We start from the raw sequence: 57485 nt of genomic DNA on the forward strand, positions 1-57485 counted from the left end.
GATCTGGCGTGCCGTCGCGACGGCCTGCGAACGACTCGAGCCGTACAGGTCGTCGACCGAGAGCTTGAAGTAGTCCGCGGTCGTGTTGATGATGTCGATCGGCGAGATGACGTTGTCGTCGTCGAGGCTGATGACGTCCTTCAGGACCGTCTGGGCCAGCGTCATGTCGACCGCCGTCCGGTTCAGGCTCGCGAAGGCGACCACACGGATCAGGGTGCCCTCGAGCTCGCGGATGTTGCTCGACACCTTCGTCGCGATGAACTCGAGCACCTCGTCCGGGATGTGCAGCTTCTCGTTCTGCGCCTTCTTGCGCAGGATGGCGATACGCGTCTCGAGGTCGGGCGCCTGGACGTCGGTGATGAGACCCCACTCGAAGCGCGACCGCATGCGCTCCTCGAATCCGGTCAGCGCCTTGGGCGGCAGGTCGCTCGTGATGACGACCTGCTTGTTGTGGTCGTGCAGGGTGTTGAAGGTGTGGAAGAACGCCTCCTGCGTCTCCGCCTTGCCCTGGAGGAACTGGATGTCGTCGATCAGGAGGATGTCGATGTCCCGATACCGCGACTGGAAGAAGGATCCGCGGTTGTTCGCGATCGAGTTGATGAAGTCGTTCGTGAACTCCTCGCTAGAGACGTACCGCACGCGGATGCCGGCGTACAGGTTCATCGCGTAGTGGCCGATGGCGTGGAGGAGGTGCGTCTTGCCGAGGCCGGAGTCGCCGTAGACGAAGAGCGGGTTGTAGGCCTTCGCCGGTGCCTCGGCCACCGCGACGGCGGCCGCGTGCGCGAACCGGTTGGACTGACCGATGACGAAGTTGTCGAAGCTGTACTTCGGGTTGAGCCGGGTGTCGTTCTCCCGCGCGGGCAGGGTCGGTGTCGGGGTCAGCTGAGGCTGCGGCGATTCCAGTGGCGCCGGATCGATGTGCTGGAAGCCGGCCTGCTCGTAGCGCTCCTCGACGATGTCGGGGTTGACGACGATCGCGTAGTTGCTGACCGGGCCGCCGTCGACGATGGAACCGAGGGCGGCGAGGATGGGCGCGCGCATGCGCTGGTTCAGCATCCCCATCGTGAACTCGTTCGGGACCTCGAGGTAGAAGGTGCCGCCCATGATGCCCTTGGGCACGATGAGGTTCAGGAATCCTCGCAGCGGCGGGGTGATGCGGTCGTCGACGGAGAGGATCCCGAGCACCGACTGCCAGGTCTCAGCGATCGCATCGTCGGCGTCCGACATAGTTCTCCCCACACATACTCACAGGTTCATCCACAGGCTCTCCCCTGAGTATGCGGGGCTGAACACGGTGCTATCCACACGCTGTGCATAACCCGGGGACTCACGCTAACAACACGTCGCCCCAGGCCCAAATCACTGTACGGCGGGCCTGCGTGTCACTGCTACAATTTCTGGGAATCCTGTGGATAATCAGTCGTTTGGCCGCACCTGGTTTGACCTTCGACCGTCGACCCCGTAGTTTGAATCAGTTGACTTCTGCCCACGGGCACCCTTCCGTACCCTGCTGCCACCTGTGCAGTGGTTGGTCATGATCCGGAGATCGTAATTATGAGCAAGAGAACCTTCCAGCCGAACAACCGCCGTCGCGCCAAGAAGCACGGCTTCCGTCTGCGCATGCGCACGCGTGCCGGCCGTGGCATCCTGTCGGCTCGTCGCGCCAAGGGCCGCACCGAACTCTCCGCGTAGAGCCGTCGTGCTCGAGCGTGCGAGCCGGATCACCTCCGGTGACGACTACCGAGGGGTAGTCCGTCGCGGATCCCGGTTCGTCGGCGAGCACACGGTCACCTACGTACGCATGAACCCGAAGGGCGGACAGCCGCGCTTCGGGTTCATCGTTGCGAAAACGGTCGGAAACGCAGTGACACGCAATCTCGTCAGACGGCGCCTCAAGGCCATCTGCCACGACAGCGTCGATTCCGCTGCCCGCGGGAGCGACGTCGTCATCCGTGCGCTGCCGTCGGCCGCGACCGCGCCCTTCGCCGCGCTCCACGACGAGCTCGACCGCGCGTTCGCCAAGCGAGGCGTCACCCCGCTTCCGACGGATGCACGCCGATGAACGGTGTTCTCGCTGCTGCCTGTCTCGCGCCCCGCAATGCCGCGGTGTTGGCGCTTCGCGGGTATCGAGCCACCGTGTCGCCGCTCTACGGCGACGTCTGCCGGTATTACCCCAGCTGCTCCGCGTACGCTCTGGGAGCGGTGCAACAGCACGGCGTCGTCGTCGGCGCAGGTCTGGCCGCAGCGCGGATCGCGCGCTGCCACCCGTGGGCGGCACCGCGCTTCGACGAGGTCCCTCCCAAGAAGAACTTCCGCTACAGCGTCACGCCTCACGGATTTGTAGTGCAACCGAGCCACGGAAAGGGCTGACCCGCACCTATGGACATCATCGGCACAATTCTCTGGCCGCTCAAGTGGGCGGTCGAGCTGCTTCTCGTGGGTTGGCACCTGCTGTGGACGGCCATCGGACTCGACCCGGCGGCCGGCCTGACCTGGGTCCTCTCGATCGTCGGCCTCGTCCTCGTCGTCCGTGCGGCGCTCATCCCCCTGTTCATCAAGCAGATCAAGAGCCAGCGCAAGATGCTCGAGATCGCACCGCAGATGAAGAAGGTGCAGGAGAAGTACAAGGGCAAGCGCGACCAGGCCAGCCGCGAGGCCATGTCCCGCGAGACCATGGAGCTCTACAAGAAGCACGGCACCTCCCCCGTGAGCGGATGTCTGCCCCTCCTGGTCCAGATGCCGATCTTCTTCGCGCTGTTCTCGGTGCTGAACGACGCCCAGAAGAGCAAGGCCGGCGTCGGTCCACTGAACGAGACGCTCGCCGTGCAGTTCGGCGACGCGAACCTCTTCGGCATCGCCCCCCTGCACACCAGCATGCAGGCCGCCCTGGCGGGCAACCCGGTCAACTGGGCCGTCGTCATCATCGCCGCGGTCATGGTCATCCTGATGTGCGCCTCGCAGTTCATCACCCAGCTGCAGATCGTCTCGAAGAACATGTCCGCCGAGACGAAGGCCAGCCCGCAGTTCAAGCAGCAGCGCATCCTCCTCTACATCCTCCCGTTCGTCTTCCTCTTCTCCGGTTTCGCGTTCCCGCTCGGCGTCATGTTCTACTGGCTGACCTCGAACGCCTGGACGATGGTGCAGCAGTTCCTCGTCATCCGGAACATGCCGACGCCCGGATCCGACGCGGCGAAGGCTCGCGAGGAACGCCTCGCCCGCAAGGGCAAGCTGATGACGCCGAACGGTGACGTCATCTCGATCTCCGAGGCCCCCGTGCCGGAGAAGAAGGTCCCGGCGCAGCGTCAGCAGCCCATGGGCAAGGCACGCGCCAAGAAGCAGCAGTCCGACGGACGAGACAAGTAGGAGTATCGGTGACTGACCAGGAACTGGCCGTAGCCCAGGACGAAGACGCCCCCACGATCAGCCAGCTCGAAGAAGAGGGCGACGTTGCGGCGGACTACATCGAGGAGTTCCTCGACATCTGCGACATCGACGGTGACATCGACATCGATGCCCGGAACGGTCGCGCCTACGTGTCGATCGACTCCCCCACCGAGAGCAACCTCCGTCTGCTCTCCCGCCCCGACACCGTGAACGCGTTGCAGGAGCTGACGCGTCTCGCTGTGCAGAACCGCACGGGTGGGTTCTCACGCCTCATCCTCGACATCGGTGGGTCCCGCGAGGCACGTCAGCAGGAGCTCGGTGCTCTCGTCGAGCGGGCTGTCGAGCGGATCGAAGCCGGATCGACCGAGGCGGCACTTCCTCCGATGTCGAGCTACGAGCGCAAGCTGGTGCACGACATCGTCTCTGCTCGTGGGTTCGTGTCCGAATCGCACGGCGAGGGACGCGATCGCCACACCGTCATCACGCGCGGCTGACGCTCGCGTTTCACGTGAAACTCCGATGACTGACGCACACGACGCTGCCGGCCTCGAGCCAGAACCTGCCGAGGCCGCGCTCCTGTTCGGCGACCAGATCGAGGTCGGCCGCTCGTTCGCGGCGAACCTCGCGACCCACGGCGAGCCGCTCGGACTCATCGGGCCGCTCGAGCTTCCCCGGTTGTGGACGAGACACATTCTGAACAGCGTGATCGTTGCACCGTTGCTTCGTCCCGGACGAGTCGGCGATGTCGGCACAGGCGCCGGGCTTCCCGGACTGGTCCTGGCGATCGCACGACCTGATGTCGACTTCGTCCTCATCGAGCCGATGGAGCGTCGCGTCGCCTGGTTGAACGATCAGGTGGGGGCGCTCGGATTGCGCAACGTCGAGGTCGTGCGGGCGAGGGCTGAAGAGGTCCGACTCACTCAGCAGCTCGACCAGGTGACGGCTCGCGCGGTCAGCGCGCTCCGCAAGTTGTTGCCGCTCACCGCTCCTCTGCTTCGCGACGGCGGCGAGCTCGTGCTGATGAAGGGCGCCGGCGCACAAGCCGAGGTCGATGCGTCGGCGAAGGAGCTGCGCAAGTACAAGGTGTCGGGCGTCGAAGTACGCACGCTCGGCGAGGGTGTACTGGCCGAGCCGACACGAGTGATCCTGGGCACCGTCCGCGGCTGAATTGGTCTGCCAAGGGGACGAATCCTCCGGCAACACCTCACGGCGCCGCAATCGAGCCGATGTGGGCTCCCCAGGAGAATCGTTCCTGACGAACGCCACCTGCCGGCGGGTGCCGATTGGGGCGCCTGAGTTCGTCAGGAGCGATTGTCCGGTCGAATCAGGCACCGATTTCCTCGGTTTCGGCGACTGATGACACCCTGTTTTGGGTCGATTCGGCACCCGTTGGTGCTGATATAAAGGATTTCAGATAGAGCCGCGGCCGTTTGGTGCGATGTGCTCTGGCCAGATACCGAGCAGCCGCTTGTCCTGGCGAGGACGTCATGATCCGACGGTGATGGGGCGGAGGAGCTCAACCGCGACCCTCACCGTCGGTGATCACGATTCGTGTTCCTGTCCGCACGCGCGGCGAGCGGCTGTAGGTCTACGTCGCCCCTTCCTCGAATGTGTGTGCCCGTCTGACGACGTTCTCCTCGGGTGATCGCGCTCTGGTTCTCGCGGGATCAATCGGTGGGCGGGTCGAGACCACTCCCCCGGGAGCGAGTCGCGCACAGCCGATCCATGTCAGCATCGGAGTTCGCCACGCCGAGAGCTGGTGACGCACGTGGTTCCAACCGACAGCGCCGGTCGATGTCGGCTGTCGGCGGCCGGCCGAGGGCGGGCTCTCCCAGCTCCACGAGGCCCGATGTGTCACCCTGGACACTCATCGAGGGCCGGTTCGGTTGACCACGCGGCCGCGATTCGTCGTCATGGGCGGGCTGCGAGTGCGGTGCATCTCGAGGCCCGCTGACGCCGTCCCCCACCGCGGAAGCCACGCGTTGCGAAGCGCCGGGCAGGTGCTCGGTGCCGGTCGAATCCCTGCGGTGCATCGCGTCAGCTGGGAGGTGAGAATGCTGATGCCGAAGTGTATTGACCGCAGCCGGCCACCCGTGAGTGCATTCTCGCAACAGCCTGCCGTGACACATCAGCTGCTTCACCGGCATGTTTACGCGCAAGCCTCCGCCGACGGAGCACGGAGCGGTTGTCCGCAGTGTGACAGGATGCCGTAACTCGTTGTCCGAGCAGCTGAAGAGCCGGACCGCGGCGGGTTTCACGTGAAACGTGGTCAAGCACGGCACGTTGATCGCGTTGGACACGGATCTCGTCCACACAGGTGAGTCTGAGGCATGTTTCACGTGAAACGGCACATCGCGCGCGCGGCGGAACGCCCCGGAGGTCCGTCTTGATCCAACTGAGACTCAGGGCGAGACACCACACGGTGGACAGAGCCCGTGAACACCACAGATCGGTCTCCGACCCACGTCGGCGCGGAGCCTGGACCGAAGCGCACCTGGCGGTTCCCACGGTGCGCGAATGGCGAGTCCGGAACAGCCGGCGTCGCTGAGGGAGCCAGCCGCTGACGTCTCCCGGTCCTCGCAGTCCTGGAGGAACTGAGCGCGCTCCCTTCACTCGGGACCGGCTTGCACCGCGCCAGGCCGAGCGTCGCTCAGCCGCGAACACCATTGGTATTCAGGGGTAAGGGCATCAACCCGTGCGCGGAGTTGGTGTTTCACGTGAAACACCGTCGACCCGCGTGTATATGTTGCCGTCGGTACGGTGACAACGCCGGGCGGTGGCGTTGCTCCAATACGTTGATGAGCGGCGTGTCTCGGCTCCAGCGGAGGGCGCCGTGGACGCAGCACGACCTAGCCGCTGAACTTCCCGTCTGCGCATGAGGCGTGCGGTCTGCGCAGCGATGAGAAGAGGACCGCCGCCAGTGGATGTCTGGCCATGGAGAGGATCCGCCATGCCGCGGAACAGACCTCCGGCGTAGGCGGACTGCGGCCCGTCGATGAGCAGGTTCGCGAGGCGCGTCGCGTTTCACGTGAAACCATGGTGCGGTGCTGAGGTACGCCGCGTCGGATAGGCCTCGGTAGGTCTACACCACGCTGGCTGTACTCTTGGCGCCGCCACAACTGCGCCTCCTCGCGACTCGCGAGGAGTGCGGGACCGCGTCCGTTCGGAGGGGGGCATCCGGCCGGGTCCGGGCGGCCACCGGTGTCGCGGGGGACGTTCTGAGTGCGCTTGGGTTGGCAGGACATCGCGATGTTCCACGTGAAACACTGGCGCGGAACGCACGCGCCGTTCGCAATGATCCACTGCCGACTCGAGCGGCTGCTCTCTGTGGATAACTCTGTGGACAGTTTGCGGCAGCTGGCACGGTTCGTCGGCCTTCATCTCCCGTTTCTGCTCGCGCATCCATTGGCGGGTCGTCGATGAGGGCACTGTCTGCCGGGGGTGGTTGAGTGTCGGTGCTCGTCCAGGACCAGCCGTACGGCCCGAAAATCCGCATGTTTCCGCGGATCCATCGAGCACTCGTCCCGCGAGCGAGGAGCCACCCAGCTCGGGCGGTCGCCGAGCAAGGCGATCGGTCCGGTGTCGTCGGAGCGACAGCGGCCGAGATTCAGTGAACGCCAGAATGCCGTCAAGCCTCGGGAGCGCCTGTGGATAAGTGTGTGCACAACTCACGCCCTGACGTGCGCCGGTGCCGGCGGTATCGATCCCTCGGAGAGCCCACGGCGGAGAATGCGCCCGAAGTCCATCGCCCGACACCCTCGGATCCGTCGCGCTCGTGGCAGATCCCCGTCTCCCGCGTCAGCCTGCGCTGGTACGGTTGAAGAACACGTTTCGAGCGAGAAGGTTTCACGTGAAACAACCCGAACCAACGCATTCCGCAGCATCCGCGCGCGACTCCGTTGGTAGCGCCTTCGATGCATCGACTCCCCTGGCTCGCGAACTCCACCATCTGACTGAGAGGCGCAAAGCCTTGGCTACTGCGACGCTGCCGACTCCAGACCACACCCGGGTGTTCACGGTTTCCAACCAGAAGGGCGGAGTCGGCAAGACGACAACGACGGTCAACATCGGTGCGGCTCTCGCCCGCTCAGGGGCCCGGGTGCTCGTCATCGACCTCGACCCGCAGGGGAACGCGTCCACGGCGCTGGGTGTGGAGCACCACTCGGACGTGCCCAGCGTGTACGACGTCCTGATCGACGACTTCCCGCTCGCCGACGTGGTGCAGCAGAGCCCCGAGTTCCCCACCCTCTTCTGTGCCCCCTCCACCATCCACCTGGCCGGCGCCGAGATCGAGCTGGTCTCTCAGGTGGCTCGTGAGCACCGACTGCGTACTGCGCTCGAGCAGTTCATCCAGGACGCCGAGGAGCCGTTCCACTACGTCCTGATCGATTGCCCGCCGTCGCTCGGCCTCCTCACGATCAACGCGTTCGTCGCGGCGAAGGAGGTGCTCATCCCGATCCAGTGCGAGTACTACGCGCTGGAGGGGCTCAGTCAGTTGTTGAGCAGCATCCAGTTGATCCAGCGCCATCTAAATCCCGGTCTGGCTGTGAGCACCATCTTGCTCACGATGTACGACGGCCGCACCAACCTCGCGCAGCAGGTCGCTCAGGATGTCCGCGACCACTTCACCGGTCAGGTCCTGGAGTCCATCATCCCCCGCGCCGTGCGCATCTCGGAGGCGCCCAGCTTCGGGCAGAGCGTCATCAGCTACGACCCGACGTCGCTTGGTGCGGTGTCCTACCTCGAGGCCGCTGCCGAGATAGCGAATCGCTGGGCCGCACAGCAGCACGCATCACCCGATACGAACCACCCTGAGGGAGTCAGTCACTGATGGCAACGAAACGAACCGGACTCGGCCGCGGAATCGGTGCCCTCATCCCGACCACGAGCTCCGATACTCAGGCGAACCGTCCCGTCGACGTGTTCTTCCCCGACAACCAGGGGACGGCTCGGAAGGCCGCGAAGGACGCCGCTACCGCCGCTGCCGACGCTGCTGCTGCGGCCGCCGAGCCTCAGGCACCGTCGTCAGAGGCGACCCCATCCGAGGGCCCACAGCTCGTCGCCGTCCCCGGCGCGCGGCTCGCCTACCTCTCCCCCGCGCTCATCGTCCCGAACGCGAACCAGCCGCGCACCGTGTTTGACGAGGACCACCTCGCCGAACTCGTGACCAGCATCCGCGAGGTCGGTGTACTCCAGCCGATCGTCGTCCGCCCCATCCCCGGCGACGACGAGCAGTACGAGCTCATCATGGGTGAGCGGCGCCTCCGGGCCTCGAAAGAGGTCGGACTCGACCGGATCCCCGCGATCATCAAGGACACCGCGGACGAGGACATGCTCCGTGATGCGCTCCTCGAGAACCTTCACCGCTCCGAGCTGAACCCGCTGGAGGAAGCCTCTGCGTACCAGCAGCTCCTCGCGGACTTCGGGATCACCCAGGACGAGCTCGCGAACCGGATCGGCCGCTCGCGCCCGCAGATCAGCAACACCATCCGTCTCCTCAAGCTGCCAGCAGCGGTCCAGCAGCGCGTCGCAGCGGGCGTCCTGAGCGCCGGCCACGCACGGGCCATCCTCTCTCTGACGGACCCTGAAGCACAGCAGCGTCTCGCCGACAAGATCGTCAACGAAGACCTCTCCGTTCGCGCGGCGGAAGCTGCCGCAGCTCAGGGCGTCCAGGCGAAGAAGCCGCGGCCGATCGCCGGGTCCCGCCGTGGCCAGCTCGACGAGATCGCGGACCGACTCGGCGACCGACTGAACACTCGGGTGAAGGTCACGCTCGGCGCGAAGAAGGGCCAGATGGTGGTCGAGTTCGCGACGATCGCGGACCTCAACCGCATCCTCAGCGAGCTCGGCGAGTCCGGATTCGGCCAGTCCTCCTAAGTAGGTTTCACGTGAAACACGGGGACCGGTCAGTCGACCGGTCCCCGTGTTCGTGGATGAGACGAGATATCGACACACCACTGCTCTCGTTTCACCCTGCGTCGACTATCGGGACAAATCCCTGGTCAACGGTATGAAACGTGGTTCGACGTCGAGGTTTCACGTGAAACCTCGGGCTGCAGCTGTGTCTCGTCAGCGTCGACCCAAGAGGCCCGCACCAACGAAGAACCGCCCGACTCCGGAGAGTCGGGCGGTTCTGAACGAGAAGGATCTCCTGGTCAGCCGATGAAAGCTGCGAGGTCCTTCTCGAGGGCGGCCTTCGGCTTCGCGCCGATGACGGTCTGAACGACCTCGCCACCCTTGAAGACCTTCATGGCCGGGATGGAGGTGATCTGGTACTTCATCGCGAGGTTCGGGTTCTCGTCGACGTTCAGCTTGAGCACGGTGATCTTGTCACTGTTCTCAGAGCCGATGGTGTCGAGGATCGGGCCGACGGCGCGACACGGACCGCACCAGGCGGCCCAGAAGTCGACCAAGACGGGCTTGTCGCTGTTGATGACCAGCTCGTCGAACGTTGCTTCGGTGACTGCATCTGACATGAGTGTTCTCCTTCGTGGTGCGCGCGTCGAGATGGGCGCGCGGTCGATCAAACGGTGGTGGCGAGGACCGGGTCGGAGGGCTGCGGGCGACCAGCGGTCTGAGCCTCGCCGATAGCGGACGACTCGCCCGCGGCCTGCTCGCGGTCGGCGAGGTAGTGCTCCGCGTCGAGGGCCGCGATGGTGCCACTGCCGGCAGCGGTGATCGCCTGACGGTAGGTGGGGTCGATGACGTCGCCGGCGGCGAAGACGCCGGGCAGGTTGGTCTTCGACGAGCGACCCTTGACCGCAATGGTGCCCTCGGGAGCGAGGTCCAGCTGACCGTGGATGAGGTGCGTCCGTGGGTCGTTGCCGATCGCGATGAACAAGCCGCCCAGCGGCAGGTGGGTCTCGGTGCCGTCGGTGGTGGATCGCAGCGTCACGCCGTCGACCGCGTCGGCGCCGGTGATCCCCGCGACCTCGCTGTTCCAGATGAACTCGATCTTGTCGTTCGCGAAAGCGCGGTCCTGCATGATCTTCGACGCGCGGAGCGTGTCCTTGCGGTGGATGACGTAGACCTTCGACGCGAAGCGCGTGAGGAAGGTGGCCTCCTCCATCGCGCTGTCGCCGCCACCGATGACCGCGATGGTCTTCTCCTTGAAGAAGAACCCGTCGCAGGTCGCGCACCAGGACACGCCGTGGCCGGAGAGACGCTCCTCGTCGGCCAGTCCGAGCTTGCGGTACGCGGAACCGGTGGCGAAGATGACGGTGTGTGCCTCGTGGACCTGACCGTTGCCGAGGGTGACGGTCTTCACGTCACCATCGAGCTTGAGGTCGGTGACGTCGTCGTAGAGCACCTCGGTGCCGAACCGCTCGGCCTGCTCCTGCAACTTCATCATGAGCTCAGGGCCCTGGATGCCGTCGGGGAAGCCCGGGAAGTTCTCGATCTCGGTGGTGTTCATGAGTTCGCCGCCCGCCTCGACCGACGACGCGACGAGCAACGGCTGCAACGAGGCGCGCGCAGCGTAGATCGCCGCCGTGTAGCCGGCGGGTCCTGATCCGATGATGATGACCTGACGCACGATGCTCCTCAGTGGTTCGTGGACTCCCGGACCAGGTGGGTTCCGGGCTTCCGAGTGGTGTAACACATCCTAACCGGCGCCTATTCCGGCCCTGCAGGGCCTCGGACAGCTCTCAGGTGGGCGTGATGAGTCCGACCCGCCTGCCCGGTGATCAGCGGCCGAGGCGGGCCAGGACGGGCGCCAGAGCGGCCTGCAGTTCCGGCGTCCGCAGCAGGGCCAGGACGGCCAGGTAGACCGCGGCCATGACGGCTCCGACGACGGCCATCGTGATGATGGCCCCGGGGATCGTCGCGGTGGTGAACCCCTCCTCGCCGATGCCGCCCAACAGCAGCAGGACGACGACACCGACCGCTGCGGCCGGCACGGCGGCCGCGACGTACCGGAGCAGGCTGAGGAGGATCCGCTTGGTGTCGAGGCCACCCAGTCGACGACGGAGCAACAGTGCGGCGACCACGGTCTGCGCGACGCACGCGATCGTGATGGCGAGCGCGACACCGGCACCGACCAGGTGAGCCGGGAGGACGAGGATGACGATGATCGCGAGCAGCACGAAGAGCAGCGTCTGGAAGAGGGTGAAGAAGAAGGGGGTCTTCGTGTCGCCGAGGGCGTAGAACGCACGCTGCAGGACGAAGAGGATGCAGAACGGGACGAGCCCGATGACGAAGGCGATGACGATGCCGCCCATGGCCTGCGCCTGTTCGAACGTCTCGGCGAACACGCTGCCGAAGGGGACGGCGACGACCATGATGACGGCGGCTGCGAGGACGATGAGGACGCTCACCACGCGGATCGCGGCCGAGATGTCGGCCTGGAGCCGAGGGATGTCCCGTCCGTGCTCCCGTGTCCCCTGCGCGTGCTCGCTCATGCGGGTGAAGTACGCCGTCGCGATGGAGACGGTGATGATCGAGTGCGGGAGCATGAAGATCAGCCACGCGTAGTTGAGGATCGCGACGGACGGCCCCTGGTTACTGACGGAGGCGACGATCTGGGTCTCGATGATCCCCGCGCCGGTCGTCAGCAGCAGCATGCCGAAGGTCCAGCTGGCGATCCGGCCGGTGGCACGGAGTCCCACGCCCCGCCACTGGAAGTCGGGCCGGAAGCGCAGCCCGGCCTTCCGCCAGAAGAGCATGAGGAACGCGGCTTGGACCACGACGCCGAGCGTGGCGGACCCGGCGAGCAGGACCGTCCGGCCGTCGGTCCACTCGCGGACGGCGAGATCGCCGCTGCCGTACAGGCCGATGAAGGCGATCAGGCCGGCGATCGCGATGACGTTGTTGAGCACGGGCGCCCAGGTGAACGGCCCGAACATCTTGCGGGCGTTGAGGACCTCACCGAGCACGGTGTACAGCGCGTAGAGAAGGATCTGCGGGAGACACCAGTAGGCGAACGCCGTCGCGAGCGCGAACTGCTCCGGCGGCAGGGCGGCGGCGACGATGAACACGAAGACCGGTGCCAGGAGCGTGATCACCGCCGTGGCTCCGCCGATGAACACCAGGGTGATCGTCACGAGCTTGTTGATGTACGCGTTGCCACCGTCGGCGTGGATCCCGGCTCGGACGATCTGCGGCACGAGCACGGCGCTCAGGACACCGCCGCCGATGATCACGTAGATGGTGTTCGGCAACTGGTTCGCGATGGCGAAGGTGTCACCGATGACGACGACACCGATCGCCTGTGCCACCAGGATGGCCTTGACGAAGCCGAGGAGCCGGGAGACCAGCGTCCCCGAGGCGAGGAGGGCGCTCGCCCTGCCGATGCCGTCAGCCATTCGTCTCCCGTCGTCCGGGTGACGACTCTACCGGGGGCTCTCCGTCCGCACGCTCATCGTCGTCCGGAGCGACGCCCGCGGAAGCGGCGAGAGCACGACGCTTCGCCCGCCGGCTGAGCACCATGCGGATCACCCCGCTGACGAACAGCAGGGCGACGAGCAGCGCGAGGACGATGGCGCCGATGCCCTCCCAGTCGGCGCGGACGTTCACCCCGACGAACGACTGCTCGCCGATGGCCTGACCACCCGTGCTGAACAGTTGCAGTCGGAGGGTGGCGTCACCGTTCCCGATCTGCGCCTGGACGGGGACGAGGACGGTGGCCCGTGAATCCGCGGCGATCTCCTGCGTGACGGACCCGGAGATGCTGAGGCGACCGTTGCTCGGTGACGCCTGCATCACGACGGTGACGGGGTACGGCAGGTCGTTCCGGACCGCGAACGGCAGCGACACCTCGCCGCCCACCATGTTGATGCGACTGCTGTCCGTCACGCGGACCGATGCGAGGACAGTGTCCGTGCGTTCCTGTTGCGCGGTGACCGCGGCGCCCCACCCCTCCGCCGTGGGGAGCCACCCGGCCGCGAGGCTGGAGAGCAGCGTGGCGCGCTCACGCCCGGTCAACAGCTCGGGGTCGTTCAACACGGAGGAGAACTCGGTGACGAGTCGTTCGTCGTCGAGGAGGACCCGGACATCCGACACCCGGTCGTCGTTCGGGGCCATCGCACCGAGGGTGACCGCGGTCGGCGGCTCCGTGAGGGTGCTCGCGAGGGGCGTCCGGGAGGTGGCCGGCAACGAGCGGAGTGCGTTGACCGTGTCGCCCAGGGCTGGGAGGGCAGCGTCGACGGCGCGCGGGAGGACGGCGACGACCGTTCCACCCGTCGACCCCTCGGTCCCGATGGCGGCGGCCCGGGCGTTCACGTCCGCGATGGCGTTCTGGAACGCGCTGTCCGTCGTCGCCGAGGCGGCGGCGCTCAAGGAGTCGGCGAGGCCGTGGTCGACCAGGAGGGTCGGTGTGGTCCCGGCCGTCGCCGACGCGCGGAGCGTCTGGCCGCTCGTGGAGGTGTTGTCGGAGTCGATCATCGCGACCGCGCCACCGGACGCGGTGAAGACGGAGAGGTCGGCGTCGGACACCGCGCCGCCCGCCCAGACGATGCTCGGGAGGGTGTAGCTCCACTCGAGCAGCTCGGCCATCGTCGGAACGGTCGGGACAGGTTGAGCGGGTGTCTCGGAGGGCGACGGTGTCGGGGTGGATCCGTCGGACGGCGTGGCGGTCGGGGACGCGCCGTCGGTCGCCGTCGCCGGTGACGGCACGGTCTGCGGGCTCGGCTGGACGCCGTCGGGGTCGGTGGTCGGTGTGTCGGTCGGCGTCGGGGTGTCGGTGGGCTGCACTGCAGGGAAGTCCGCGACGTCCAGGGCGAAGTCGAACGAGGTCGGTGCCATCAGCTGTCCGAGCCCGGCCTCGGCTTGGACAGCGGGTTCCGCGTCGCCGTACTGAAGGGCGAACGTCTCGTTCGGTGCGGCCTCGAGTCGGGCGAGCCAGGCCACGGCGCCCTGGGGTGCACGGGTGCCGAGCGCTCTGATGGAGGCGATGATCCGGGGATCGATGCCGAGGGCGATCTGCTCGCCGAAGTACGCGTCGAGCTGGGTGGTGAGGGCGCCGTCGTCCTCGGTGAGTTCGGTGAGCTCGTCAGCGTCGAGGAGCCCGCCGTAGCTGATCGGGACGGTGAGTGGGGCCACGAGGGCCACGGAGGCCGCGGTGGGCTGTCCCTGGGATCGCCAGACCAACGCCGTCCGCCCTCCGGCGGCCGTGTCCCCGGCCGTGTAGCCGGCGGAGACACCGTAGGAGCCCCAGGCGTCCGCGTCGTCGAACCCGAGCGCAGGCGGGGTGAAGTCGAGGCCGCTCACGACGTACTGCTGCCCGGCGATGAGTTCCGGGATGTCGATGGTCCGCACCACGGTCGTCCCGGTCGGTGTCGTCGCCGCGTCGGCACCCGAGGTGTCGAGCCACGTGTCGAGCGCTGCCGTCCCGGTGATGCGCGCGGTGGTGACCGCCAGGGAGAGGGAGCCGGCCGGCAGGTCGTCGTCGGTGCCGTTCGTCAGGGTGATGCCGAAGGAGGTGATCGAGGACTGCTCGACCGCTCCCCCGTCACTCGGACTCACCTCGACCGACACGAGGCCGTCCGGTGTCGCAGCGGAATGAGCGGTCTGCAGGGGCGCGGCAGCGGCGAGGGGCCCTGGCGAGAAGAGCCCGGAGGACACGACGGCGAACGACAGCGCGGCTGCTGCGAGGGCGCTGAGGAGGCGTGGGAGGCGGCTTGATCGTGTCATGGGCTGATGGACCACGTCGCTCAGGCGGAGTGGTCCGCTCACGATTCTACGGTGGCGCCCCAAACGAACCTGGGTGCTGGTGCACCGGGAGGTCACGGCTTCCGCCGGGAGCGCCACCGAGCGTCGGGCTAGGTCCCGTCTGACACGATGCGATCGGCGTCGCCATCGTCCGGCACACCCTCGTCCTCCCGCCGGCCGTGACCGAGCGAGAGGGTCGCGAGGAAGCCGACGACGAGGAACGCCGCAGCAGCGAAGGCCGCGTATCGCGTGCCGTCCGAGAGCGCGACCTTGGCGTCCTCGGCGACCGCGGCCGTCGAGGGGTCTGCGGCGAGTCCGGCGATGGACGCCCCGGCGCTGTCGACCACGCTCGAGACCAGGGCGTCGCGCTGTGCCACCGGGATCCCGGCGTCGTCGAGTCGTGCGTCGAGCACGGAAGCAGTGCTGACGAACAGCACGGTGCCGAGGACGGCGATGCCGAGGGCCGATCCGATCTGCCGCGCCGTGCTCTGCGTCCCCGAGCCCTGCCCGCTCTGCTCGATCGGGACGTCCTTCAGGACGACGCCGGTCAGCTGTGCGGTCGCGAGCCCGACACCGAACCCGTAGACGAAGAGGGACACGGCGATCGCGAACCACGGGGTGTCGGTTCCGACCGCCAACCCGATACCGATGACACCGGCGACCTCCGCGAGGATGCCCACCCGCACGATCGTCACCGGCGCGACGCGGTTCCCGAAGGCACCGGCGAAGCCGCTGGCGACGAACGATCCGATCGCCAGGGCGAGGAGGACCACGCCCGTCTGCAGCGCGCTGTATCCGAGGACGTTCTGCAGCCAGATCGGGAGCGACAGGATGATGCCGAACTCGCCCAGGGAGACGATGAGGGCAGCGATGTTGCCGTTGCGGAACGACGGCAGGGAGAAGAGGGAGAAGGCGATGATGGTGCTCCGCCCCTGCCGCATGCGCCGGCGGCCCCACAGCAAGAACGCGATCGCACCGATGACGGTCACCAGGAGCGCGATGGGCACCGGGGAGAGCGTGAACGGCCACGTCCAGTCGCCGACGACCAGTGGTGCCTCGGTCGTCCACCAGCCGAGGCTCCGACCTTCGATCAGTCCGAACACGAGGGACGAGCTGGTGACGATCGACAGCGCAGCGCCGACACCGTCGATGCCTCCGGTCGCCACGTCGCGCGACTCGGAGACGAACAGGAGCAGGCCGATCACGATGACGACACCGAGGGGCACGTTGATGCCGAACGCCCAGCGCCACGAGAAGTCGGTCGTCAGCCAGCCGCCCAGGAGCGGCCCGACCGCGACCATGCCGCCGATCGTCGACCCCCAGACGGCGAAGGCGATCGCCCGGTCGCGCCCCCGGAACGTCGCGTTGATGATCGACAGGGTGGTGGGGAGGATCATCGCCCCGCCGACGCCCTGGACGACCCGCGCGAGGATCAGGAGCTCGCCGGTCGCTGCGAGTGCTGCGAACACCGAGGCGGCGACGAAGACGACGACCCCGAGGAGGAGCATCCTCCGGCGACCCACCCGGTCGGCGAGGGTCCCGAAGACGATGAGGAGCGCGGCGAAGACGAGGGTGTAGGACTCCTGGACCCACTGGACCTGGGTCGACGAGATGCCGAGGTCGTCCACGATCGACGGGATCGCGACGTTGACGATGGTGGAGTCGACGATGATGAGCGCGACGGCGACGCTGATGGCGACGAGTCCGAACCATTTCCGGCGGTCGGCGGTGCTTCGTCCGGGCGTCTCGGACAGGTTGGATTCCGTCATGCGCGGAAACGATCAGCTAGCTGCATATTGTGAGTATGCGCCCACGATCAGCGGTTGTCACCCACCATGTGTCGTATTCGCATTCTGGAATACAACTGCCCGACAGGTGTCGTCGAGGCAGACGGCATCAGTCCGCGTCGTCGCCCTCCCACGGGGGTCGAGCCACCTTGCCCGACATCCGCCAGACCGCGCGGGTCAGTTCCGGATGCACCCGCGCGATCTCCCGGAGCACCTCGTACTCCAAGTGGTCCGCGTTGTCGCGGTGATCCTGGGCGTCCTCCAACGAGGAGTACCCCGCGAGCCGTGCCATGGCGTGCTGGGCGGCGAGCCCTCGAGCGTGCAGCGCATCGTCCCGGAGCACGGCGACGACGAGCTCGTCGACCGTCGGCATCGACGGCAGGAAGTCCCACGGGTCCTCGCCGTCTCGGGCACGATGCTCGATGATGACGTCGCGTTCGAGTTGCGCATCACGCCGCAGTTTCGGGAGGTCGACCGCCTGCAGATCCACGTACCCTCCTCACTCCGGCGCACCGGCGGCGCGCACTCGGGTATCAAGGGTACGCCTCGTATCGGTGGACCTCGCCGTCAAGGCGGCCTCGGACCGGCGGACGCACCTGGTACCCCAGGACCATCGGCGTCGTCCGATCGGCGGATGGACGGGCCGCGGCAGGTCCGTCATCGTGTGGATGTGCCACCGGACGGCGCTCCCTAGCGTGGACTGGGGCGACTCGCGCCCACTCCGCGACCGAGAGGCCAGCCGCCCATGTCATTCCTCACGAGGCTCAGTCTCGCCAACCGATTGATCGTGGGCCTGATCACCGCCGCCATCGTCGTGTTCGGCCTCTTCGCCGTCGGCTCCCTGAAGCAGGAGCTGCTGCCGTCCGTCCAACAGCCCGGCGCCTACGTGTCGGCCACCTACCCCGGTGCATCGCCCGCGTCCGTGGAGCGGGAGGTGACCGAGCCGGTCGAACAGGCGGTGCAGGGCATCAAGGGCGTGACCGGCGTCACCTCGACCTCCGTCGGCGGCTCGACCTCCTTGCAGGTGAGCTGGGACTTCGGGCAGGACGACGAGAAGATCGTCGGGGACATCCGGAGCGCGCTCGCGGGTCTGAAGAGCACCCTCCCGAGCGACACGACCACCGAGGTCTTCGCCGGGGGCAGCGACGACATCCCCGTCCTCCAGCTCGCCATCGCCTCCGAAGACGAGTCCGGGGAGTTCGCGGGCCGGGTCGAGAGCACCGTCCTCCCCGCCCTCCGCGGCATCAGCGGCGTCCGCCAGGTCGACCTGGCCGGACAGAACGCCACCCAGCTCGTCATCACGATGCGCCCGGCCGACCTCACCGCCAAGAAGGTCACGGCTGAGGAGGTCGTGGCTGCGGTGCAGGCGAGCGGCGCGGTGACCGCGGCGGGGACGAGCGTCGACGCCGGCAAGGAACTGTCGATCGAGGTCGGCTCGGCGGTCGGATCGCTCGAGGAGCTGCAAGCGCTCCCCATCCAGCACGAGGACGGGCCGTTCGCCCTCTCCGCCGTCGCCGACGTCGAGCTCGTGCCCGCGGCGGAGACCTCCATCGCGCGAGCGGATGGCCTCCCCTCGCTCTCCCTCACCATCCTCAAGGACCCGTCGGCGAACGCCGTCCAACTCGCGCACGCGATCCGTGACGCCCTCCCCGGTCTCGAGCAGGACCTGGGATCCGGCGCCAAGTTCACCGTGGTGTTCGACCAGTCGCCGATGGTGGAGCAGTCGATCCACGACCTCTCCGTCGAGGGCGGGCTCGGGCTCCTGTTCGCGATCATCGTGATCCTCGTGTTCCTGCTGTCGATCCGCTCGACGATCATCACCGCCGTCTCGATCCCCCTGTCGCTGCTCATCGCGATGATCGGGTTGTGGATCGGCGACTACTCGCTGAACATCTTCACCCTCGCCGCCCTGACAGTGGCGGTCGGGCGGGTGGTCGACGACTCCATCGTGGTCATCGAGAACATCAAGCGTCGACACAGCGGTCGTTCCATGACCGCCTCGAGCGTCGTCGACGCGGTCCGCGAGGTGGCCGGTGCGGTGACGGCGTCGACCATCACCACGGTCGCGGTGTTCCTGCCCGTCGCCTTCGTCGGAGGCACCGTGGGTGAGCTGTTCCGGCCGTTCGCCGTCACCGTCTCCGTGGCGCTCATCGCCTCGCTCGTGGTGTCGCTCACGATCGTCCCCGTCCTCGCCTACTGGTTCATGCGCGGCTCCTCTTCGCCGGCAGCGGCCACCGACGCCGCTCCGACCGTCGAGGAGGACGAGTCGGAGGCGTACTCCAAACTGCAGCGCGCCTACCTCCCGGTCCTCACCACGGCGCTCAAGCGGCCGGTGGTCACCCTGCTGATCGCGGCCGTCGTGTTCGTGGGGACGATCGTCTCGGCCGGGTTCCTGAAGACCGACTACCTCGGAGACATCGGCGGCGAGAACACGGTGACCGTCACCCAGGAGCTCCCCGAGGGGACGAGTCTGGACGTGACCAGCGATGCGGCGGCGACCGTCGAGGCCGTCCTCGCGAAGACCGCCGGGGTGTCCGGGTACCTCACCACCGTCGGTGGGAGCGGATCGAGCAACACCGCGCAGATCAGTGTGACCGTGGGCGAGGAGAGTTCACGGGAGGCCGTGGCCGACACCATCCGCGACGCCGTGGCGAAGCTCGACGACGTCGGAGAGATCACCGTCGGTGACGCCGGTGCAGGACTCGCCGGTGGCGGCGGTGGCATGGAGGTGACGCTCCAGGGCGAGGACCCCGTCGCCCTGGCGACGGCCGCCTCGACCGTCCAGGAGATGCTCGGCACGACCGACGGTCTGCGGGACGCGACGAGCGACCTCGCCGACGAGCAGGGTCTGCTGAAGGTGAACGTGGACCGCGCCGCCGCCGCTCGCTACGGCTTCACGCAGGAACAGGTCGGGCAGGCCATCGCCGCCGCACTCCGCGGCACGCCGACGGGTTCGGTCATCCTCGAGGGTGCTTCCCGGGACATCATCGTCCGCTCGCAGCGCGTCGGGACGACGCCGGCGGAGATCGCGGCACTCCCGCTCCCGGTCAGTGCGTTGCAGCAGGCCGCAGCTCAGAAGGCCGCGACCGATGCGCTCACGGCCGAGCAGGATCAGGCCACGCAGCGGGCGAAGGACGAGGCCGCGTCCCAGACGGCGACGCAACGGTCCGAGCTCCAGGAGGCGCGGTCGACGGCCGCGTCGCAGCTCGACGCGCTCCGAGCGCAGTTGAGCGCCCTGCAGGCGGCTCCGGTCGAGGTCCCGCCGGTCACGCCCACCACCCCGGAGGAGGAGGCCGCCCGGCAGGCCTATGAGGCCCGTGCCGCGCAGCTCGCGGGGCTCAGTGACGCCATCACCCAGCTCCAGGGTTCCATCACGACGCTCGACGAGCAGTTGACCGCGATGCGTGACGCGGAGGCGGAGGCGGCCGAGCAGCAGGCCGAGGCCGACCGTCTCACCCAGGCGCAGAAGGACCTCGCCAACGTCAACGCCGTCCCGATCCCCGTGAGCGCGGTGGCGCAGGTGGTGGAGGAGCAGGCCCCCGCAGCGATCACCCGCATCGACGGCGTGCGGACCGTGACCGTGTCGGCGACCCCGACCGGTGACGACCTCAGCGCGACGACGCTCGCGGTGCGGCAGGGGCTGGACGGCCTCGACCTCCCGAGCGGTGTCACGGCGTCGGTCGGCGGTGTCGCCCAGGATCAGGAGGAGTCGTTCGCGCAGCTCGGCCTCGCCATGCTCATCGCGATCGTCCTCGTCTTCATCGTGATGGTGGCGACGTTCCGGAGCCTGCTCCAACCGCTCATCCTCCTCGTCTCGGTGCCGTTCGCGGCCACCGGTGCGATCGCCGCGCTGCTCATCACGGGCACCCCGCTCGGCATCCCGTCGATGATCGGCCTGCTCATGCTGATCGGGATCGTCGTCACGAACGCGATCGTGCTGATCGACCTGGTGAACTCGTATCGTGCGCGGGGTGACGGGATCGACGACGCCGTGCTGCACGGCGCGAGGCTGCGACTGCGACCGATCATCATGACCGCCTGCGCGACGATCTTCGCCCTGGTGCCGATGTCCCTCGGCCTCACCGGCGGCGGCGTCTTCATCTCGCAGTCGCTCGCGATCGTGGTGATCGGCGGTCTCGTCTCCTCGACGTTGCTGACGCTCATCCTCGTGCCGGTGCTCTACCTGCTCCTGGAGCGGCGCACCGAGCGACGTCTCGCGAAGCGGGAGCGGAAGCGGGCGGCCAAGGCCGAGCAGGCCGCCGCGGCCACCGATCAGGACGCGGACGAGGACCTGGAGTCGATCATGGCGGCGGACAGCTGATCGGCCTGCGGGGTGGGTGGGGCCGCTTCGCGGAACCGCTCGCCCCGCAGCTGGCACACTGGGGGCGTGGACCAGCGACCGATCGACCTCCTCCGTGCCGACCTCACGACCGCCGGATACACCGTGGAACGGGTGCGCGGCCTGTGGGGTGAGATGGCCGAGGCGGCCCTGCATCGATCGAACCGGGTCGTGGCGATCCGAGCGCTCGACGCCCGACAGGGCACGGAGGGCGTGGAGCCGGTCGCGACCTTGGCGAGACTGTTCATCCTCGGGCTGCCGGCGGACGTCGACGCGGTCTCCCGCGCTCTGCCGACGCTCGGCGCCGACGGAGCGGTGGAGCTCGGCCTCCTCAGCCGGGCCGACGACGGCGGTCTCCGGCCGGCCCTCGACCTCCGCCCCTATGCCTGGGTGGACGCGAACGGGAGCGGGGCCTGGTGGATCGCCTCCGACCTCGGCGAGCTCGCCCTCGGCCACGAACTCGGCGAGGAGCACGTGCTCGGCGTCGGTGGTGCGTCGATGACCCTCAGCGGCATCATCCTGCCTGAGCGGGTCGGATCGGCCCTCGACCTCGGCACGGGGTGCGGGATCCAGGCGCTCCACCTGTCGCGGATCGCCGATCGTGTGGTCGCGACGGACATCTCCGAGCGGGCGCTCGAGCTCGCGGCACTCAACGCGCGGCTCAACGGCATCGACTCGATCGAGTTCCGTCTCGGCAGCATGTTCGAGCCGGTGACCGGTGAGCGGTTCGACCGCATCGTCTCGAACCCGCCGTTCGTCATCACGCCACGGATGGAGGGGGTCCCGAACTACGAGTACCGGGACGGCGGGCTCGTCGGTGACGCCCTCGTCGAGTCGGTCTTCGTCGAGGCGGCCCTGCATCTGACGGAGGACGGGGTGGCCCAGTTCCTCGGCAACTGGGAGTACCGCGCACGGACGGACGGACTCGATCGCGTCGCGGACTGGGTGGAGCACAGCCGGGAGACGGTGGACGCCTGGGTGATCGAACGCGAGGTGCAGGATCCGGCGGAGTACGCCGAGACCTGGATCCGGGACGGTGGCACGAGGGCCGGCACCGCCGAGTTCGAACGCCTCGCGGCAGCCTGGCTCGACGACTTCGCATCGCGGTCGGTGACGGGCGTCGGCTTCGGGTACGTCCTGCTCCGGCGGACCGACTCCGCCACCCCGATGCGCCGGTTCGAGCGTCTCCACGGGCACGCGGGATCCAACTCGGCGGGCCTCGGAGCCCACCTCGCCGTCTGCCTCGCCGCGCACGACTGGCAGGTCGCGCTCGACGACCAGGCCCTGCTCCGTGAGCGCGTCGTCCTCGCCGGCGACGTCACGGAGGAGCGTCACTACTGGCCGGGCGACGAGGACCCGACGGCGATGCACCTGCGCCAGGGTGGCGGGCTGGCCAGGTCTGTCGGCGTCGACACGGGACTCGCCGGACTCGTCGGTGCGTGCGACGGCGAACTCGCCCTCGGTGCCATCGTCGACGCGATCGCGCAACTCGTCGAGGTCGACGCCGTCGAGCTCGGCGACGAACTCCTCCCCCGCGTGCGTGCGCTCATCGACGACGGGATCCTGCTTCCCGCTGTCTGAACGGTGACCGTTCGCGGAACGGATCCTCAACTGGATAGTGAAACTATCCGATAGTGCTACTCTCCAACTGGGACGACGAACCGCGTCGCTCAGAATCGAGACCAGCATGAGCACCACCCACGTCATCCTCGGCGGCAACGGCGTCATCGGACGGGAGACCGCGCAAGCGCTCCTCGCGACCGGCGTATCCGTCGGCTCGGTCGGCCGCCGGGCGTCCACGGTGCCGGGCGTCACCTCGGTCATCGCCGACCTCCTCGATCGGGATGCGGTCAGGACCGCGCTCGACGGAGCGGACGTCGCCTACCTCACCGCTGGTCTGCCCTACTCCGCCGCTCTCTGGGAGCAGCGCTGGCCCCGCATCGTCGAGAACGTCATCGAGGCGGCAGTGGCGACCGGGACGCACCTCGTCTCCCTCGACAACGTCTATGCGTACGGCGCGGTGGATGGCCCGATGACGGAGGGGACTCCGCTGGCACCCGTCAGCCGGAAGGGCCGGGTCCGTGCTCGTGCTGCGGCCGCGCTCGCAGCGGCGGTGGCGGAACGCGGTCTGGTCTCGACGGTGGGACGGAGCGCCGACTTCTTCGGCCCCGGTGCATCGACCAGTGTGTTCAACAGCTTCGGGATCGACCCGATCGCCGCAGGACGGCCGGGCACCTGGCTGTACGACGCCGACCTGCCGCACTCGCTCACCTACACCCCCGATGTCGGTCGTGGACTGGCCATCCTCGGCACGGACACCGCCGCGCGCGGACGCCTCTGGCACCTGCCCACCGGTCCGGCGCTGACAGGACGCGACTACCTCCGTCTCGCCGGAGGGCATGACCGCCCGATCAAGATCATGGGTGCGGCCATGATGCGGATCGGGTCCCTCTTCAACGCCGGTGCGCGCGAGACGCGCGAGATGAGCTACCAGTACACGGCTCCGTACCGGTTCGACTCCAGTGCGTTCGAGCTCGCCTTCGGCGTGCGACCGACGCCGATCGCCGATGCCGTCGCCGAGACCGTCCGAGCCGCCGGTGCCGGTGTCCGGGCCTGAGCGGAGGGCACCCGGGTGGCACGCTCGGCGAGCGGCACTTCGGCGCTCTGCCAGCTGACCGCGATAGTCTCCCGTGTCGGAGACACCGACCCCGCCGACGAAAGCGACCACCCTCGATGCCGGAGAGCCCACTCTCAGCCAGCCCGTACGAGGTGCTCGGTGTGAGCACGACGGCGTCGCAGGACGAGCTCCGTCGGGCGTATCGTCGGCTGATGCGCGAGACGCATCCCGACCTCGGCGGCAGCGCGCGGCAGTTCAACGCGGTGCAACTGGCCTGGGAGCGCGTCGGCACGGTCGAGGATCGAGCCGCGTACGACCGCGGTCGGAACGTCCCGTCCGGCGGCGTCGACGCGGACGACGAGCCCACCTGGTCCGCGTCCACCACCGGTCGCTCCGGCACCCAGCGGGCGGACTCCCGTCCTCGAGCGCGGGCCTACGGGCACCCCGGCGGCGACTCACGGGAGGCCTATCTCGAGCTCATCAGGGAGTGGGTCGGCCGTGGCGTCCCACTCGACGACCCCTACGACCCCAAGCTCGTCCGCTCCGCCCCGCGCGAGATCCGACACCAGCTCGCCAACGCACTGGCGGAGGAGCAGACGGCTCGCACGGTGGCGACGCTCGGCATCGGGTACACCGTGTGGCACGACGTGCTGGCTCCCGGCGAGGCGAAGATCGATCACGTGGTCCTCGGCCCGACCGGGCTGTTCGCGGTGAAGTCCGAGGACTGGGGCGGGCCGGTGAGCGTGCATCGTGGTGAGGTCGTCGGCGAGACGCTCGGCGTCCGAGAGGAGCCCGTGCGTTCGATCGTCCGCTCGGCGCGCACGGTCGCGAAGGCGGCCCGCGTGAAGTTCACCGCCTCGGTCATCGTCGTACCCGACGGCGCCGTCGAGGAGTCCGTCGAGTTCATCGGCCGGAAGCATCCCGTCACCGTCCTCGTGGAGCGATCGCGCCTCGCCGACCTGCTCCGTACCGGCCTTCCGGGCATCGAGCGCATGGGTGGCAACCAGCTGTTCGACATCCGCACCAGGCTCCAGCAGACCGTCCGTTTCGTCGGCGTCTGAACCGCGCAGCACGACACCCGTGGGCGAAACCCCCCACCGCCCCACTCGGGGTTCTTGTGCGGATGGGCGCCAGGCCCCACCATCAGGGCATGAGCACTCCATCCGGCTGGTATCCCGATCCTGAACGACCAGGCGGTCAGCGGTGGTGGACCGGTTTCGCCTGGGGTGGGGCGCGATTCCCGGCGACGATGCCCGACACCGCGACTGCGACGTCCACCGCCGCTGCGACCGGGTCGCCCGTCGAGAACCGTCCGAGCAGACTCCGGCCCCTGCACGTCCTCCTGATCTGCCTCGTCGTCGCGCTGGTGCTGCTCAGCGCGATCGGCGGTGCGTTCTGGGGCGCCCTGCTCGCGCTCGTCGCCATCGCCGCGGCGGTCGTCGGCGTGGTCGCGCTCGTCCGCGGTCACGCCAGCCGGCTCGGCATCCGGAACCGGGGTACCGCGCTCGCCGTGGTCGCCGCAGCCCTCTGCCTCGTCGTGGTCGGTGGCGGTGCGAGTGCTGCGACGCTTCCGGCGTCAGACCGGCCTGCGGCCCTGCTGACGGCTCAAGACGTGGCCACCCCCGCTCCGAAGCGGACCCCGGTGGCGACCCCGACACCGACCGACATCGTGACCGAGGTCACTGAGGTCATCGCGGTGCCGTTCACGGCGACGGAGGTGCAGGACCCGAACCTCGACGTCGGTCAGGTCATCGTCACCACCGTCGGGGTCGACGGTCAGCAGACGAACACCTACCGTGTGACGACACGGGCCGGCGCGGAGATCGCGCGGGAGCTCGTCGCCCAGGTCGTGTCGGTCGAACCGGTGGCGCAGGTGACCTCGGTCGGCACCCGGCAACCCGCGCCCGTGGCTCCCGCACCCGTCGCCGACCCGGTCGGAGGCGGCTGCGACCCGAACTACGAGGGGCAGTGCGTCCCGATCGCGAGCGACGTCGACTGCGCCGGCGGCAGTGGGAACGGACCGGCCTACACGCCGGGACCGGTGTACGTCGTCGGAAGCGACGTGTACGACCTCGACCGTGACGGGGACGGCATCGCCTGCGACGCCTGAGCAAGCCCGTTCGCGCTCGGCGGAAGGTCGGGCCGTCGATCCAGGGCTACGCGTATCGTCGCTGACGGGTCGCCGGACGGCGCCCCTGACGCTGATGGATTGGAGCGACGATGAGTGCAGAACTCGACGGCAAGCAGGTGGCCTTCCTCCTGTCGGACGGCTACGAGGACAGCGAACTGACCAGCCCGTGGGAGGCGGTCACCGCTGCAGGCGCGACGGCCCGACTGGTCTCCCCCGCGACGCAGGACGTGACCGGCAAGAACGGGCACGTCCAGCCGGTCGACGTGGCCGTCGCCGAGGCGTCCTCCGGTGACTACCACGCGCTCGTGCTTCCGGGTGGTGTCGTCAACGCCGACGACCTCCGCCTGGACGAGGCCTCGATCGCCTTCGCGAAGGCCTTCTTCGAGCAGGGCAAGCCGGTCGGGGTGATCTGCCACGGTGCATGGATCCTCGTCGAGGCCGATGTCGTCCGCGGCCGTGAACTGACGAGCTACGCGAGCCTCAAGACGGACCTGCGCAACGCGGGAGCCTCGTGGGTGGACGAGGAGGTCGTCGTCGACCAGGGTCTGGTGTCGAGCCGGACGCCCGACGACCTCCCGGCCTTCAACGCGAAGCTGGTCGAGGAGATCGGTGAAGGGGAGCACGAGGGTCAGCACGCCTGAGCGCGAGACCCCAGCACCGACGAACGCCCGGCCCCTCGAGAGGGACCGGGCGTTCGCGTGCTGTGAGGCTGTCGTTACGCCTTCTTGTTGCGGGTCAGTGCGCCGTAGATGAGGAGCACGACGATGGAACCGCCGATGGCGAGGAGCCACGTCTGCAGCGAGAAGAACTCCTGGAGGTTCGCGCCGAAGAGGAGGCCGCCGAGCCAACCACCGAGCAGTGCCCCGACGACACCGAGCAGCAGCGTGATCAACCAGCCGCCGCCCTGACGACCCGGAAGGATCGCCTTGGCGATGGCGCCGGCGATGAGGCCGAGCAGCAGGAAGCCGAGAAAACTCATGATGTCTCCAAATGTGATTGCTGGATCGAGCGGGGTGCCGACCGATCGTGGTGCTACCCCCGCCGGTGAGCGGGGCCAGCCACTGTATCGCGAGGACTAGTTCTTGAAGACGTCCTTGACATTCTCGCCGGCCTTCTTGGCGTCGGCCTTGGTCTGGTCGGCCTTGCCCTCTGCGACCTTGCTGTCGTCGCCGGTGATCTTGCCGAGGGCTTCCTTCGCCTTGCCCGCGAGGTCTTCAGCGGCGTTCTGGATCTTGTCCGATGCACTCATGGCGTACTCCTTCTTCTGCGTTGGAAACCGGCGGTGATGACCGGTTCATGAAGTAGGACGCAGCCTGGGGCGCATTCGTCACGGAATCCGTCGAAAACCTTCGGCGGCACCGTCGGCGCGCTGACGGATGCGACACTTGATGTTCGTGTTCCGCCAGGCAGTGCCGCCGTCCAGACCCGCCAGGAGGTGAATCGCTTGAGGACAGACCGCCCTCGTTCCGGCTTCTCGCGATTCCTGCGCATCGTCCGCAACACCATGTTCTGGATCATCGGCGTGATCCTCGCCATCGCCGTGCTCATCTTCGTCTGGCTGCAACTGACGCCCTGGCCGGGGTCGATGGTCATCCGGATGGCGTTCGACGAGCGGGCGAAGGTCGTGCAGTCGGACCTCGAGAGGTACGTGCCGGACGGTGTCGACGTGCGACGCGACATCCCTTACCGCTCCGGCGACGCCGACGCCCTCCTCGACGTCTACACCCCCGACGGTGTCCGCGGGAGTGGCGCTGCACTCCCGACCATCGTCTGGGTGCACGGCGGCGCCTGGATCTCCGGCAGCAAGGAACTCATCTCCAACTACATGCGCGTGCTCGCCGGCGAGGGGTACACGGCGATCGCGGTGGAGTACACGATCGCCCCGGAGGGGCAGTATCCGCTGCCGATCGAGCAGGTCGCCGACTCCCTCGGCTACCTCGACGCCAATGCGCGGGCGCTCAACGTCGACTCCTCCAAGCTCATCCTCGCCGGTGACTCCGCCGGTGCGCAGATCGCCGCCCAGGTCGCGAACGTCGTGACGAGCTCCGAGTACGCCAGCTCGATCGAGGTCGAGTCGCCCATCGAACCGCAGCAGTTAGCCGGCGTCGTGCTCGCCTGCGGCGCGTACGACCTCAGCCTGGTCAACGCCGAAGGCAGTTTCGGGTGGTTCCTCGACACCGTGCTGTGGTCCTACTTCGGCGCGCGCGACTACAAGACGCGGCCGGAGGTCGCCTCAGCCTCGGTCGTCGACTACCTGACGGCGAAGTACCCGCCGACGTACATCACGGTCGGCAACTGGGACCCGCTCTACCCGCAGTCGGTCGAGTTCAAGGAGAGACTCCAGGGCCTCGGGGTCGACGTGCAGTCCATGATCTTCAACCCGGACTACCGGCCCGGGCTCGAGCACGAGTACCAGTTCCTGCTCAACGACCAGGGGCGGTTCAACCTGCAGCGCATGGACGCCTTCATCGACGGCGTCACCGACACGAGCCTCCCCTACGGACAGCAGGGTCCGCCCGTCCGCTGACGAAGCCGGGTCAGGGGAGGCGGATGCGCTCGCCGTCCTCGACGAGACGGCCGTGGAGCACCGCCTGGTCGAGCGTCAGATCCAGCCAGCGCCGAGCGGTCTCACCGAGGCGGCCGTAGCCGAGGACCGAGGCCGCCTGCATGGGCAGCTGCTCGCGGTCCACCTCCTGCTCGGGGCTCGCGGCGATGACGAGTTCCATGGCGTTGCAGATCTCGGCGGGGCTGATGTCCGTCACCGCACGGTGGTCGCGATGGACGACCCGGCGGACACCGCGCCAGGTGACGACGTCGAGTCCCGTCGGCCAGGCGAACCCGTTCTGCACGACGAACGCCTCCGTCACCAGCGCGGAGAGCTCCGTCCGGGTGTCCTCCGCCAGCCGGTCCACGCCGAAGCGGCGGGCGACGATCGACACGAGCCGTGGGACGGCGATGGGCCCTTCCGTCGACAGGATCGCTGCTGCGATCCTGGTGACGGCCGCTTTCGTGAGTTCCAGGTTGTCGAGGACCGAGGCGGGCCCGATCACGGAGTCGTCGGCGAGTTCGAAGTCGGTGATGGCGACGCTCAGCGGGACGACGGGGGCCGACGCCGTGACGGGGAGGGCGACCGGGTCCATGAATGGCACCGACTGCTGGCCGGTGGCGGTGTCGGACGCCGTGTCGGCGGTGGGGGCCGGCGTCGGCGGGTGCTCCGTGGCGTCCCGAGTCGCCGACCCGGCGGGTGCCGTCGGGGCGGAGGCCGGACCGGTCGCCGCATCGGGCGTCCGTCCGGAGGCGGCGGGCTGCGGCTCCGTCGACGGCGACGGGTCGGCCGCGGACGGTGCCGACGTCGACTCCTCGCTCAGCGCGCGTTCGGCTCGTTCACGCCAGGACTTGGGGAGCCAGGACGACTTCGCCACGAAGCCGTTCCACCCGCGACTCACGGTGTCACCGTCCACGCACGGCACGGGGCGGCGGAGCGACGGTGCTCCACGGGGAGGGTCTGCGAGGTCAGAGGTGGCACCTCCACAGGATAGACCGCGGCGGACGTGGGCTCAGCTCGCCGACTGCCGACGCGCCTCGCGTCGACGTTCGCGTTCGAGGTCGGCCGCGGCGGCTTCGGCGGGGGTCGGTGCCGTGCCGCCGAGCGCGCGAGGCTGCCACCAGGCTCCGGTTCCGTCGACCGGGTAGTCGCGCTGCAGCACGTCGATCATGCTTTGCAGGCGGTCGCGCAGCTGTTCGGTGCTCGTGGCGACGTCGTCCTCGGGGTGGACCTGGATCGGCTCACCGAAGGAGAAGTGCACCGGCACACCGAAGCGCTCGCGGAAGCCGACCTTGTGGTTCTTCGTGAGGAGCCGGTGGCCGCCCCAGACGGCGACGGGGATGATCGGGACACCCGCCTCCTGGGCGAGGCGGACGGCGCCGGACTTCAGCTCGCGGACGGTGAACGAGGCGCTGACGCCCGCTTCTGGGAAGACCCCGACGAGCTCTCCACTGCGGAGTGCCGCGACGGCGTTCGCATAGGCGGCACCGCCGGCGCGCATGTCGACGGCGATGTGACGCATGCTTCGCAGGAGTCGGCCGACCAACGGCTTGTCGAACGCGCCCTGCTTGGCCATGAAGCGGATGCGACGCCGGTTGTGGAGCACGGTCGCCCACTCGACGAGGGCGAACTCGAGGTACCCGAAGTGGGTCATCGCGATCACCGCCCCGCCGTCGTCAGGCAGGTGTTCGATACCGGTGGTGTGACGGCGCAGGCGCCAGACACCGAACAGGGAGCGACCGACACCGACGGCGGTGTCGTATACGGGCTCGATGGGGCGTCTCATGGCGATACCGTACGACAGACACCTGGGGAACTGCCGGAGTGGGACCGGAGGCTGAGATCCGGTCCATCTCGCGATGACCGACCGGGCGATACGATCGCGGGATGACGTCAACGCAGACCGGCCGCCCCCGTGGCAGCTACGCCAAGACGGCGGCCAGACGCCGGGAGATCCTCGAGGCGGGCATGGACGTCTTCGCCGAACAGGGCTTCCGCAGTGGTTCCCTCCGTGAGGTCGCAGAGCGCGTCGGCATGAGCCAGGCCGGTCTGCTCCACCACTTCTCGACCAAGAACGACCTGCTCGCTGCGATCCTCGACTTCCGCGATGACCGTGACCGTGAGCAGTCCGCGATCGAGATCGGCAGCGGTCTCGAGGGCATCCGTGGGCTGTTGCGTCTCGTCGAGCACAACATGCGCGTGCCGGGTCTCGTCGAACTCCACTGCGTCCTCTCCGCGGAGGCGACGTCGCCGGATCACCCGGCACACGATCACTTCGTGCGGCGGTACAGCTGGCTGATCGACGGCATGACCCTCTCGTTCCAGGTGATGGCCCGCGAGGGCCAGCTGGCGCCGGGTGTCGAGCCGGCGAGTGCGGCGCGCATGCTCATCGCGATGATGGACGGTCTGCAGTTGCAATGGCTGCTCGATCGAGACGCCGTGGACATGGCTGAGGAGACGCGCCGCTCGCTGCGCCCGCTGCTCACCGTCGAGTTGTAGAGGCTCACCGCTCCACAGCCTCCGCGCTTCTCCACAATCTCTTCGCCCGCCTGCTCCATCGCATATCAGATATTAGAGTGGTGGGGGCTGCGGGAAGACCTGAGGGGAAGTCCTTATTTTGATAAATTCAAAACAACTCGATACGGTGGAGGCATGAACGGATCGGTGGTGGCGTCGGCGGCGAGCGACTTCAACGCCAAGATCCGGGCCGCCGGTCTGCGCGTGACCACCGGGCGCCTCGCCGTGCTCGAGATCCTCGCCAAGACACCGCACGCCGACGTGGAGCAGGTGGTGGCGAGCCTCCGGCCTCGCGCTCCGCAGACGTCTCCGCAGGCCGTCTACAGCGTCCTCAACGCCTTCGTGGCCGCCGGACTGGTGCGTCGCATCGAGCCCGACGGCCATCCGGGTCGCTACGAGCTGCGCGTCGACGACAACCATCACCACCTGGTCTGCAGCTCGTGCGGCGCGGTCGTCGACGTCGACTGCACGAAGGGGTCGGCTCCGTGCCTCCACCCCGACGACACGGCGGGATACGTCGTCGACGCCGCCGAGATCACGTTCTGGGGCGTGTGCCCCGCGTGCCAGGCGGATGCGTCCTGACGCCGTTCCACAGATCATTCGACGGCACTTCCATGCCGATCGTCAGCTGGCACCGACATGGTGGCAGTGCTGAAGCCAACCGACCGTCCGACCAGCCCCACCCCTCGAGGAGAGACATGTCCGAGCCCAGCTACACCACCACCAACAGCGGAGCGCCCGTCGCCAGCGACGAGCACTCCCAGAGTGTCGGCGCCGACGGAGCGATCGCACTCCACGACCACTACCTGGTCGAGAAGCTCGCCCAGTTCAACCGGGAGCGCGTGCCGGAGCGCGTCGTCCACGCGAAGGGTGGTGGGGCCTTCGGTCGCTTCGTCACGACCGGAGACGTCTCCCAGTACACCCGCGCGGCGCTGTTCCAGCCGGGCGTCGAGACCGAGATGCTCGCCCGCTTCTCCACCGTCGCCGGCGAGCAGGGCAGCCCGGACACCTGGCGCGACCCCCGCGGGTTCGCCCTGAAGTTCTACACGAGCGAAGGTAACTACGACCTCGTGGGCAACAACACGCCCGTCTTCTTCATCCGCGACGGCATCAAGTTCCCCGACTTCATCCGCTCGCAGAAGCGCCTGCCGGGGTCGCACCTCCGCGACCACGACATGCAGTGGGACTTCTGGACCCTCTCGCCCGAGAGTGCCCACCAGGTCACCTGGCTCATGGGCGACCGGGGTCTGCCGGGCTCGTGGCGGCACATGGACGGCTTCGGTTCGCACACCTACCAGTGGATCAACGCGAGCGGTGAGCGCTTCTGGGTGAAGTACCACTTCAAGACCGATCAGGGCATCGAGATCCTCACGCAGGACCAGGCCGACCAGATCGCCGGTGAGGACGCCGACTTCCACATCCGCGACCTCTCCGAGGCCATCACCCGCGGCGAGCACCCCAGCTGGACCCTGTCCGTGCAGGTCATGCCGTACGCCGATGCCGCGAACTACCGCTTCAACCCGTTCGACCTCACCAAGGTCTGGCCGCACAGCGACTACCCGCTGATCGAAGTCGGGAAGATGACGCTCGACCGCAACCCGGAGAACTACTTCGCCCAGATCGAACAGGCGACTTTCGCGCCGTCGAACTTCGTCCCCGGCATCGCGGCGAGCCCCGACAAGATGCTCCTGGCGCGCATCTTCAGCTACGCGGACGCCCACCGGTACCGTGTCGGCACCAACCACGCGCAGCTGCCGGTCAACGCCCCGCACTCGCCCGTGCACTCCTACTCGAAGGAAGGGGCGATGACGTACACCTTCAACGACGCCAACGCCCCGGTGTATGCGCCGAACTCGGTCGGCGGAGCCCACGCCGACCCGGCCCGCGCGGCCGAGTCCTCCGGTTGGCAGTCCGACGGCGAGCTCGTCCGGGCGGCCGCGACGCTCCACGCCGAGGACGACGACTTCGGGCAGGCGGGCACCCTCGTCCGCGAGGTGCTCGACGATGCAGCCCGCGATCGCCTCGTCGGCAACATCATCGGCCACGTCTCCAAGGTGACCCGCCCGGACCTCCGGGCCCGGGTCATCGCCTACTGGACCGCCGTCGACCAGACGCTCGGCGCGCGCGTCTCGGCAGGACTCCCGCCGCTCGTCTAGAGCGAGGGGCTTCACGCAGACGGACGGTCGTCATCCCTGAGGGGTGACGACCGTCCGTCTGTCGGTCCGTGTCCGGTGGGTCAGACGCCCATGGGGCCCCCGCCGCGTCGCGGCTCGCCGCCCGTGCCCTGCGCGAGGGCTTTCGCCCGTTCGCGCTCGTGCTCGGTGTCGGCGTCGTGCGAACGGTAGGCGTCGTCTGTCCGAGCTGCACGGTCGCGCCGCACGACGTACCAGACGGCGCCCACCGCCAGGAGGGCGATGACGATCAGGATCGCGATCGTTCCGATGTCCATGTGCTCTTCCTTTCCTCGTCCACTCGACGCTAGCAAGCGCTCAGACGGACGCAACCCCCTCGCCGACCGGGGCGAGGGGGTTGCGGATGGATCGGTGCGCGGGACGCTAGCCGGCGACCTGCTTGGCGCGCGCGAAGACCTTCTCGATCTCCTCGCGACGACCAGGCTGCTTCAGCGACAACGGTGACGGGTGCGGCGCGTTGAACGCGCTGTAGGTGTTCCCGAGCAGCGGCTCGACGTGCTTCCACCAACCGTCCTGGGCGTGCGGACCGCAGAGGACTACGACGCGGAGGTTGCGGAGCAGCGGGAGCAGTGCGCGCAACTCCATGGCACCCTGGGCGACCTCGGGGGCGTTCGGCTTCTTGCGTCCGGCGCTCAGGTACCACGGGACGATGTTCCAGACCATGACGTCGTCGAAACCGATGTCGTTCCGCAGGTTCCAGAGACTCTCGGCGACCGGGTCGTCGTTGTCGACCGAGGCGAACCCCGATCCAGGTGCGTCGAGGCTGTCCGGAGCGAGGGTGCCCGGGGCGTCGAGGAGGATGAGGGTCTTCGCGTTGACGGCTGCATCGGCCGGGTCGACGAGCGGGAGCACGAGGTCGCTCTGCCGCCGTCCCCGGCGGGCCATCATCGCGTCCGCCCAGTCGCGCAGCGGCGCGAGTGCCGGCGACTCGGCCAGCATGCGGTGTCGTTCGGCCAGTTCGTCCGGGTCCTGCAGCCCTCGCGGGGCGTCCATGTGCATCTTCCGAGCGTAGCCCGTGACGGGAGTCTCGTCATCGTCTGAAGGCGTTCCGACCCCGGAACCGGCGACGAGGACGGTGAAATCCGTGCTCGTCAACCGGGGGCGAGGACCGTCGAGCCGGGCATAGGCTGACCAGGATGACCACCGAGCCCACCGCCCCCGACGACCGGACCAAGTGGCGCGCCTTCGCGGTCTGCGTCTCCGTCGCCGCCCTCACGATCCTCGACCTCTCGAAGGTGAACGTCGGCCTCCCGTCCATCGAGCAGGCCCTCGACGCCGGCCCGACCGCACTGCAGCTGATCGTCGCCGGGTACGCCCTGGCGTTTGGCCTGATCCTCGTGCCCGCCGGCCGCTACGGCGACCTGCACTCCCGTCGACAGATGTTCATGATCGGCCTGAGCGTGTTCGGTGCTGCGAGCCTCGTGTGCGCGATCGCCCCGAGCGTCGCCATCCTGATCGGCGGGCGGATCCTGCAGGGCGTCGCCGCCGGATTCCTCATGCCGCAGGTGATCGGGCTCATCCAGCAGCTCTTCGTGGGCAAGGAGCGCGGACGCGCCTTCGGGCTCTTCGGCGCCATCATCGGCCTGTCGACGGCGTTCGGTCCGACGCTCGGTGGCCTGCTCATCGCCGTCGGCGGCCCGGAGGACGGCTGGCGCCTGCTCTTCTGGATGAACGTGCCGCTGGCGATCATCCTGCTGCCGATCGCCGCCCGCCTGCTGCCCAAGCAGCAGCCACGTGAGGCGGGGGCCGGTTCGCTCGACCCCGTCGGCATCGTGCTCCTCGGTCTCGCGGTGCTGTCGCTCATGCTGCCCTTCGTGCTGACGACGGGTTCGCCGGACGACGACCCGGCACGCTGGTGGCTCCTCCTCGGGTTCGCCGTGTTCGCCGGCCTGTTCGCCTGGTGGGAGGGTCGGTACCAGCGCGCCGGACAGACGCCCGTCGTCGACTTCTCGCTCTTCTCCCTCGGCAGCTACCGCAACGGCGTCCTCATCTCGACGACGTACTTCGCGGCCATGCCGGCCACCTTCCTCACCCTCACGCTGTTCGTCCAGCAGGGCCTCGGCCTCGAACCCGTCTTCGCGGGCATGATCACGATCCCCTTCGCGCTCGCCTCGGCGGTCAGCTCCTGGTTGAGCGGCCGGGTCGTCGACAAGCTCGGACGTCCGCTCGTCGTGGGCGGGCTCGTGTTGGTGGTGGTCGGCTTCACCCTGAACTCGGTGCTCGCGTTCATCACTCCCCCGGAGGTCACCCCGTACGCCATGGGTGCGGCGATGCTCCTGGCGGGCATCGGTGGCGGAGCCGTGATCTCGCCGAACCAGACGCTGATGCTCGCGGACATCCCGGTCGCGTCCGGCGGTGTCGCCGGGTCCATCGGTCAGCTCGGTCAGCGGATCGGCACCGCGGTCGGGCTCGCGGCGGCGACGGCGACCTTCTACGCGACGGTGTACTCGGAGAACGGCGGCGGTGCTTCGGGCGCCTCGCTCGACGTCTACCACGACGCCTACCGCAACAGCACCATCGTCACGATCGGCTTCGTCGTGATCGCCCTGGTCTTCGCGCTGCTCGACACGCGGTCCCGCAAGGTGGCCGATGTCGACTCAGGACCTTCGAAGTAAGGGTCACCTGAGTTAGGGTTACCTCAGTAGCGGCTGACGGGGTCGCTGGACGGAGGAGACCGGATGGCGCGGACGAACGCTGAGGTGTCGAGGATCAAGCCCGAGGCGGCGCGCCTGTTGACCCTCCGGGTGCTGCGGCGTGCGACGATCTCCCCGAACTTCGCCCGGGTCACGCTCGGCGGTGGAGACATCGCCGACTTCGCCTTCCTCGGCTACGACCAGTGGTTCCGCTTCTTCATCCCCGTCTCGGACGGCGGCCTCGATCGGCTCCCGACCAAGCTCGACATGATCGCCTACGTCAAGTACCTGGCGATCTCGAAGTCGGTCAGGCCGGTGCTGCGCAACTACACCGTCCGCGACTACCGCGCGGACGGACCGGAGGGTCCGGAACTCGACGTCGACTTCGTCATCCACGGCTCGGCAGCCGACGGGACCGCCGGACCCGCAGCCGGCTGGGCGCAGACGTGCCGACCGGGAGACCCGGTCGCGCTGCTCGACGAGGGTCGGATGTTCAACCCGCCGCCCGGCACGGACCGGATCGTGCTCGTCGCCGATGAGACGGGATTGCCCGCCGTCGCCGGGATCCTCGCGCACCTTCCGGCCGACACGATCGGGACCGCGATCGTCGAGGTGCCGTCGGCAGCGGATGTCCAGACGCTCGAGGCGCCCTCCGGGGTCGAGGTCCGATGGGTCGTCCGGGACGATGTGCATGCCGTCCCCGGCCGCGGGGCGCTCGCGGCGGCGGAAGCCCTCGAGGCGCCGGGCCCGTCGGCGTACGGATGGGTCGTGGGCGAGCAAGCGCTCGCCGCGGCGGTGCGTCGCTCCTGGGTCCGCAGCGGCACGCCCAAGGAACGCGTCATGTTCTGCGGGTATTGGAAGGTCGGCAAGGCGCACTGATCACCGGCATCGATCGTCCGAGTTCCGGAAAAACTCAGTTGATCGACCGAATACGGGGTGTCCCCGATGCTGGAGGAGCCAGGCTCGACTAGCCTCACGACATGCCCTCTCCCGCCGGCTCAGCCGGAAACACCATCGGCGCGCTGCCGATCGGTGCGGTCGCAGGGCTCAGGCGTCCGGGCTCGATGCGCTCGAGCACGGCCGACGTCGAGGATGTCCGCACGGATGCCGTCTCCACCGAGGACGGACGGCGATCGCCCGGGCCGCTCGCCACCTGGGACGGTGTCCGCTCGCGGTTCCAACCCGGCGAGGAACTCACCTTCGACGAGCGGTACCGCTACGCTCAGCTCCCGCTCATCGACGCCGACCATCCGCTGGCGCTCGCAGCCAGTCCCGATGGCAGCTACCGGGCCGGTCGCTACGTGGAACCACGCGTCGCCGTCGTCGTGCCCGTGCCGGTGGAGCGGTTGTTCGTCGACCCCATCTTCCTGAGCTACGAGGCGGACCTCGCCTCCGCGCCGTTCGCCGCGAAGCTCGCGCGAGGCATCGAGCTGCGTCGCGCCCACCGGCTGCATGCCACGCTCGCCTCCGTCGACGCCTCCGACGACCTCCTCACCGGTCTCCGATCGGCGGTCGGCGCGTTCGCGCCGTTCCGAGCCAGACTCGCCGGACCCGTGATCGGCGGCTTCAATCGCGGCCGCTGTTACCTCCCGGCCACCGCTGACGCCTTCGAACCGATCCAGCGGGCGGTCGGCGGACGTGCCGTCCCGCTCGTGGGGGTCGGCATGCACCACTTCCGGGACGAGCTCGACCCGGCGGAGACGGCCGCGCTCGCGGCCTTCCTGGAACGCTGGCAGGACGCGACCCTGTTCGAGTGGACGGTCGACGAACTGGCGGTCACCTCGACCCACGACGATCTGGTGCTCAGTGGCCGCACCCTGGCCCGGATCCCGTTGCGGGCTGGGGCCTGACACGTCGGACCGTCGACTCAGCCGTCGGTGAGCAGCCGGACCATAGGGAGGTCCGGCGACGCCCAGTCCAGCTCGGCCAAGCGGTTCCGCGGCACCCACCGCAGTTCATCGTGATCGGTGCTGCTCACCGGTGGACCATCGCGGAAGGTGACGGCGTAACACGCCAGATCGATCCGCAGTGCGCCGACCGCGACGACGGATCGGTCGAGGAGACGACCGACGGAGACATCGGCTCCGAGTTCCTCCTGCAGCTCCCGCGCGAGGGCCTCCTCGGGGCGTTCGCCGGCCTCGACCTTGCCTCCGGGGAACTCCCACCGGCCGCCCGAGGACCGCTCAGGGGAGCGCCGGCACGCGAAGACGGTGTCGCCCTGGGAGGCGACGCCCGCGACGACCTCGATCGTGGTGACCATACCGGTCCGACCCCCTCGCTCGTGTCGTCGTCGGAGACTCCAGGGTAGGGGACCCGGCGCTCGGGTCGGCGCGACCGTGCTCCCCAGGGAGGCGTCGCACGGCGTCCGCTCATGGCGTCGCGGACGGGCGGCCGCGGGTCGGTGGTGCGTGCCAGACTGACAGCGATCGGGGGCGGTGGTCCCCCGCCGCAGCGTCGTCTCGAAAGGCACCCACCGCACCGATGTTCCTCCTCGACGGTTCCGCCATCACGAGTGCCAGCGACCTCTCCAACGCGTCGTATTGCGAATTCGCCTTCCTGCGCTCCATCGACGCGAAGCTCGATCGCATCGACCCGATCGAGGAGCCCGAGGACGAGATGCTCATGCGCACCTCGAAGCTGGGCGATCAACACGAACTCCGTGTGCTCGAGTCCTACCGGGCGGAGTTCGGCGCAGGCGTGGTCGAGCTCGAGCGCCCCGACGTCCGCGACGCCGGGGCGCTCGCCGCCGCCGTCGCGTCGACGCTCGCAGCCTTCCGTGCCGGCGCACCGATCGTCTTCCAGGCCGCGTTCTTCGACGGCTCGTTCATCGGCTTCGCCGACTTCATCGTCCGCAGGCCCGACGGCCGGTACCGGGTACAAGACACCAAGCTGGCCCGCTCTCCGAAGGTGACGGCGCTGTTGCAGCTCGCGGCCTACGTGGAACAGCTCAGCGCTGCCGGGGTGCCGGTCGACGACGATGTCGACCTCATCCTGGGCGACGGGACGATCAGCACGCACGCCGTCGCCGACATCCTCCCGGTCTACCGGCGTCGCCGCGCACGGCTCGTGCAGATCGTCGCGGAGCGGCTGCAGGACACGGACGCGGTGCAGTGGGGCGACCAGCGGTACAGCGTCTGCGGACGTTGTGCCTGGTGCGACGCGGAGATCACCGCGTCACGCGACGTCCTGCTGGTGGCCGGTCTCCGGCTGACCCAGCGCGACCGCCTGTCGGCCGCCGGGATCCACACCATCGACGACCTCGCCACCCTCGCCCTCACCGGGTCGGCCCCCGGCGGCGCGTTCCACGGGCACCCGGCCACCGGTGGCGGCACCGTCGACGGGGTGTCGGAGACGACGCTCGCGGCCCTGCGGGATCAAGCCCGTCTGCAACTCGAACCCACCTCGGAGCCCGGCGTCCCGGCATTCCACGTCCACGACGCCGCGGCACTCGGGCTCCTCCCGCAGCCCGATCCCGGCGACATCTTCTTCGACTTCGAGGGAGACCCCCTGTACACGGAGGGCGAGCCGGGCGACGCCCGCCGAGGCGATCGCACCCGCTGGGGCATCGACTACCTGTTCGGGCTGGTCGACACCGACGGCGTCTTCCGATCCTGGTGGGCTCACGACTTCCACGAGGAGCGCATCGCGTTCATCGACTTCCTCGAGTACCTCACCGCCCGCCGGGCGGAGTACCCGGGCATGCACGTCTACCACTACGCGGCCTACGAACGGACGCATCTGCTCGCCCTGGCCGCCAGGCACGGCGTCGGCGAGCAGGTCGTCGACGACCTCCTGCGGGAGGCCGTGCTCTTCGACCTCTACCCGTTCGTCCGCAAGACGGTCCGCGTGGGCTCACGGTCGTACTCGATCAAGAAGCTCGAGCCCCTCTACATGGGCGACGACCACCGCGACAGCGAGGTCACCAATGCGGCCGCGTCGATCACCGAGTACGCCGACGCCCGCGAGCTCAGCCGCAGCGACGACCCGGCGCTCATCGCAGAGGGCGAGCGCAAACTGGCGGAGATCGCCGAGTACAACGAGTACGACTGCGAGTCCACGCGCCGACTCCGCAACTGGCTCCTCGCCCTGGGCGAGGAGCGGGGTGTGCTCCCCGGCACCTTCGTGAACGATGCGCCGGAGCCGCTCATCGACGACCCGACGCCCCTGCACGACGCCCTGACTGCCCTGGCCGGCGACCCGCTCGACCCCGGACGTTCCGACGACGCGGCGGCGTACGCCCTGGCTGCAGCCGCGATCGACTACCACCGTCGGGAACACAAGTCGTTCTGGCAGGAGCACTTCTCACGGCTCATCGCCGCGCGCGACGACTGGGAGGACACCCGCAACGTCTTCACGGTCACCGCGGGCGAGGTCGAGCGCGACTGGTTCCGGGAGGGGCGGCAGCGGAGCGATCGCCGGCACGTCCGCCTCTTCGGCCGCTGGGCTCCGGGGAGCAGTGTGAAGGTCGGCGCCGACCCCTTCGCCGTCTACGAGTACCCGGGCCCGTACACGGTCCCCCGCGCCGAGCCCGGCTCCCGTCCAGCCGGGCAGATCACCGTGCTCGAGGTCGACGACGATTCCGTGCTCATCCAGGAGACGCTGAAGGGCGACCGGGATCCCTACACCGAGCTGCCGGTGGCGCTCACGCCGTCTCCCCCGCCCCGGCCTGGGACGCAGGTCGACGCCATCGCCGAATGGGGGCAGGCCATCGTCGACGCATCGCCCGACTGGCCGAGCGACGGTGTCGTCGACATCCTCCGCCGCCGGCCGCCGCGCACCGGTTCGGGTGGTCCGCTCCCCCACCACGGCGACCGCGAGACGATCGCGGACGTCACCGCCGCCCTGCTCGACCTCGACGACTCAGCGCTCGCCGTCCAGGGTCCACCAGGGACGGGCAAGACCTACGTCGCTTCACACGTCATCACCGCGCTGGTGCGGCAGCACGGGTGGCGTGTCGGCGTGGTGGCCCAGTCGCACGACGTCGTGGAGAACCTGCTCGAACGCATCGTGAAGGCCGGCCTCGCCCCGGGCCTCGTGGCGAAGACGCTGCGGACCGGTGCCGACCCGGACGCCGACCGCGGCTACACGATCCTGCCGTCCAACGGCCACGCGGCCTACGCGGGCGAGCAGGCCGGCGGGTTCGTCGTGGGCGGGACTGCCTGGGACTTCAGCAACCCCAACCGGTTCCCACGCCGGTCACTCGACCTGCTGGTCGTCGACGAAGCGGGTCAGTTCTCCCTGGCCTACACGATCGCGGCGAGCGTCGCTGCCCGGAACCTGCTGCTCCTCGGCGATCCACAACAGCTCCCCCAGGTGAGCCAGGGGACGCATCCGGAGCCCATCGACACCTCCGCCCTCGGGTTCGTGGCCGATGGTCGAGACGTCCTGCCACCGGAACTCGGCTACTTCCTCCACGAGACCTGGCGGATGGACGCGGCGGTCACCGAGCCGGTCTCGCGCCTGTCGTACGGCGGTGAGCTGCGGTCGGCGGCCGCCACGGCGAACCGCCGTCTCGTCGGCTGCGAGCCAGGCCTCCACATCGTCGACGTCCGTCACATCGGCAACGCCACGAGCTCGGTCGAGGAGGCCGAACGCGTCGTCGAGCTCGTCCGCTCGAGCATCGGCCTGCTCTGGACCGACCCCGACTCCCGCCGCTCGGACTCACCCCTGACGCAAGCCGACATCATCGTGGTCTGCCCGTACAACGCACATGTGGCGGTGGTGCGGGAGGCACTCGACCAGGCCGGGTTCGGCACCGTCCGGGTCGGAACGGTCGACAAGTTCCAAGGCCAGGAGGCGGTCATCGCGATCGTGACCCTGGCCGCGTCCGCGCCGGCCGAGGTACCGCGCGGGATGTCGTTCCTCCTGATGAAGAACCGGTTGAACGTGGGCATCTCGCGGGCGCAGTGGGCGGCCTACCTCGTCTCCTCCCCCGCGCTCACCGAGTACCTCCCGACGACCCCGGAGGGCGTCGCCGAGCTCAGTGCCTTCATCAGGCTCGTGGACGGGCACTGAGCGACGCTGCGGACGAGCCCAGGTCGCTCGCGGGCCGACGCGAGGCGTCCGCGCTCCCGAGCCGGGCCGCCTTCGCGATCCACGCCTGTCGTCGTGCGTCGCTCGAGCCCTTGACCGGGCCGAACCGGCTCGCTGCGACGGACCGGATCCCGCAGAACCGGAGGGTCGTGGTGCGGAGCTGCTTCACGGTCGTGTCCCCCACCAGCGGGAGATACCACCATGGCGAGTCGGTCGTGACGATCACGCGGCCCGAACGCCCCGTGAGCAGCCCTTCGGGAAGCCCGTTGTCCTTCGTCCGGTAGGCGCGACGCGGCAGCAGGACCCGATCGAAGAAGCCCTTGAGCAGCGCCGGGACGGAGCCCCACCAGACCGGGGCCACGACGACGAGGTGGTCAGCGGCCAGGATCTGCTGCCACGCGAGCTCGAGGTCGGGCTCCAGTTCCTGCCGGTGGGTGTAGCCGAGCCGCAGGTTCGGATCGAATGCGAGGTCGCGGACGGCGAGGACCGTCGCGTCGCCGTGGGCATCCGCATACGCCGACGCCAGAGCGGCGCACAGGGAGTCGGGATTGGGATGGCCGTCGATGACGAGGGTGCTCATGGATGCTCCAAAGGTCGTAAGTTTTGACAGTGTCCAGAATCTAGACACTGCCCACATCGGTACGGGAACGACCGTACGGGTACGATGTTGCTTGTGTCAAGATCGACGACGGCCTATCACCACGGCAACCTCGGACCCGTGCTGGAAGACGCTGCGCTCGACCTCATGCGGACACAGGGACACGTCTCGCTGAGCCTGCGCGAGGTCGCCCGCCGCGCCGGCGTCAGCCACAACGCGCCGTACCACCACTTCGGCGACCGGACGGCGCTGCTGAAGCGCTTGAGTGAACGGTCGATGTCGGAGCTCCTGGAGTCGATGCGCGCCGAGCGGGCGGCCGCGGCCGCGGGCACGCCGCAGGAGATCGCCATCCGGGTCGGCTCGAGCTACGTGGCGTACGCGGCCCACCATCCCGAACGGTTCCGGGTCATCTACGACCCGGACGTCTGCGCTCCGGGCGCGCCGAGCGCGGCGATGGCGCCGCTCATCGCCGCCGTCGAAGGCATCCTCGCCGAGACCACCGCCTCCCTCGCGCCCGATGCGCCGGCCGAGGTCGTCGCCGCCCTCACCACGGCGGTGTGGGCGACGGTGCACGGCTTGGCCGAGCTCGTCGTCGCCGGTCACATCTCGGAGGTCGAGGCCAGACCCGCGCTCGAGGCCTTGCTGTCCCGGTCCTGAGGGCACACCGCGGCGACCGCCCGGCCCCGTTCCGGAAGTGCAAGGGCCTGTCTCTCAGGCTGTACACAAACCACACCCGGTGAACGGTCGGGAACCTCAAAGGCGGCTCTTGGCCCCAGGTGACGATTCCCTCGGTTTGCAGGAGTCAGATGATCTCAGCACTCGCCGCCGAGAGGAACCTTCATGACGAACACCACAGGACCGGACATCCCGGAACCCGAAGCCACCGATCCCGCCACCGCAGACCCGACCGCCGCAGCCCCCGCCTACGAGCAGCCGACGGGGTCGTACCAGCCGGCCCCCGGCACGGACGTCACTCCCCCGCCCGGGTACCCGGGCAACGCCGCCGCACCCGGCCGGCCGTGGATGGCGACGACGCCGTACGGCTACGCCACGGCACCGCATCAGTACACCGACGGCCCATCCGTCGCTCAGCCCATGCTGCAGGCGCCGCAGACCCCGCCGCAGCCACCGACGGCACCGAAGCAGCAGCCGATCGGCTGGATCATCGCCGCAGCGACCGCAGCGACCGTCGTCTCCCTCGTCACCGGCGGGCTGGGCATCGCCTCCCTGGCCGCGGGCGCCTTCCACAGCGTCGCAGCGTCGTCCCAGGTGGCCGAGACGGTTCCCGACGGGGACGGCCAGAGCTTCCGAGCGCCGGGCGGCCTCACGCCACCGCAACAGCAGACGACTCCGGATGCCGCCACCGCGGACACCAGGAGTGCGACCGCGGCCGAATCGGTCGGTGTCGTGGACATCGAGACCGAGCTCGGCTACCAGGGCGGCGCCGCCGCCGGCACCGGGATGGTCCTCACGGCCGACGGACAGATCCTGACGAACAACCATGTCGTCGCGGGAGCGACCAGCATCGTGGTCACGGTCGTCAGCACGGGTCAGCAGTACACGGCGCGGGTCATCGGGACGGATGCCACCGACGACGTCGCGCTCCTGCAACTCGACGGCGCCTCGGGACTCGACACCGTGACGATCGACGACGACGGCGGCGCGGCCGTCGGCGATGCCGTCACCGGCGTCGGCAACGCGGGCGGGACGGGTGGGACGCCGAGCGCCGCGGACGGATCGGTCACCGCGCTCGACCAGGACATCACCGTGCAGGACGAGACGACGGGCGGCGGCAAGCAGCTCACGGGCCTCATCCAGACCGACGCGGACATCCAGGCCGGAGACTCCGGCGGCCCGCTGTACGACGCGGAGGGTGAAGTCGTCGGGATCGACACCGCGGCGTCCTCCGGTGGCACCGACATCGACGGGTTCGCGATCCCGATCGACGACGCACTGTCGATCGTCGGTCAGATCCGCAGCGGCGTCGAGACCCAGACGGTCTCGATCGGCTACCCGGCCTTCATCGGCATCGGCCTGAGTTCAGCCGCGGACGGTGCGGCGCAGACCGGCGCGGGCGCCGTCGTCGGTTCGGTGATCGAGAACACGCCCGCCGCCTCGGTGGGCCTCGCCGCGGGCGATGTGATCACCGGGCTGAACGGGACGCCCATCGACTCCGCGCAGACCCTCACCGCGACCATGGCCTCGCTCGAGCCCGGTCAGACGGTCACCATCACGTGGACCACATCCGCTGGTACGAGCCAGACGGCGGACATCGCGCTGATCGAGGGCCCCGTCGCCTGACGAGCCCGTCCAGCTGCTCGGCTCCTCCGATCCGGCCCGCCGTCGGATCGGAGGAGCCGACGGCGCTCGGCCAGTAGGCTCGGGTCCGCGGTGCCCGCCGCTTCCACCGGAAGGACTCACCCGTGACCCGCTACCTCGGAGTCGACCTCGCCTGGGGCGAGGGGACCGAGCGACGGGTGGCGAACGAGTCGGGCGTGGTCTGCATCGACGAGACCGGGACGGTGGTCGACGCGGGCTGGGCCATCGGCATCGACGCCGTGGTCTCGTGGATCCTCGCGACCGCCGAACCCGGATCGGTCATCGCGGTCGACGCGCCGCTCCTCGTCCAGAACGCCACGGGGATGCGGCTCTGCGAGCGGGAGGTCGGCCAGCGCTACGGCCGGTGGCAGGTTTCCGCCTACCCGTCGAACCTGGGCCTTCCGGCTCTCGGTGGGGTGGCCCTGTTCCGAGCGCTCGAGGCAGCCGGGCTGCACTACTTCGACGGCTTGAGCACACCGGCGGAGGAGGACATCGTCTTCTTCGAGGCGTACCCGCACACGACCCTCGTCGGCGCTGAGGAACTCGGCTACACCGAGGCGCGTCCGCGGTACAAGAAGCTCGACGCCTCGCTCCCGCTGACCGAACGGCGCCAGCGGCGCGCGGACGTCTGCGATGAGCTGATCGCCCGGCTCGATCGCCTCGCCTCCGCGACGCCGCCGTTGCAGCTTCGCTCCCATCCGGTGACGGCGCTCCTCGTGGACGAGCCCTCGCCGACGAGGGAGGCCGCGCACAAGCATCGAGAAGACCTCGTCGACGCCGCGATCTGCGCCTGGACGGCATCCTCCTGGGCTGAGCACGGTCTGGCGCGGTTCCAGGTGCTCGGGGCGGCGGACACGCCGGACGACCGCGGACGCGTGCCGACACTCCTCGCAATGGCGAGACCGGAACAACGACATGCACCTCGTATTCCGCAAGGTGCATGCGCTACGAACGCGGCAATCCCCCGTGATTCCGAGGATACTCCGGCAACCGCCGCCCCATCACCGCCCCGACCGACGACACCCAAAGGACACATGAACAAGCAGGCATATACCGAGACCGAGACGAATGGCGCGGACGCGATCGAGTTCGTCGAAGGCGGTGCCGCCGGATCGGCGGCCGTCGAGGGCCAGCCGTCGGGCTCGACCCGGGCGCCCTCCCCCGCCCCCACCACGGTGGAACTGCTCCGCAGCGCCACCTGGCACCTCGAACACGCCCGGGTGACCGCGGACGCCGATGATGTGGCCTTCGAGGCTGCGCGCTCGGCGCTCGCCGAGGCCGTCTTCGACCTCGAGGCCGTGCAGTACGGCGAGTCCACGCGGGGCTGACGCGTCCTCAGACCGGATCGAGGTCCGATCGACGGGCTTCGCGCTCGGCACGCGCCCGGCGTTCGAGGAGGTCGGTGCGGATCCACCGGATCGCCAGGGAGATCGCGAGCGACAGGAACAGGAACGCCGCCGCACCGAGGGCGTAGGAGATGAAGTCCGTGGGGATGAACGTCGTGCCGAGCAGCAGGGCCGATGGCGCCCACTGATCCGCCAGTGCCGCCGGGACGCCGGTCGCCTGGAAGCACTCGATCGCCGCGGAGAACCCGAACGCTCCGACGGCGACCTGCCACAGCGGGAGCCGTGGCGCGGCGAACGCCAGCAGCAGGGCGACGAGCACGGTGTAGAGGGCGTTCGTGACGGGGTTGGCCCAGACGGCGGTGACCGACCAGTGCACGGTCAGCCCGGCGACGATCGTGACGATGGCGGCACCGAGCAGGAGTGCCCGCTTCAGTGAGGTCGCCGGCCGTGGCCCGTCGGGGTTCGGCTCCGGGAGATCGCTCATGCTCTGGTCCTTCTCGTGCGTCGTTGTCGCCCACGGGCCCAGTCGCGGGCCTCGGTTCCTGAGAGGGCGAGGATGATGGAGCAGTCGACGGCGAAGCCGATCAGGTTGGTCTGCAGGGTGAGGCCACCGGCGCCCGCGAGGTACGTCGCGGTCAGGGTGGCGATCGAGGTGGAACTGAAGGCCATGGCGAGCAGTCGTGCCAGGTTGCCGCCGAGGTGGACCCGCCAGGCGAGGACCAGGTAGCTCAGCGTCACGGCTGCGGACAGGCCGACGACGAAGCCGACGACCCACGGCACCAGGACGGCGTCGTCCGCCGTGGTGGCGGTCGCGGTCACCTCGGCCATGACGTGCTTCCAGTCGGAGATGAGGAGGACGCCGGAGAGGATGGACGACAACGACGCGACGACCATGAGCAGGACACCGACCGTGGTGTCGAGTGGTCGTGGTTCACCGGCTCGGACGAGTGATCGGGTCGGCGGTGCATCGGCCGGCGGGAGCGTCGCGGTCGCCGGGACGACGACGGCGGTGAGGTCCACGATCGGAAGGTCCCCGTCCGTCATGATCGCGTCACCGCCCCCGTTCCGCGAGTGGTACCCCGTCGAGAAGTTCTCGATCACGGAGGTGGAGGCACCGACGCCGGCGGCCTCGATCGACCCCACGATGTGGTCGCGTTCGTCGTCCACGTCGTCCGCGATGCGGTGGGTGACCTGGAGCGTGAAGACGCTGATGCCGACCGAGCGGTCGTAGGTGCCGGCCGCCAGCCAGTCGGCCTGGTACCCGCCGGGGAGCAGCCAGCCCTCCGGGGTCGGCCAGAACCGGACGTGGTGTCGCTTGCCCGGGCTGCCGTCGACCTCCTGCTGGTAGCAGAACGCCTGCGGGCGGCCGAAGAGGTAGAGCGAGGAGACCGGCGCCTCCGGATAGCTGCGTCGCGTCAGCGTGGAGGACACGATCCGCAGGTCGGCGCGGAGGCCGAGGTCGTCGGCGAGGGTCCATCCGGCCGTCAGCATCGCCGTGTGCACCTGCTCCTCGCTGCCGCGGAACCCGAGGTTGACGGGGTCGCCGAGGATGCCCTCTCGGGTGCGCGTGCGTCCGATGAAGTAGTCGGGCAGGTAGACGCGCGAGAGCACCGTGTGCAGCCGCGGCAGGATGAGATAGGCGATGACGAGATAGATGACGAGGATGAACCAGGCCTGGGCCCACCCTCGGGCGAAGGCCTCCGTCAGCAGGACGTAGGCGAGGAAGACGGCGGCGGCCGTTCCGAAGGCGAAGAACCAGCCGTCGACGATGCGCGCGATGCGCCCGCGTCGATCCTCGGACAGGCCGCTGGCGGGCCCGAGGAGCGTCCCGGTCTTCGTCACCCGTCCAGGGTAGGGCCTCGTGGCTCGCCGCGTCCGGCACACCGGCTGGTGGGAGGATGGAGGCATGGATTCCGTCGCCCACATCACCGACCTCGCCGACTTCATCGTCGCCTCGCCGACCTCCTATCACGCGGTCGCGGAGAGTGCGCGGCGGCTGGAGGCGGCCAGGTTCACGCGCCTGCTCGAGACCGAGTCCTGGGATGGCGGTGGAGGCCGGTTCTTCGTCGAACGCGAGGGCGCGATCATCGCCTGGGTGCAGCCGGAGGGCGCCACTCCGACGACCCCGTTCCGGATCCTCGGCTCGCACACGGACTCGCCGAGCTTCAAGCTCAAGCCGAAGCCGACCATCGGCGCTCACGGGTGGCTGCAAGCCGGCGTGGAGGTCTACGGCGGGCCGCTCCTCAACTCCTGGCTGGACCGAGAACTCGAACTCGCCGGTCGCCTGGTCACCCTCGACGGGACCGTGCACCTCGTGCGCACCGGGCCGTTCCTGCGGATCCCGCAGCTCGCCGTCCACCTCGACCGCGCGGTCAACGACGGCCTGGTCCTCGACCGCCAGCACCACCTGCAGCCGGTCTACGGCGTCGGAGAGCTCGCCCACGCCGACGTCCTCGCGCACCTGGCGAAGATCGCGGGCATCGACCCCACCGCGATCGCCGGGTACGACGTCCTCGTCGCCGACACCCAGGAGCCCCGCCGGTTCGGTCTCGACGGTCAGCTGTTCGCCGCCGGACGCATGGACAACCTGACCTCGGTCCACGCTGGACTCGCGGCGTTGCTGGCCGCCGGCGACGGGGGAGCGACGGACGAAGCCGACCACATCTCGGTCTTCGCCGCCTTCGACCACGAGGAGCTCGGTTCGTCCTCGACCTCCGGCGCCAGCGGTCCGTTCCTCGACGACGTCCTCACCCGCATCGGCGCCGGCCTCGGTGCGACGACCGCCGAACGGCTGCAGGCCTACGCGGGGTCGTGGTGTCTGTCGGCGGACGCCGGCCACGCGATCCACCCCAACTACCCCGAGCGCCACGATCCGACCAACCGGCCGATCGCGGGCGGGGGACCGCTCCTCAAGATCAACGCCAACCAGCGCTATGCGACGGACGCCCTCGGAGCGGCGCTCTGGGCCCGCAGCTGCGCCGCCGCCGGCGTGACCTCGCAGGACTTCGTGTCGAACAACACGGTCCCGTGCGGTTCGACCATCGGTCCGCTCACCGCGACCAGGCTCGGCATCCGGACGGTCGACGTCGGGACGCCGCTGCTGTCGATGCACTCCGCCAGGGAGCTGTGTCACATCGACGATCCGGCCGCCCTGAGCGCCGCGGTCCAGGCGTTCTTCCGGGGCGCCTGAGCCGCGCCGCAGCAGGAGATCCGCCTGCGAGCAGGAGGCCCTCCGGCGATCGGTCCTCCTGCGGCGCAGATCTCCTGCTGCCAGGTCAGGCTCAGCCCAGTTCGCGCAACCGCAGTCGTCGCCCGTCGGGGCTCGCTTCGGGGTTCACCTCGACGAGGTCCGACCGTGAGTTGATGAAGTCGCTGAACGAGCGGTGGCCGAGGGGCTTCTCCTTGAACGCCGGATCCATGCGGATCATCTGGTTCTTCACCTCGGCGTTCAGCAGCCAGTCCTCGTCGTCGTTCTTGGCGTGCACGAGGCGGAGTGCGCGCACGAGCAGTTCGGTCGCGGCGCGCTGGGCGTCGGGGCCGGAGGGGTCGGCCGTCTCCTCGTCCACGTCGTCCAGGTCATCGGCGTCGCGGTGGCTGAAGACCGGTTCGGTGAACAGGCCGCCGATCCGAGGCGGTGCCTGCGTCGCGGGCGCGTCGGGCGTCGTGGCCGCAGCGGAGGAGGCGCGTCGACGCCCACCGGACTTCGATGCTGCCTTCGGGGTCTCTTCGGCGGAGGTCTCCGCCTTGGCGCCGGACGCCGTGGCGTCGACGGCGGCAGGGGTGCGCGGTGTCCTGCTGACGACGGGGCGGACGATGCCTGGCAGGTCGTCGTAGTCCGAGAACTCGTCGCACGCGGCCATGAGCGCCCGGCTCGTCGCGCCGGCCACGCCGATGCCGATCACGTGGCGTCCGAGACGGCGGCAGCGCTGGGCGAGGGAGATGTAGTCGGAGTCACCCGCGACGATGACGATGTGCGTGAGGTCCGGCAGACGGAAGAGGTCCTCGACGACGTCGACCGCGAGGCGGATGTCCGCTCCGTTCTTCATCGCCTTGGTCGTCGGGAACATCTGGGTGAGGTCGACGGCGCGGTCGACGAGGTCCTTCTGGTAGGCCGAGTTGACGGGCTCCGACCAGTCGGCGTACGAGCGGCTGATGACGATGTTGCCGAACGAGGACGTGTAGTCGAGGATCGCCCCGACGTCGACGCGGGCCGCCTGGAGGCGCTCCGAGATCTCGTCGCCCTCCGGTGCTGCCGATGGCACGTGGGAACGTGCGCGATCGCGGCTGAACGCCGCCTTCCCGTAGAGCTGGTTGTAGCGCGAGATGACGATGTTGTCGAAGTCGATGTAGACCGCGACTCTGGGCGTTCCGGTTTCTGCCATACCCCCATCATCCTCCGACGCCCTGCGAATCGGCGACTCCGGAGCCGTCCTGACGGGCCCCCTGGCTCAGAGGTGGCCGGTGAGCTTCCCGTGGAAGGCCGAGCTGCGCTCGTCGAGGCCGGTGAACACGACCTGTTTGCCGTGTTCGGCGTACTTCTCCTGCACGGAGTCGAGGACGGCCACGCTCGAGGCGTCCCAGATCTGGGAGGCGGTGAAGTCGACGACGACGTCCGCGGGGTCCGCGGCGTAGTCGAACTGCTCGACGAGGTCGTTGCTGCTCCCGAAGAACAGCGGGCCGATGACGGTGTAGCGCACGGAGCCGCCGTCCGCCGCCGGCACCCGACGGACCCGGATGACGTGGGCGACCCGACGGGCGAACAGCACCATCGCGAGGACCGCGCCCGCGGCGACGCCGATCGCGAGGTTGTGCGTGATCACCACGACGGCGACGGTCACGACCATGACGAGCGTCTCCGGGATCGGCATCCGCCGCAGGGTCGCCGGGCGCACGCTGTGCCAGTTCACGGTCTTGATCGCGACGATCATCATGACCGCGGCGAGGGCGACCATCGGGATCTGCGCCATCACGGGGCTGAGCGCCGTCACGAGCAGGAGGAGGAAGATCCCGGCGACGAAGGTCGAGATCCGGGTCCTGGCCCGACCGAGCTTCACGTTGACGACGGTCTGGCCGATCATGGCACACCCGGCGATCCCGCCATACCAACCGGCGAGGATGTTGGCGACGCCGAGCGCCCACGACTCGCGCCCCTTCGACGACGTCGTGTCCGTGATGTCGTCGACGAGCTTCGCGGTGAGCAGCGTCTCCATCAGTCCCACGAACGCCACGCTCAGGGCGGTCGGCCAGATGATCCCGAGCGTCTCGAGGTTCAGGGGGACGAGGAGTGCCGTGAGGCCGGGCAGCCCGCCGGAGACGTCACCCTGATCACCGACGGTCGGGACGGCCGCGTGGGCGATCATCGTGATCGCGGTGACCACGACGATCGCGACGAGCGGCGCGGGCACCGCCGTGGTGAGCTTCGGCAGCAGGAGCACGATGAGCACCGTGACGACGAAGAGCGGGTACACGAGCCACGGGACGCCCAGCAGGTGGGGCACCTGGGCGACGAAGATGAGGATGCCGAGCGCGTTGACGAAGCCGATCATCACGGAGCGCGGGATGAAGCGCATGAGCCGCGAGAGCCCGGTGACCCCGAAGAGGATCTGGATGAGCCCGGCGAGGACGACCGCGGGCAGCAGGTACTCGACGCCCTGCTCCTTCACGAGCGGTGCGACGACGAGCGCGACGGCTCCGGCGGCGGCCGTGATCATGGCCGGGCGACCACCGAGGATCGACATCGAGATCGCGAGGACGACCGAGGCGATGAGGCTCACCTTGGGGTCGACGCCGGCGATGATGGAGAAGGAGATGACCTCGGGGATGAGCGCGAGCGTGGTCACGATCCCCGCGAGGATCTCGACGCTGAACGCCTTCGGGTTGCGCAGGGTCGCGATGACGCCGGGGCTCGGGCGGACGGCGGTGCGCATGGGCGCGTCGGGCTGACTCACCGTGCCAGCCTAGGCTCGTTCGCAGCTCAGGACGCACCGGGCGAGTCGCCGCCGATGTGGCCGGACGGGCCGCGACCCGCGGCGACGGTCCTGAGCTGTGAACCGAGGGTCACCCCCGCAGCCAGGCCTCGAGTCCGTCCGCGCTGATCGGCAGTGCCGACGAGAGCACCTCGTGGCCCGTCGGGGTCACGAGCAGGTCGTCCTCGATGCGGACCCCGATCCCGCGCAGCTCGGGCGGGACCGTCAGGTCGTTCGCGTGGAAGTACAGCCCGGGCTCGACGGTCAGCACCGCTCCCGGCTGCAACGGCTCGTCGAGGTAGCGTTCGTCGCCGATGCGGGCGCAGTCGTGGACGTCGAGACCGAGGTGGTGCCCGGTGCCGCTCGGCAGGTAGCGGCGATGCTGCTGACCGTTCGGGGACATCGCCTCGTCGACCGAGACCTGCAGGATCCCGAGCTCGACGAGGCTGGTCGCGACGTGCTCGTAGGCGGTGTTGCGCATCTCGAGGAACGAGCGTCCCGGGCCGACCTGGGCCATGGCCGCCCGGTGGGCGCGTTCCACGTGGTCGTGCACCTCGCGCTGGGCGGTGGTGAACGTCCCGCCGGCCGGGAAGGTGCGCGTGACGTCCGCGGTGTAGAGCGATCGGGCCTCGACCCCCGCGTCCATGAGGATGAGGCGCTCGGGCAGCACCGGACCGTCGCACCGGGTCCAGTGCAGGGTGGGGGCGTGAGGGCCGCTGCCGATGATGGTGGAGTAGCCGACGCCGTTCCCGAAGGTGCGGGCATGGCGCTCGAAGGTCGACTGCAGCCAGCGTTCGCCACCGAAGTCGATCGCGGCGGGCAGCTCGTGCACGACCGAGCGGAACCCGCCGACCGTCGCGTCCACCGCCGCTCGCAGCTGCCCGATCTCCCACTCGTCCTTGACGAGCTTCGCCGCGGACAGGGCGACGAGCAGTTCGCGGGAGGCGCCGAAGCGACCGTCGACACGGGGTTCCGCTGCTCCTGCCCTGGCTGCCTCGCTCGGAACGAGCGCGAGCGCCTCGTCCAGGGCCTCCAGGGACCGCACCTCGACCTCGAGTGCCTCGGCCCACTGCCGGAGTCCGGCGGACGGCCCGATCCAGAGCTCGCCGCGCATGGCGTCCGCGTAGAACGCCTCCTCACCGGGGCCGACCGGCTCCGGCAGGAACAGCGTCGCGTCATGACCGCCCGCGGTCGGGCGCATGATCAGGACGGCGCCCTCGGCCTGACAGGACGTCAACCACACGAAGTCGCTGTCCGGACGGAACGGGAACTCGGTGTCGTTCGCACGGGTGACGGCGCGCCCGGCGGTGACCACGATCCAACGACCGGCGAACTGGGCGCCGAGGATCGCGCGGTGTCGTCCGGCGGCAGCACCGGCGCCCTCCGCGAGGTCGACGGAGCGGTCGACCTCGCCCCAGCCGCTCGCCAGGAAGTCCCGGAAGACGTCGTCCTGGGGGAGTGGCTGCGTGCGAGGGTCACGGAATTCGATGCTGTCTGGACACATGGAGATCAGTTAGCCACCGTGGGTGGACGGCGTCAAGGCGACGCGGTACCACGCAGCGGAACATCCTGTCCGGTCCGCCGGAACCGACGTTTCGTCCCGAAGGTCGGGCGACGACCGTGGTGTCAGTGGACGGATCGTCGACGGATTGACACCTGTTCGGGCCCCTCCGCACAATGATCGGCATGACAGGAACCGCCGATGCCGGCACCACCACCCCGCTCGATGTCGACCTCGATGCGCGGGTGTTCGACATGGTGTCCTCGTCGGCGAGTGTCGTCGACGCCGACGCCCCGACCCGCTTCGTCTACCACGAGGCGCACGGGGTGCTGTGGGGGGAGTACGTCGGCGACACGGTCTCCGTCGGGCGGTTCTGCGGCGTCCGGACGGGCGAGCGGATCGACATCTCGTTCGTCCACCGCAACCGTGCCGGAGACCGCACCACGAGGGGCGAGGCCAGCTCGATCATCTCCCGTGGCGAGGATGGCGCATTGATCCTCACGGAGGACTTCATCGGCCCCGACGGCCAGGCCCACGTCAGTGTGTGCCGGGAGATCGTCGCGGCCTGACGACTCCGCGCGAGGTCGGCGCGGCTCCGGTCGTCAGCGCCCGCGTCGCTCAGGAACCCGCTGAGCCCGTTCGTCGCTCGTGCGGACGAACCGCGTCATGCCGAAGCGCTCGCCGGAGTCCTCGACGCTCGTCCGCTCCGACCGCGCCATGCGCAGCGACACGTCCGAGCGTTCCTCGTCCATGAGGAACACGGTGGTCGTGGCCTTGATCGACGGCCACTGGGCGAGCCTCGTGGCGACGAGCTCGTGGATCGCCGCGACGTCGGGGGCGCGGATGAGCATCATGGCGTCGTGCTCGCCGGTGGTGACCGCGAAGTACTCCAACTCGGGGACCGAGGAGAGCCGCGCGCGGAAGTCCGCCCACTGGCTCTGCCGCAGGGTGATGAACACCATCGCCGCAACGCCGAGCCCGACGGTCGCCGGTTCGATGTCGGCGTGGACGCCCTTCAGCACGCCGGCCCTGACCATCGCCTCGTACCGCGCGTAGGCGTTCGAGCGCGAGATCCCGAGGTGCTCGGCGAGGGCGGCGACCGAGGCCCGGCCGTCCTCGCGCAGGAGCTCCAACATGCGGATGTGGGTGTCGTCGAGTTGCATCGAATGCTCCAAACGTCCAGATTCAGCGGTGGTCCTGGCGGCTGATTGAGAGGATATGCCAATTCGCGCCCGAGATCGAGACAATTCTTCTTTGGTAACGGCTTGTAGATTGACGAATGATCGCTGATGACACTACTTTCAGCTCATCCCTCCAAGCAGATAAGGAGCTCCACCTTGTCACGATCCTTCAGCCGCACCAGTCGGCGCGGCATGGCGGCCCTCGGCCTCGCCCTCGCCGCCGGCCTCGCGCTCGCCGCCTGCTCCCCCTCAGGTGGCTCCGACTCCTCGGCAGGCAAGTCGCTCGTCGTCGACGCGTCCTTCGACCTCAAGACCGCCGACCCGAACCGCGAGTACGAGACGACCGGCTCGATCGTCGCGAAGGCGCTCTACGAGACGTTGCTCACCTTCAAGGGTGACGACGTGACCGCTCCCGTCGACGGCCTCGCGAGTTACGAGATGAACGCCGACAACACGGTGATGACGCTCACGATGAAGGACGGGAAGAAGTTCTCCGACGGATCCGACGTGACCGTCGACGACGCCGTGTTCTCGCTGCAGCGCGTCCAGGGCGTGAAGGGCAACCCGTCCTTCCTCCTCGACGGCGTCACGATCGAGAAGACCTCGGACACGACCCTCACGCTCACCTCGGCGACGCCGAACCCCGCGCTGCCCTTCATCCTCCCGAACCCGGCCCTCGGTGTGGTCAACAAGAAGGTCGTCGAGGAGAACGGCGGCACCGCTACCGCCGACGACGCCGCCGAGTCCTTCCTGAACACGACGTCCGCCGGCTCCGGCCCGTACAAGCTCGAGTCCTTCGACGCCGCCTCACAGGTCGTCTTCACGGCGAACCCGGAGTACACCGGCACGAAGCCCGCCTACGAGCGCGTCGTCCTCCGGAACGTGCAGGGACCCACGCAGAAGCTCAACGTGGAGGCCGGTGACTCGCAGGTCGCCCTCGACCTCAACCCCGACCAGGTCGCCGAACTCGACGACTCGAAGGTCAAGATCATCGCGAACCCCTCGCGGTACATGATCTTCCTCCTGCTCAACCAGGACCCCGCGGTCAGCGACATCACGAGCAACCCGAAGTTCCTCGAAGCCGTCAAGCTCGGCATCGACTACGACAAGATCGTCGACCTCGCCGGTGACGGTTCGGTCCGCCCCGGCGGGTTCATCCCGTCGATCTTCAACGGTGCGCTCGACGCGGCCGACGGCAACCAGTTCGACGCCGACGCCGCGAAGGCGGCGCTGAAGGAGTCCGGCTACGCGGGGGAGGCGGTCACCCTCAACTTCCCCAACGACATCACCGTGCAGGGCCTCTCGCTCCAGAGCATCGCCGAGTCCGTCCAGGCGCAGCTGAAGTCGGTCGGCATCACCGTCACGCTCGCCCCGGCGCCGGTCGCCACCGAGCTCGACGCCTACCGGGACGGCAAGGAGACCGTCGGCCTCTGGTACTGGGGCCCGGACTTCCCGGACCCGTCCAACTACCTCGCGTTCACCCCGGGTGAGCTCGTCGGCCTCCGTGCCGGCTGGGCGGCAGGCGCCGACCCGACCGTGACGGACCTGGCGAACGCCGCGCTCGCCGCGACCGACACGGACGCCCGTGCCGCCGCGTACCAGGAGCTCCAGAAGGCGCAGAACGCGAGCGGACCGTTCATCCCGCTCCTGCAGCCGGCGCAGAACGTGGTCACCGCGACCACGATCACCGAGGTTCCGCTGAACCCGACGTGGACCGTCGATCTTGCCGGAATCAAGTAGCGTCGCACCGACGACGTCCAGCGCGCGAGCGGGTCTCCACCCGCTCGCGCGCTACCTCGGCATCCGGCTCGGCCTCACGGTCCTCCTGATGTTCGGGGTGACGCTCGTCACCTTCACGCTGACCAACCTCGTCCCCGCCGACCCGGTGCAGGCGGCCCTCGGCGAGCAGGCTGCGGCGGATCCGGCGATCGTGGCGCAGTTCCGCGAGAACGCCGGCCTCGACAAGCCGCTGCCCGTCCAGTACGTCACCTACGTCGCGAACCTGTTCCAGGGCGACCTCGGGACCTCGCAGCAGACCCGCGGCGCCGTCGCGGACGAACTCGGGCGGGCCTTCCCGGCGACCGCCGAGCTCGCGCTCACGGCCATCGTCATCTCGATCATCATCGGCGTCGGCCTCGGCATGTGGGCCGCGCTCCGCCGGAAGACGATCACCGACCAGGTCATCCGCGTCGTGAGCCTCATCGGCATCTCGGTGCCGTCGTTCTGGCTCGCGCTCGTCGTCTACTTCGTCTTCTTCTCGCAGTTGCACTGGTTCCCGGGTTCGGGCCGCCTCTCGCCCGCCGCGATCCCGCCGCCCAAGGTCACGGGGATGTACACGATCGACGCCCTGCTCGCCGGGCAGTGGTCGACCTTCGGTGACGCGATCGCCCACCTGATCTTGCCCGCGTCCGTGCTCGCGCTCTACACGATCGGTCTGCTGACCCGCTTCGCGCGATCGGCGATCCTCGAGGTGCTCGACCTCGACTACGTGCGGGCGGCCCGGGCGAAGGGCCTGCCGGGGCACGTCGTCGTGACCAGGTACGTCCTCCGCGGGGCGCTCGTCCCGATCATCACCGTGCTCGGTGTGGCCTTCGGGTCGCTCCTGTCCGGCACGGTGCTCGTCGAGAAGGTGTACTCGTGGCACGGCCTCGGTGAGTACGCGTACTCGGCCGCGACCAAACTCGACCTGCCCGCGATCATGGGCGTCGGGCTCATCGTCGGCTTCGTGTACATCGGCCTGAACTTCCTCG

At 69.0% G+C, this 57485-nt stretch carries 50 protein-coding genes (2 of these 50 only partly in view); 29 read left to right on the top strand and 21 right to left on the bottom strand.

All coding sequences use genetic code 11. The features are described 5' to 3' along the window. Positions 1 to 1227 carry the 5' portion of a chromosomal replication initiator protein DnaA gene (gene dnaA / locus ASF68_RS11180; protein ID WP_056010215.1) on the bottom strand. It extends 195 nt beyond the left edge of the window, so the window shows 1227 of its 1422 coding nt (coding positions 1–1227); its start codon is at positions 1225 to 1227; the stop codon falls past the left edge of the window. A gap of 327 nt (positions 1228 to 1554) precedes the next feature. On the opposite strand from dnaA, the gene rpmH reads away from it, so the two are divergent. From rpmH to ASF68_RS11215, 8 genes are all read left to right on the top strand, one after another. After that, positions 1555 to 1692, top strand: coding sequence for a 50S ribosomal protein L34 (rpmH, locus tag ASF68_RS11185; RefSeq protein WP_056010217.1), 138 nt, complete (start codon positions 1555 to 1557; stop codon positions 1690 to 1692). A 7-nt stretch (positions 1693 to 1699) separates the two neighbouring features. After that, the gene (rnpA, locus tag ASF68_RS11190) at positions 1700 to 2062 is read left to right on the top strand and encodes a ribonuclease P protein component (protein ID WP_056010219.1); all 363 of its coding nucleotides are present in this window, start codon (positions 1700 to 1702) and stop codon (positions 2060 to 2062) included. Continuing rightward, the gene (yidD, locus tag ASF68_RS18490; RefSeq protein ID WP_082456005.1) at positions 2059 to 2370 is read left to right on the top strand and encodes a membrane protein insertion efficiency factor YidD; all 312 of its coding nucleotides are present in this window, start codon (positions 2059 to 2061) and stop codon (positions 2368 to 2370) included. Before rnpA ends, yidD begins: the two co-directional genes overlap by 4 nt. A 9-nt stretch (positions 2371 to 2379) precedes the next feature. After that, positions 2380 to 3363, top strand: coding sequence for a membrane protein insertase YidC (yidC, locus tag ASF68_RS11195; protein WP_056010221.1), 984 nt, complete (start codon positions 2380 to 2382; stop codon positions 3361 to 3363). Between the two features lie 8 nt (positions 3364 to 3371). Beyond that, positions 3372 to 3878: a R3H domain-containing nucleic acid-binding protein gene (locus tag ASF68_RS11200; RefSeq protein WP_056010222.1), complete on the top strand. Its 507-nt coding sequence runs from the start codon at positions 3372 to 3374 to the stop codon at positions 3876 to 3878. A 25-nt stretch (positions 3879 to 3903) separates the two neighbouring features. Beyond that, positions 3904 to 4551, top strand: coding sequence for a 16S rRNA (guanine(527)-N(7))-methyltransferase RsmG (gene rsmG, locus ASF68_RS11205; protein ID WP_056010224.1), 648 nt, complete (start codon positions 3904 to 3906; stop codon positions 4549 to 4551). 2761 nt (positions 4552 to 7312) lie between these two features. Next, a complete protein-coding gene (locus ASF68_RS11210) occupies positions 7313 to 8215 on the top strand; it encodes a ParA family protein (RefSeq protein WP_056011832.1) in 903 nt (300 codons plus the stop codon). After that, positions 8215 to 9261, top strand: coding sequence for a ParB/RepB/Spo0J family partition protein (locus tag ASF68_RS11215; RefSeq protein ID WP_056010226.1), 1047 nt, complete (start codon positions 8215 to 8217; stop codon positions 9259 to 9261). Before ASF68_RS11210 ends, ASF68_RS11215 begins: the two co-directional genes overlap by 1 nt. A 278-nt stretch (positions 9262 to 9539) precedes the next feature. Here the strand turns inward: ASF68_RS11215 and trxA are convergent, their stop codons facing one another. The 6 genes from trxA to ASF68_RS11245 all read right to left on the bottom strand — a co-directional run bounded on the left by trxA (position 9540) and on the right by ASF68_RS11245 (position 17307). Continuing rightward, complete coding sequence (trxA, locus tag ASF68_RS11220) at positions 9540 to 9860, bottom strand: thioredoxin (RefSeq protein ID WP_056010228.1); 321 nt, start codon at positions 9858 to 9860, stop codon at positions 9540 to 9542. Positions 9861 to 9907: 47 nt separating this feature from the next. Further along, the gene (trxB, locus tag ASF68_RS11225) at positions 9908 to 10918 is read right to left on the bottom strand and encodes a thioredoxin-disulfide reductase (protein WP_056010230.1); all 1011 of its coding nucleotides are present in this window, start codon (positions 10916 to 10918) and stop codon (positions 9908 to 9910) included. A 151-nt stretch (positions 10919 to 11069) separates the two neighbouring features. Next, the gene (gene murJ / locus ASF68_RS11230; protein WP_056010232.1) at positions 11070 to 12686 is read right to left on the bottom strand and encodes a murein biosynthesis integral membrane protein MurJ; all 1617 of its coding nucleotides are present in this window, start codon (positions 12684 to 12686) and stop codon (positions 11070 to 11072) included. Beyond that, positions 12679 to 15012, bottom strand: coding sequence for a DUF6049 family protein (locus ASF68_RS11235; protein ID WP_056010234.1), 2334 nt, complete (start codon positions 15010 to 15012; stop codon positions 12679 to 12681). Before ASF68_RS11235 ends, murJ begins: the two co-directional genes overlap by 8 nt. Before the next feature lie 128 nt (positions 15013 to 15140). Beyond that, positions 15141 to 16799 carry a DHA2 family efflux MFS transporter permease subunit gene (locus tag ASF68_RS11240; protein ID WP_056010236.1) on the bottom strand — a complete coding sequence of 553 codons (1659 nt, stop codon included), beginning with the start codon at positions 16797 to 16799 and terminating at the stop codon, positions 15141 to 15143. Positions 16800 to 16926: 127 nt separating this feature from the next. Further along, positions 16927 to 17307 carry a hypothetical protein gene (locus ASF68_RS11245; protein ID WP_157580314.1) on the bottom strand — a complete coding sequence of 127 codons (381 nt, stop codon included), beginning with the start codon at positions 17305 to 17307 and terminating at the stop codon, positions 16927 to 16929. 255 nt (positions 17308 to 17562) lie between these two features. On the opposite strand from ASF68_RS11245, the gene ASF68_RS19215 reads away from it, so the two are divergent. The 6 genes from ASF68_RS19215 (at position 17563) to ASF68_RS11275 (ending at position 26545) form a co-directional block, all read left to right on the top strand. Beyond that, the gene (locus tag ASF68_RS19215; protein WP_056010238.1) at positions 17563 to 21138 is read left to right on the top strand and encodes an efflux RND transporter permease subunit; all 3576 of its coding nucleotides are present in this window, start codon (positions 17563 to 17565) and stop codon (positions 21136 to 21138) included. Between the two features lie 66 nt (positions 21139 to 21204). After that, on the top strand, positions 21205 to 22737 hold the full coding sequence (locus ASF68_RS11255; protein WP_056010240.1) for a methyltransferase: 1533 nt from the start codon (positions 21205 to 21207) through the stop codon (positions 22735 to 22737). Positions 22738 to 22843: 106 nt separating this feature from the next. Continuing rightward, positions 22844 to 23773 (top strand): NAD-dependent epimerase/dehydratase family protein, encoded by a 930-nt coding sequence (locus ASF68_RS11260; protein WP_056010242.1) that lies wholly within the window; start codon positions 22844 to 22846, stop codon positions 23771 to 23773. A gap of 116 nt (positions 23774 to 23889) precedes the next feature. Further along, on the top strand, positions 23890 to 24834 hold the full coding sequence (locus tag ASF68_RS11265) for a DnaJ domain-containing protein (RefSeq protein ID WP_056010244.1): 945 nt from the start codon (positions 23890 to 23892) through the stop codon (positions 24832 to 24834). Positions 24835 to 24923: 89 nt separating this feature from the next. Next, on the top strand, positions 24924 to 25883 hold the full coding sequence (locus ASF68_RS19085; RefSeq protein ID WP_235526792.1) for a G5 domain-containing protein: 960 nt from the start codon (positions 24924 to 24926) through the stop codon (positions 25881 to 25883). Between the two features lie 110 nt (positions 25884 to 25993). Beyond that, positions 25994 to 26545, top strand: a complete 552-nt coding sequence (locus tag ASF68_RS11275; RefSeq protein WP_056010246.1) for a type 1 glutamine amidotransferase domain-containing protein — start codon at positions 25994 to 25996, stop codon at positions 26543 to 26545. A 74-nt stretch (positions 26546 to 26619) separates the two neighbouring features. Here ASF68_RS11275 and ASF68_RS11280 read toward each other — a convergent pair whose 3' ends face one another. Together ASF68_RS11280 and ASF68_RS18500 are read right to left on the bottom strand one after the other, a co-directional pair. Continuing rightward, entirely contained in the window at positions 26620 to 26883 is a 264-nt protein-coding gene (locus ASF68_RS11280; protein WP_056010248.1) for a GlsB/YeaQ/YmgE family stress response membrane protein, read from the bottom strand. 96 nt (positions 26884 to 26979) lie between these two features. Then, positions 26980 to 27153 (bottom strand): CsbD family protein, encoded by a 174-nt coding sequence (locus tag ASF68_RS18500; protein ID WP_082456008.1) that lies wholly within the window; start codon positions 27151 to 27153, stop codon positions 26980 to 26982. A 195-nt stretch (positions 27154 to 27348) separates the two neighbouring features. Between ASF68_RS18500 and ASF68_RS11285 the strand changes: the two genes are divergently transcribed. Further along, a complete protein-coding gene (locus tag ASF68_RS11285) occupies positions 27349 to 28431 on the top strand; it encodes an alpha/beta hydrolase (RefSeq protein ID WP_056010250.1) in 1083 nt (360 codons plus the stop codon). 10 nt (positions 28432 to 28441) lie between these two features. On the opposite strand, the gene ASF68_RS11290 is transcribed toward ASF68_RS11285, so the two are convergent. Together ASF68_RS11290 and ASF68_RS11295 are read right to left on the bottom strand one after the other, a co-directional pair. Then, positions 28442 to 29350 carry a hypothetical protein gene (locus tag ASF68_RS11290; RefSeq protein WP_157580317.1) on the bottom strand — a complete coding sequence of 303 codons (909 nt, stop codon included), beginning with the start codon at positions 29348 to 29350 and terminating at the stop codon, positions 28442 to 28444. Positions 29351 to 29461: 111 nt separating this feature from the next. Then, positions 29462 to 30235: a 1-acyl-sn-glycerol-3-phosphate acyltransferase gene (locus ASF68_RS11295; protein WP_056010254.1), complete on the bottom strand. Its 774-nt coding sequence runs from the start codon at positions 30233 to 30235 to the stop codon at positions 29462 to 29464. Between the two features lie 101 nt (positions 30236 to 30336). Between ASF68_RS11295 and ASF68_RS11300 the strand changes: the two genes are divergently transcribed. The 3 genes from ASF68_RS11300 (at position 30337) to ASF68_RS11310 (ending at position 33122) form a co-directional block, all read left to right on the top strand. Beyond that, positions 30337 to 30948, top strand: coding sequence for a TetR/AcrR family transcriptional regulator (locus ASF68_RS11300; protein WP_056010256.1), 612 nt, complete (start codon positions 30337 to 30339; stop codon positions 30946 to 30948). 153 nt (positions 30949 to 31101) lie between these two features. Beyond that, complete coding sequence (locus ASF68_RS11305; protein ID WP_056010257.1) at positions 31102 to 31548, top strand: Fur family transcriptional regulator; 447 nt, start codon at positions 31102 to 31104, stop codon at positions 31546 to 31548. 116 nt (positions 31549 to 31664) lie between these two features. Continuing rightward, the gene (locus ASF68_RS11310) at positions 31665 to 33122 is read left to right on the top strand and encodes a catalase (protein ID WP_056010260.1); all 1458 of its coding nucleotides are present in this window, start codon (positions 31665 to 31667) and stop codon (positions 33120 to 33122) included. An 80-nt stretch (positions 33123 to 33202) separates the two neighbouring features. Here the strand turns inward: ASF68_RS11310 and ASF68_RS11315 are convergent, their stop codons facing one another. Both ASF68_RS11315 and ASF68_RS11320 read right to left on the bottom strand, forming a co-directional pair. Continuing rightward, complete coding sequence (locus ASF68_RS11315) at positions 33203 to 33415, bottom strand: hypothetical protein (protein WP_056010262.1); 213 nt, start codon at positions 33413 to 33415, stop codon at positions 33203 to 33205. A gap of 106 nt (positions 33416 to 33521) precedes the next feature. Then, positions 33522 to 34157: a uracil-DNA glycosylase gene (locus tag ASF68_RS11320; protein WP_082456009.1), complete on the bottom strand. Its 636-nt coding sequence runs from the start codon at positions 34155 to 34157 to the stop codon at positions 33522 to 33524. Between the two features lie 137 nt (positions 34158 to 34294). Between ASF68_RS11320 and ASF68_RS11325 the strand changes: the two genes are divergently transcribed. The 3 genes from ASF68_RS11325 (at position 34295) to ASF68_RS11335 (ending at position 37641) form a co-directional block, all read left to right on the top strand. After that, positions 34295 to 35773 carry an MFS transporter gene (locus tag ASF68_RS11325; protein ID WP_056010266.1) on the top strand — a complete coding sequence of 493 codons (1479 nt, stop codon included), beginning with the start codon at positions 34295 to 34297 and terminating at the stop codon, positions 35771 to 35773. A 63-nt stretch (positions 35774 to 35836) separates the two neighbouring features. Further along, positions 35837 to 36670: a siderophore-interacting protein gene (locus ASF68_RS11330; protein ID WP_056010268.1), complete on the top strand. Its 834-nt coding sequence runs from the start codon at positions 35837 to 35839 to the stop codon at positions 36668 to 36670. Between the two features lie 101 nt (positions 36671 to 36771). Then, positions 36772 to 37641 (top strand): hypothetical protein, encoded by an 870-nt coding sequence (locus tag ASF68_RS11335; protein WP_056010270.1) that lies wholly within the window; start codon positions 36772 to 36774, stop codon positions 37639 to 37641. Between the two features lie 17 nt (positions 37642 to 37658). Here the strand turns inward: ASF68_RS11335 and ASF68_RS11340 are convergent, their stop codons facing one another. Beyond that, positions 37659 to 38051, bottom strand: coding sequence for a (deoxy)nucleoside triphosphate pyrophosphohydrolase (locus ASF68_RS11340; RefSeq protein WP_056010271.1), 393 nt, complete (start codon positions 38049 to 38051; stop codon positions 37659 to 37661). A 221-nt stretch (positions 38052 to 38272) separates the two neighbouring features. Here ASF68_RS11340 and ASF68_RS11345 point away from each other — a divergent pair, with 221 nt between their 5' ends. Beyond that, positions 38273 to 41806, top strand: coding sequence for a bifunctional RecB family nuclease/DEAD/DEAH box helicase (locus tag ASF68_RS11345; protein WP_056010273.1), 3534 nt, complete (start codon positions 38273 to 38275; stop codon positions 41804 to 41806). Here the strand turns inward: ASF68_RS11345 and ASF68_RS11350 are convergent. Continuing rightward, complete coding sequence (locus ASF68_RS11350; protein ID WP_056010275.1) at positions 41784 to 42404, bottom strand: NAD(P)H-dependent oxidoreductase; 621 nt, start codon at positions 42402 to 42404, stop codon at positions 41784 to 41786. The genes ASF68_RS11345 and ASF68_RS11350 overlap by 23 nt on opposite strands. A gap of 93 nt (positions 42405 to 42497) precedes the next feature. Between ASF68_RS11350 and ASF68_RS11355 the strand changes: the two genes are divergently transcribed. From ASF68_RS11355 to ASF68_RS11365, 3 genes are all read left to right on the top strand, one after another. Continuing rightward, positions 42498 to 43079 (top strand): TetR/AcrR family transcriptional regulator, encoded by a 582-nt coding sequence (locus ASF68_RS11355; RefSeq protein ID WP_056010277.1) that lies wholly within the window; start codon positions 42498 to 42500, stop codon positions 43077 to 43079. Between the two features lie 183 nt (positions 43080 to 43262). Next, positions 43263 to 44723 (top strand): S1C family serine protease, encoded by a 1461-nt coding sequence (locus ASF68_RS11360; RefSeq protein ID WP_056010279.1) that lies wholly within the window; start codon positions 43263 to 43265, stop codon positions 44721 to 44723. A 122-nt stretch (positions 44724 to 44845) separates the two neighbouring features. Next, on the top strand, positions 44846 to 46069 hold the full coding sequence (locus tag ASF68_RS11365; RefSeq protein WP_082498583.1) for a DUF429 domain-containing protein: 1224 nt from the start codon (positions 44846 to 44848) through the stop codon (positions 46067 to 46069). Positions 46070 to 46076: 7 nt separating this feature from the next. On the opposite strand, the gene ASF68_RS11370 is transcribed toward ASF68_RS11365, so the two are convergent. Beyond that, positions 46077 to 46571 (bottom strand): DUF2809 domain-containing protein, encoded by a 495-nt coding sequence (locus ASF68_RS11370; protein ID WP_056010281.1) that lies wholly within the window; start codon positions 46569 to 46571, stop codon positions 46077 to 46079. Continuing rightward, on the bottom strand, positions 46568 to 47929 hold the full coding sequence (locus ASF68_RS11375; RefSeq protein WP_235526793.1) for an LssY C-terminal domain-containing protein: 1362 nt from the start codon (positions 47927 to 47929) through the stop codon (positions 46568 to 46570). Before ASF68_RS11375 ends, ASF68_RS11370 begins: the two co-directional genes overlap by 4 nt. Before the next feature lie 64 nt (positions 47930 to 47993). On the opposite strand from ASF68_RS11375, the gene ASF68_RS11380 reads away from it, so the two are divergent. Next, complete coding sequence (locus ASF68_RS11380; RefSeq protein WP_056010283.1) at positions 47994 to 49277, top strand: M18 family aminopeptidase; 1284 nt, start codon at positions 47994 to 47996, stop codon at positions 49275 to 49277. Between the two features lie 91 nt (positions 49278 to 49368). On the opposite strand, the gene ASF68_RS11385 is transcribed toward ASF68_RS11380, so the two are convergent. From ASF68_RS11385 to ASF68_RS11395, 3 genes are all read right to left on the bottom strand, one after another. Further along, on the bottom strand, positions 49369 to 50469 hold the full coding sequence (locus ASF68_RS11385; protein WP_056010285.1) for an NYN domain-containing protein: 1101 nt from the start codon (positions 50467 to 50469) through the stop codon (positions 49369 to 49371). 66 nt (positions 50470 to 50535) lie between these two features. Next, positions 50536 to 52014, bottom strand: coding sequence for a SulP family inorganic anion transporter (locus tag ASF68_RS11390; protein WP_056010287.1), 1479 nt, complete (start codon positions 52012 to 52014; stop codon positions 50536 to 50538). Between the two features lie 130 nt (positions 52015 to 52144). Beyond that, positions 52145 to 53557, bottom strand: a complete 1413-nt coding sequence (locus ASF68_RS11395; protein WP_056010289.1) for an aminopeptidase P family protein — start codon at positions 53555 to 53557, stop codon at positions 52145 to 52147. Positions 53558 to 53739: 182 nt separating this feature from the next. On the opposite strand from ASF68_RS11395, the gene ASF68_RS11400 reads away from it, so the two are divergent. Continuing rightward, a complete protein-coding gene (locus tag ASF68_RS11400) occupies positions 53740 to 54123 on the top strand; it encodes a hypothetical protein (RefSeq protein WP_200921069.1) in 384 nt (127 codons plus the stop codon). A gap of 33 nt (positions 54124 to 54156) precedes the next feature. On the opposite strand, the gene ASF68_RS11405 is transcribed toward ASF68_RS11400, so the two are convergent. Continuing rightward, a complete protein-coding gene (locus tag ASF68_RS11405; RefSeq protein ID WP_056010291.1) occupies positions 54157 to 54717 on the bottom strand; it encodes an Lrp/AsnC family transcriptional regulator in 561 nt (186 codons plus the stop codon). 174 nt (positions 54718 to 54891) lie between these two features. On the opposite strand from ASF68_RS11405, the gene ASF68_RS11410 reads away from it, so the two are divergent. Both ASF68_RS11410 and ASF68_RS11415 read left to right on the top strand, forming a co-directional pair. After that, positions 54892 to 56475 (top strand): ABC transporter substrate-binding protein, encoded by a 1584-nt coding sequence (locus tag ASF68_RS11410; RefSeq protein ID WP_200936421.1) that lies wholly within the window; start codon positions 54892 to 54894, stop codon positions 56473 to 56475. Further along, positions 56459 to 57485, top strand: partial view of an ABC transporter permease gene (locus tag ASF68_RS11415; protein ID WP_056010295.1) — the 5' portion only. It continues 47 nt past the right edge of the window; only the first 1027 of its 1074 coding nucleotides appear in the window; the start codon lies at positions 56459 to 56461; its stop codon lies off the right edge, out of view. The genes ASF68_RS11410 and ASF68_RS11415 overlap by 17 nt, the downstream gene beginning before the upstream one ends.

The organism is Plantibacter sp. Leaf314 (assembly GCF_001423185.1).
GTDB lineage: Bacteria > Actinomycetota > Actinomycetes > Actinomycetales > Microbacteriaceae > Plantibacter.

Excerpts from the sequence above, each read along its gene's own strand:
- murJ (WP_056010232.1), bottom strand. The coding sequence starts at position 12,686 with ATGGCTGACGGCATCGGCAGGGCGAGCGCCCTCCTCGCCTCGGGGACG.
- ASF68_RS11330 (WP_056010268.1), top strand. The coding sequence starts at position 35,837 with ATGGCGCGGACGAACGCTGAGGTGTCGAGGATCAAGCCCGAGGCGGCG.
- ASF68_RS11260 (WP_056010242.1), top strand. The coding sequence starts at position 22,844 with ATGAGCACCACCCACGTCATCCTCGGCGGCAACGGCGTCATCGGACGG.
- ASF68_RS11305 (WP_056010257.1), top strand. The coding sequence starts at position 31,102 with ATGAACGGATCGGTGGTGGCGTCGGCGGCGAGCGACTTCAACGCCAAG.
- ASF68_RS11395 (WP_056010289.1), bottom strand. The coding sequence starts at position 53,557 with ATGTGTCCAGACAGCATCGAATTCCGTGACCCTCGCACGCAGCCACTC.
- ASF68_RS11340 (WP_056010271.1), bottom strand. The coding sequence starts at position 38,051 with ATGGTCACCACGATCGAGGTCGTCGCGGGCGTCGCCTCCCAGGGCGAC.
- ASF68_RS11280 (WP_056010248.1), bottom strand. The coding sequence starts at position 26,883 with ATGAGTTTTCTCGGCTTCCTGCTGCTCGGCCTCATCGCCGGCGCCATC.
- ASF68_RS11315 (WP_056010262.1), bottom strand. The coding sequence starts at position 33,415 with ATGGACATCGGAACGATCGCGATCCTGATCGTCATCGCCCTCCTGGCG.
- ASF68_RS11360 (WP_056010279.1), top strand. The coding sequence starts at position 43,263 with ATGACGAACACCACAGGACCGGACATCCCGGAACCCGAAGCCACCGAT.
- ASF68_RS19085 (WP_235526792.1), top strand. The coding sequence starts at position 24,924 with ATGAGCACTCCATCCGGCTGGTATCCCGATCCTGAACGACCAGGCGGT.
- ASF68_RS18500 (WP_082456008.1), bottom strand. The coding sequence starts at position 27,153 with ATGAGTGCATCGGACAAGATCCAGAACGCCGCTGAAGACCTCGCGGGC.
- rsmG (WP_056010224.1), top strand. The coding sequence starts at position 3,904 with ATGACTGACGCACACGACGCTGCCGGCCTCGAGCCAGAACCTGCCGAG.
- yidC (WP_056010221.1), top strand. The coding sequence starts at position 2,380 with ATGGACATCATCGGCACAATTCTCTGGCCGCTCAAGTGGGCGGTCGAG.
- ASF68_RS11300 (WP_056010256.1), top strand. The coding sequence starts at position 30,337 with ATGACGTCAACGCAGACCGGCCGCCCCCGTGGCAGCTACGCCAAGACG.
- ASF68_RS11385 (WP_056010285.1), bottom strand. The coding sequence starts at position 50,469 with ATGGCAGAAACCGGAACGCCCAGAGTCGCGGTCTACATCGACTTCGAC.
- ASF68_RS11310 (WP_056010260.1), top strand. The coding sequence starts at position 31,665 with ATGTCCGAGCCCAGCTACACCACCACCAACAGCGGAGCGCCCGTCGCC.
- rpmH (WP_056010217.1), top strand. The coding sequence starts at position 1,555 with ATGAGCAAGAGAACCTTCCAGCCGAACAACCGCCGTCGCGCCAAGAAG.
- ASF68_RS11320 (WP_082456009.1), bottom strand. The coding sequence starts at position 34,157 with ATGCACATGGACGCCCCGCGAGGGCTGCAGGACCCGGACGAACTGGCC.
- ASF68_RS11215 (WP_056010226.1), top strand. The coding sequence starts at position 8,215 with ATGGCAACGAAACGAACCGGACTCGGCCGCGGAATCGGTGCCCTCATC.
- ASF68_RS11235 (WP_056010234.1), bottom strand. The coding sequence starts at position 15,012 with ATGACACGATCAAGCCGCCTCCCACGCCTCCTCAGCGCCCTCGCAGCA.
- yidD (WP_082456005.1), top strand. The coding sequence starts at position 2,059 with ATGAACGGTGTTCTCGCTGCTGCCTGTCTCGCGCCCCGCAATGCCGCG.
- ASF68_RS11405 (WP_056010291.1), bottom strand. The coding sequence starts at position 54,717 with ATGCAACTCGACGACACCCACATCCGCATGTTGGAGCTCCTGCGCGAG.
- ASF68_RS11265 (WP_056010244.1), top strand. The coding sequence starts at position 23,890 with ATGCCGGAGAGCCCACTCTCAGCCAGCCCGTACGAGGTGCTCGGTGTG.
- ASF68_RS11390 (WP_056010287.1), bottom strand. The coding sequence starts at position 52,014 with ATGCGCACCGCCGTCCGCCCGAGCCCCGGCGTCATCGCGACCCTGCGC.
- ASF68_RS11275 (WP_056010246.1), top strand. The coding sequence starts at position 25,994 with ATGAGTGCAGAACTCGACGGCAAGCAGGTGGCCTTCCTCCTGTCGGAC.
- ASF68_RS11370 (WP_056010281.1), bottom strand. The coding sequence starts at position 46,571 with ATGAGCGATCTCCCGGAGCCGAACCCCGACGGGCCACGGCCGGCGACC.
- ASF68_RS11345 (WP_056010273.1), top strand. The coding sequence starts at position 38,273 with ATGTTCCTCCTCGACGGTTCCGCCATCACGAGTGCCAGCGACCTCTCC.
- ASF68_RS11380 (WP_056010283.1), top strand. The coding sequence starts at position 47,994 with ATGGATTCCGTCGCCCACATCACCGACCTCGCCGACTTCATCGTCGCC.
- ASF68_RS11400 (WP_200921069.1), top strand. The coding sequence starts at position 53,740 with ATGACAGGAACCGCCGATGCCGGCACCACCACCCCGCTCGATGTCGAC.
- ASF68_RS11335 (WP_056010270.1), top strand. The coding sequence starts at position 36,772 with ATGCCCTCTCCCGCCGGCTCAGCCGGAAACACCATCGGCGCGCTGCCG.
- ASF68_RS11350 (WP_056010275.1), bottom strand. The coding sequence starts at position 42,404 with ATGAGCACCCTCGTCATCGACGGCCATCCCAATCCCGACTCCCTGTGC.
- ASF68_RS11295 (WP_056010254.1), bottom strand. The coding sequence starts at position 30,235 with ATGAGACGCCCCATCGAGCCCGTATACGACACCGCCGTCGGTGTCGGT.
- ASF68_RS19215 (WP_056010238.1), top strand. The coding sequence starts at position 17,563 with ATGTCATTCCTCACGAGGCTCAGTCTCGCCAACCGATTGATCGTGGGC.
- ASF68_RS11325 (WP_056010266.1), top strand. The coding sequence starts at position 34,295 with ATGACCACCGAGCCCACCGCCCCCGACGACCGGACCAAGTGGCGCGCC.
- trxA (WP_056010228.1), bottom strand. The coding sequence starts at position 9,860 with ATGTCAGATGCAGTCACCGAAGCAACGTTCGACGAGCTGGTCATCAAC.
- ASF68_RS11240 (WP_056010236.1), bottom strand. The coding sequence starts at position 16,799 with ATGACGGAATCCAACCTGTCCGAGACGCCCGGACGAAGCACCGCCGAC.